We start from the raw sequence: 57,415 nt of genomic DNA on the forward strand, positions 1-57,415 counted from the left end.
TTCACCCTATTCTCTTTTTGGACCTCGGCTCAATCCATTACTCCGGTTCGGGATGCAAAAAAGATTCGGCAGCAACAAAGGTATTGGGAAGTCTATGATAGTTGGGGGGAATTAGATTGGGTTGATAAGAATTTGAATTTATTACCATGGGGGTACCGTCCTTATTTCAAAGAAGGAGATAAAAGGCTTCATCCTTATTTTTGGGCACAAGAAATAGCGGTGAAAGAACAATTAGATGCAGAGCGAACCAATTACACCTGGGCAGACGAGCATCTAAAATTAGTTGAGATCGATTTTGCAAACCGAGCCATCCATCCGGAATATGAACTGTATTTCAAACCTCGATATGAAGAGTTACTAGGAGAATATAAGGTTGCATTTATTGATTTGGTGGACAATGAGGCTGATGAAGCTAATTTAGTAATAATAGCGAATGAATGGGATCGAATATGGGAACAGCAAGAATTTGTTAAAGATGCCATGTTGGATCGGGCAGATTATTCCAGTGAAATGTTTACAATTCAGGAAGAACTACAACAGCACTTAATTTTAATGCGGAAAATGAGTCGCATATGTGCTTTAGTAAAAAGAGGCTATCACAAAAATCCCAAAAAGCCTATTGAGGATAGGAGGGCTGAAATAGCAAGGAAGATTATCCAGGAAGCAAAGCAAAAGTAAGGTACAGAAAAAAGACTCTCTATGTTTTTAGAGAGTCTTTTCTTATTAAAAAGTTATAGTTTTACTCCATGGGATTTCCCCGGGAGTTATTATGATTTCATCACTAACCACTACTTCGGATTTTATTTCACTACCGCAGGAATAACCTAATCGTAGATTTGTATTTGTTGGGTTCTCAAGCGATGAGTGTACAATAATATTGAAGCTTAAACTTCCAGGTGAATATGTGGGGGTAAATAATGTAATTCCTTTGAAATCTTGATCAGGTATGGTAAAGGGAGCCATTCTATTATCGTATTTCATTGCCTGGCCATTCTCAATTGATAAATAACTGAATTCTCCTGATAATACTTCTATTTCCATATTCTCGGCGAAATTTTGTGTTGGATTATTTTCAACTGTTAAAGCGAACACAACTTGATATTCATTTGAACCATCGTCAGGTTTCGGGTCTTCACCATTGTCCCCGCAGGAAAACATAATTACAGACATCGCAAATAAAAAAGTTAATTTTTTCATAATTATAGAGTTAAATTTTTAGTCAACTTGTAGAACTCGATTAGTTTTTCTGGATACTTCCACCAGCTTGCGAACAGTATCCGGAATATTGGAATCCTGAATACCTATCATGGAGAATTCAGGATGTGATTTGTCGGAGGTGATCAGAGTAAAATTCATTATACCCAATATCCTCGCGATTAGAGATTGCTTTTTGATATAGTCCTTCACACGATACATTTCCAGGTAATCTGTTTCATAACTCAAAACTCCCCTGGAGTAAATGATCTGAGTTCGTGTGATTTCGTATTTCACGGTTGCCAGGTAGATGATCTGCCAGGCAATCATGATGATCAATACTCCGGAGGCGATTAAGATCAGGTCTTCAATCAGATAAGCGGCGGCTAAAGAAATGAAAAGGAATACCAACAACGGAAATACCCTTATGATCATGTACCGTTTAGTAGGTCGAATAGTGAGATTTCTTTTTGGTTGATTCATTTTCATTGAGGTTTAGATCATCATTGAAAGAGCCGGATTTGGGCTTAATTACTTTGATGACATTTTTGAGACCGGAAGCTTTTCGGAAACTATTGAAAGATAACAAATTAGTAGGATTAAAAATAATCTCCTTATCGTTATATAGTAAAATTAATTCTTCCTCTACTAGATTTATATCTAAAGATTTGTTTGCTACCCAACATGCAAATTTAATGTCATTTAATTTCCCTTCTAGATGGTTTCCGAACAAACTAATGAAGGATGCATTAGGATAATAATTTTTCAGGGAATGGAAATGAAGTTCGTGTAATTCATCAGGAACAGATACAAATACAGATTGCTTAAAATCAAACTTAAATTTATATTGATCAAAGAAACTTAGTATCTCTATCACTGAATTCCCGATATATACTTTTTGCGCAAAGAAGCTACAATGATACGGATCTGCTATCCATAGCCCCCTGAATGCGTCAGATCCCTCAGCAATTTCATGATAATTGATGTTTTTGAGAATCATTCCTATGGTCGCCTCTGACTCAGGGGACCGGATAGGGAAGGCGATATTCCAATAGCTTCCTTGTACATCCTTAAGAATGAAGGGAAGAAACATTTCCAGCGTAGCTGTAGGAATACTTTTTACTCTGGAGAGAAAACCAAGATCCTGAATTTTAGCAGGTTCAAGATTTAAGCTCCCAAAATGGAATTTGGGAGCTTCGTTACTTTTTTGAGTCATAACAAATTATTTATAGCTGTTATCGGCTGAGGTAAGAGGCGTTGGAGCGACTTATTTCATTTTGATCGGCACCACTGGTCTGCTGGACCAATATTCCCTTAGGCGCAATCAGATCCAGTTTAATGGATTGGTGTTCTCCTTTCAAATTTTGGAACTCCACCCGTTGGCCTTTCTTCAACAACTCTTTTTCCTTTTCCTCAAGAACATAGCCCTGAATCCGCTCAGGTAATTTTAAAGAGCTTACATCAACGTATTTCACTTCATTGGTCTGTTTGTCAGCCTGCAAAAGGAAATGCTTAACAAACCCATTTTTATTAGCCTGATGTGAAATGATTTCACCCTTCTTCAGCTGCTTAAATTGCTGTTCAGATAGACTGTAATTGTTTTCAACACCCAATTTTACCGGATGGACTTTTATATCCATTTCACCACAAGGTTTTTCATATAGAGAAACCTTTCCATGTCCCGAGAAAGTGGTGCCTTCTTTTTCAATTGTCAGCCTCATCACCGGAGACGACTTTCCTTTTAAAAATGCTTCCCGCTCCATCTGGTTCAGGGAATCAATATCGGCTTTGGAAATGCCAATGGACTTCATTTGATCATAGGGAATCCGCTCCCTGGACATCAATCCCTTTTGCAGGTCCTCGTTAAAATCCTTTGTGTGAGGGGTATAAGTGGTCAAGCTATTTCCGATACCTGAGGACTTTCGAAAACTATTGAATAGGGTGGGGTCATTCTTATTAATCCGATAAGTTTGTTTGTTCAGATTGACCTGAATTTCAGGATCTTCTTTTTTTTGGCGGACAGCTATTTCCTTTCCTTCCAGCCAGGCTGCTGTTTTTATGTTAAACACTTCCCCGGCAAGATCATGATCGTAAGCTGTTGAGAATTTAGCTTGTTGGAAAGTACTCTTTAGCGCTTCAATCTGACTTTTTGAAGGAGTCCCGCAGGTGGCAACAAATACAGCTTCCTTTAAGTCCAGCTTGTTTTTATGAAGGTGATAGAAACTGATTGCATCGATAGGCGCCTCACTAATATAGACCTGTTTGGCTTCTTTACCAACCTTCTCCGGATCTGCAATCCAAAGCCCGTTTTTTCTGTCCGATCCATCCGCCTGGCGTTTAAAGTTTTTATTTCTGAATTCCAGTCCAATGATGGTTTCTTCTGCTGGAGCCCGAATTGGAAAAGCAACATTCCAGAATTTCCCCCTGCTTTCTTTCATTATTGAATCCTGAAACACTTTAAGCGTTTCGGGAGGTATCTTCCTTTCATTGCTCAGATACCGCATTTCCTTTATTTGAATAGGCCCCACTTTATAATCCTCCAAATTGAATTTTTTGTCCGGAGGTGCATTAATGGGGATTTGCTGTGCGACCTTCCCGCCAGCTAAGGAGTTCAGTACATCTACTACCTCTCCAAAACCCTGCCTTCCGCTATGTATGTTAAAAGCACCGACGCGATGTTTTACAAAATCCACCACGCTGCCTTTGTCCAGATCATCCCCACGGGTGAAATAACGCTGTCTGGCGGAATCATTTGGGTTGTAAACTATGATATTGCCAAGGGTTGGATGCGTTAGCTCAGGAGTCTTTTTTCCTTTCTCAGGATTGAGTTTGTATCCTAAGATGGTAGCGGCCTGAATGATGGAAACCTCATGTTTAATTTTTTCTAAATCTGTCATAACTTATTGATGTTCCAAGCAGTGAATAATTTAACCATTGCCAGTATCTGGTCACTCTGATGCATATTCCAATAAGGTTCCAGCTTACCAGGAGACATCCCCATGAGAACCGCCTCAAATTGTGTGAGCACTTCTTTTACAGATAGCTGCCGTCGCTTTTTTTTCTGTACCATTTGGCCAATGATCTTGGAATATTGCTTCAGTGCTTTAGCGATCTTCTTTGCTTTTGAATACTCGGAAATAGTATGCTCTCCGATGTAAGAAGTGGGTCGCAGCCGCAAAGAAGCAGCGACCCTTTCAATTTTAGCATTCATAAATTAGCGGCTAATTGAATTTGACTGTGATTGCTTCAGATTGTTGTCCTTGGCCAAAAGCACAGGCTCTACCTTAATTCCTTTAGGAGCGATCAGATCCAGTTTGATGGATTGTCGTTCCCCTGTTTCATTTTGAAATTCAACCCGCTGGCCTTGTTTGAGCATGTTCTTTTCCTCGTTCTTCAGAGCATAGCCCTGAATTTTATCCGGAATCTTTACGGTCCTCAACTCAGTAGCCCGGACTTCATTCGTTTGCTTATCAGCCTGTAGCAAGTAGGTCCTGCTTTTGCCTTTGTCCAGCGTATCGTGTATAACCGTTTCTCCGGACTGTAAGCGCTCATACTGCTTAGGGCTAAGGCTATAGTCATTCTTGATCTCCGCACGCACAGGATGCACTTTTATGCCAATTTCACCTCCGGATTTTTCATATAGAGAAATCTTTCCCTTTCCCACAAATGCTATTTCATTTTTGCGGATAGAAAGATCTAATAGGGGAGAGGTTTTACCTTGAAAAAGAGCTTCTCGCTCTTCCTTTTTCATACCATCGATGGCACCACGGGTAAGGCCAATCTGAGCCAGTTGTTCGTAAGGGAAATTATTATTTTTCATACTAGGATGTTTTTGCCATGCTATTCATGACGATGAATAAGTCTGTTTTATTTTTAATACTTAGTTTTTGATAAATTTTGCTAATGTGGTATTTAACCGTGACGACCTCTATGCAAAGTTTGTCACCAATTAGTTCATAGGAGAGGCCAGCAAGAATCATTTCAATTATCGCGGTTTCACGGTCATTTAAAATTCTTTCGGAAGAGGCTTTGAAAAAATCACTTCGAAGAATATCATGGTACTTTGCCCATAATTCTCTAACATTCTCACATTCTGCTTTTTCTAAAATTTTCGATCTTCTTCGATAGAAAGTTCTAAGAGAGATGTTGAGCATTGCGCTGATATTTTCATTGCTATACCCTTTGTAAATCAGTATCAAGCATTTTCTTTCCGGTATAGTCAAACTATCTAAAGGAAATGTAGGGGCTGCCTGGAGTCTAGGACACACCATAGTCATAGTTTTTTGGTTATTGAATGGAATGGTACAGGAAGTCAAAAGCATTTTTACTTTTTTGAACTTGCTCTTGGGTGGTTGAAAAAGAACTGACTCTTTGAAAACACACCAAATCCGGGATTCTGGGTAAGAGTTCGCCAAATTGAAGAAGTATCTTTCTTATTGGCCCTTCATTCTGCTCTTTAACTGTACTTTTTATTCTGTTTGGTAAAAAGAATATTTTTCCATCTGGGGCTAAAAACTGACACAATTGCGCAAAAACTAAAGTTGATTTGAATGATATTGGATCAAATAAAAAGGGGCATACTATTATATCCGCTTGTTTTAAAAGGGTTTTCAATTGCTGATTGTCAAGTCGACCAGGAAGGTCAATCAAAATGAGCTTTTGTTTGTACCGGTTGCTATTTAATCTTGGTAACTTTGATTCTTTCTCACAAGTAATTAATGGATTTGACCATCCTTGTTCTATTGATTTATTGTATATATCATTGACTGATTGCTGGTTGTCAAGATCAATAATATGTATCTCCTGGCCTTTTGAAGAAAAATAGTTTGCCAGGAGAATGGTAAGTGTGGATTTGCCTACTCCACCTTTTTGGTTTGCCATCAGAATAATCATGATCGATTAAGTTTAAGGGTTAATACTGTATTTGATTTTTATTTTTTCGTTTTCGACGGTCAGTCTCACCGGAAGCATTCAGGGCAGATGCAATCTCTGCCATTACATTTAGGCTTAATCCTTGTCCCTGCTCCAAAGCCTGATCCAGAATACTGCTCTGCTTTCGAGAATAGAGATCGTATACTTTTGCATCGGAAGCGATTTCAAATAAGAGGTCATTCTTTTCATCAGCCAGGTCCTTGCGGTCCACCACAATCCCAAATTGTCGATCAATGAAATAATGCTCTCCTTTATGTTGAATGATTTCAAAATCCAAAGCTTTCTGAAGCTCCCCAAGTGAGGTGGTTTGCATTCCACTCCGGATAAGGTTGATGAAATTGGTTTGCTCAACATCCATATCCTGAATAGAAATATGCTTCAAAGGCACTTGATATAATTCCGAGAGCATGACAGCTCCTTCCAAACTATAGGCATTGTAACTGGATGCCTCGGCCAGTTTGGTATTCGCCTTCAGCATTTCCAAATCCCAAGGTCTCATTTGTGCCACAGCCTCATGGGTTCCGGAAAGTAAAACGGTACCATCATGCTTTGACCAAAAGCCTTTTTCATTCAGTGCCTTTTGGAAGTATGCGAATTGTTTATCCTCGGACTTGTATTCGAATTGCTTAATGATCTCTTTAGCCAACGCTGCCTTTCGCTCCATACTTTCCATTTTGCGATAGGCTTCTAAAGGCATGACCTCACCACCTTTATATATCGATTTGCTGGCATGATCTATAATAGTGTAGCCATAGGCTTTCTTTTTTCCTTCCCCAACATGAAAGGAAAGCTCAACCCCAAATTTCTCCTGCAGATATTTCTGAAAAGCCTCATGCTCCATGGCCGGTTTATACTTATGAAAGATTGCCCGAAGTTGCTTGATCCGCTTCTGATCTTTTTGATAAGCTTTCATCCGTTCTTCCAGCATCGCCTTATCCTCGGTTCCCTGCACCTTTCCGTACTTTATGAACTCCATTTTCTCCCCTTTCAATCTCATGATGTATCCGGCTGCCTCCCCTAATGCTTTGTATTGCGCCACGGTGGAGAAGGAATATTTAGAGATATCCTCATGGATCGCTTTAAACTCCTGCTCCGGACTTATATTCTGAATCTTCTGCATCGCTTGCTGAGATTTCAAACGCTCAAAACTGTCATTCACCTTTTTACCCTCCATATCTACCCGGGTACTGACGATATGCACGTGATTGTTTGCGGTATCATAGTGCCCAAAAACCAAATAGGGCAGGCTTCCATAGCCCATTTCCTTCATATAATCCTCCGCCATTTTTGCTAATTGCTCATGAGATAACGAATCGCCTTTTACGCTGAGTACCGCATGAAATTGCTTATTCTTGATTCGGTCATTTTGAAATGCAACCTTCTGAAGGTATTTAACATAATCTTCTCTACGTGCTTCTTGACCTAGCATCTCCAACATACCAAAATTCTTAACTTTCAATAATTCTCCCTTTTCGCCTTCACGTTTCCGGTCATTATATTGGACCGCATTAAATTTCCCTCCCGCGCTACTCAATATTTTAGCCTGGGCAATCATGATATATTGGAAATTAACTTTCGGTAAGCATTCGTTAGTTCCCGAATTGATTGCGTATAAGTCTCAATTACTCCAATTAACAACTCCACCTGTTCATCTTTCACCCGCCCATGTCGATGACCTAATAAGATCACCTTTTTGCACTCCTCCATTGCAAATTGAGAAGAAGTCATAATACTGCCTATTTCCTGAATCATTTTCAGAATGGCTTTATTATCTTCCCCTTCGAATGAATATCCCTTTCGAATCGACTGAAGAATTAAAAACTTCAAATAGGCAGAGGTAGACTTTACCTGAGCATCATTCTGAGCTTTTTTTATAGCCTCATAATCTTGATCATTCATCCAGATATAAAGGCATTTTCCTTTTTTCTGATTAGTTGTCATTTCTTCTTTCAGTTAAGTTGCGTCAAATATTCCGACTTCGTCGGCAGGCTAGTTTTTAGGTAGGGAAATTTATTTCTCTGCGTAAAAACACATCCTGCAACAACAAAAATCCAATTTTTGGTATTGGCCCTCCGTGGCCTCATTAGAAGCATTGTCGCAAAGCGACGCCTAAAAAAGCGGGTGGGGGAGAGGACTCCAACCTTGAGGTCATGGGAGCTTGCCTCCCTGGTGACCTCAATTAACTCTTGCCGCAAAGCGGCTCCTAAACCTTAGTGATTTCGGAAGTCCAGGACAAACTGGCCAACGAAAGGAACAGGCCGGACTTCCCAAAAACCGTAGAGAAAATGGATTACATTTCTCTCCCTTTAGTCTCTAGAAATTTTTTCCGTCCTTTTTTTGAAAGCCAAATTCCAATTTCCTTCCATTTGGATTCAGTAGGCAACAAGCGTAATTCAGGAACAAATTCGGGAAATCTGATACTAATGATCAATAACGATAATCCCAACATGCTAAGGATGTTCTCCAAATAAATATACCCTATCCATCTCAGGAGAAAAAGAATAAGAATCGGCCCTCCTACCATTCCAATAGGAAAATAGATTTTCGGTAATTTTGAAAAAATCATCTTTCGGAAAATTCCAACCAACCAATTAACCGGACCGGAAAACACCACCAAAATCAACCCTATCCAAATAAATAAGCCAACGGGCAAATACAAATAAGGCGATACCATGCTATCCCAATACTCGGTTAAATGATCCGAAATCCATGAAAAGATTTCTAATTCAAGCCAAAGCTCATAAGTTATCTTTCCCCCCCAACAAGCCACAGCAACTGGAATAACATGAAAAAAAATGCCAAAAACTATTCGGTTGTATCCCTCGGATTCAACCCACTTATATATTAGCCCGAAAACCTGAACCAACAAAAACATAATAATCGGAATAGAAATACTAATCCAAATTACAAGAACCATTTCGAAGGCATCAAAAAGCTGTTCCATAGCATTAAATTTGAAGTGATAAAAATTCTACTGAAACACCAGACTAACGGTCTGTATTTCCTTTTTCTTCCCTTTAGTCCATGCGTTCTGATTGGTGCTCCCTTCCTTAACTTAGCAGATCTACCTTTTTAATCTCCTTAAAGCAGACAATAGCAATATACGCTCCTCAACAGCGTTACTTTTCATTCTTTCAGGAAGTAGCGAACAGACCAATTTACCAGAATCATACTCCAGTAAACCCCAACTGTTGGGTAATTCATCTTTCTTCACTAATCCTTTTGGAACACAATAATACCGGAACTCTCCCATGCCCTTTATTGGCTCCTGTCGAAATGGCTTTTTCCTATCCCTCAAAAAATCAGCCCTACTCGTTTTTACCTCAACCACAACAGAAGTCCAATAATTGAAGCCAATCACGTCAGGAATCTCACCAGTATTATTCATAGTAACCAATTCAGTAAATACTTCGGTACAACTGATCTGATTTGATGGCTTCCGTCTCTTTAACCAAGAGGCAGCCAGACCTACCAAACCTTTATGATTTATACATTGCGTAAAAAGCATAAGGGAAAACACTTAAAAACGATATTTCAAAAAACGGTATAGATACTTAATGATGAATTAAGGCGTCGGATGGAAATTTTTAACACACTGATGTAAATCATTTACCAATCCCAAAAGCAATTGTGTCTCTTCCGGTAAAGTATCTTCAATAGAAACAATTCTAGCCATCACAATTTTTTGAATATTAACTTTCAATTTTTCAAAGCTGATCGATTCAGTAGACTCATTCAAATTCTTCCGGAACTCCTCTTTTATATCCAGTTTTCTTAAATGCTCAGACTGTTGCAAGGTTTTCTCAGCATTCACTTTTGCCTGGGCATTTAACTTAGCTATTGAAAGATTCTGACTATCAATATCTTTAAGCTTGCCTATTTTCTGAATATCGGCTTTCGAAACTTTCGTTTCACCTGACAGTATTTCATTCTTTAACTTCGGATTCTTTTGCCCTATACGATCAAGTCCGTTTGAAAAAGCTTCATCACGTTTAATTGTAGCTGAAGTCACAGAAAAGTCCTTCGCTAATTTATCCGCTGTAGACGAATGGTTCAATTTGATCCCTTCGTCTTTTCCAGAATAATTAGAATTACCCTTTTGCCCCCCTTGTTTTTTCTTTTCACGGTTGTACAGCTTCCCTCTCAAATAGGATAATTCATTCGAATTCAAATTCCTACGACCCAATTGATTACGAATCATCCAATCCTTTACATCTTCATCTGAGGTAAAAGATTTATATTCCACAGGGATTGATTCTAATGGTAATTTCAAGTCTTGTATGATTTGAAATCTGTTATGACCATCGATTAATATATTTCTTTCCTTCCAGACTACTAGAGCGTCTCTTATACCTTCGGTTTCAATATTTTCCCTTAATTGATCCAATTGCTCCCGATGTAATGGGTTAATCCATGTCTTAAAATCATCAGAAATAATAAGATTTTTCAATTTCGCAACCGTTTCGGGATAATTCAAAAGCTTGCTTTTAACCATTTTAAAATAGAATTATATTTGTATAATAGCGGTTTACAAAACCGTCTACCGCTTTACAGTGGTAATAGTAACTTTAGGTTAAAAAGTTACACTAAACAGTGACTCATTTGAGTCATCAACCTATAAAAAAAATTGTTGTGGGGCAAATAAATGATAGAATAAAATTTATAGTCGAGCAGAAATCTCAGAATATTACAGAGTTTTCTTTAAAAACAAACATAGCTCCGACATCTATTAAGAATATTATTGGAAAAAGGCAATCTATTCCCACCGTTACACTAATCATTAAAATATGTAAAAAATTTCCTGATATATCAATAGAGTGGTTAATTATGGGTAAAGGAGAGCCCTTTAAACAATGATTTTTTTTACGACAAAAATTTGAACTTACATACTAACTGTTTTAATATTTTTAATTGTTTTAAGTTTTAATGTTTTCTCCTTCTTCAAATTATTGATAATAAGCTATATACGTTGAATTAGCAAAGTAAATTGCCGTTTAACTAAAGTAAATTGCCGTATTACTAAAGGAATATGCCGCACTGTTAAAGTAAATTGCCGATCAACTAAAGAATTATGCCGAAAACTAAAGAAAAATGCCATTATCTAAAGTAAATTGCCGTTATGGAATTGGTGACTCCAATTTAATTCAATAAAAATGCCGTGGATCTAAAGAAAAATGCCGTGATAATGAGGAAAAATGGTGCTTTAATTGTACTTTTAAGTAATGAATTAAATCTGTTTGACACTTTTACGTCATTTTACTTTGGAAAAGAATCAGCAATACCGGTTAATTGTCAAATCGAATAAGCTAGTTAATTCGAGACAGCACTTTACAGCTACACAGCAAAGGATTGTATTATCTGCACTGGCAAGAATCAAAGAGAATGAAGAAAATCTGACCTTTCAAATTCCCATGCACGAGGTAATTGGAGAGAAAGAGATAGGAGGAAGTCAAATCGACCTTGTAAAGACCGCTTTGAATGGCTTGATGCAGTCCTATGTAGAGATGGAAAAAGTGTTGGAGGATGGGAAGAAAAAATGGGTTAAAATATCATTTATTAGCAGGGCAGAGGGAATTGAAGGAGAAGGACAGTTTGAGTTGAAATTTGATTCAGAGATGAAGGAGTTTCTATTAAACCTAAAGAGTAATTTCACTAAATACTTTCTTCATAATGTTTCTAATTTTAGAAAAAGTTACTCCATTCGAATATATGAATTGTGTAAACAATATCATCCTAAAATTTTAGAAAGAAAATTTACTATTGCTGAGTTTAAATTTTTATTGGGCATTGAATCAAAGTATCCATATGTCTCAGCCTTAAAGAAGAATATATTGGATCCTTCTCTTGAGGAAATCAATAATCATTCGGATTTATTCATCTCCTATGAACTACTTCCTGAAAACCGGAGAAGTAAGAAGGAAATTGTTTTTAAAATAGCTTCAAATATTGCTTTAGAGGACAATTCAAACGATTTGGACAGTCCTAAGCAATTAGAGAGTGTTGATAATAAGGGGATTGACAAGGATGCTATTTTGTCAAAGGAGGAGTACATTGATAATTATATGGCGGATAAACCCGGTATCAGAGATCAAGGTGCATATAAGAGTAAATTAGCGAAAGATGAAAAATTTGATCTACAGTATAGGGAGCATATTAGATCTCAGGAGCAGAAAATTATTGATGAACAAGTAAAGGCAGAGCTTAAAGAAAAAGAGCGTTTATCCAAGGAAAGGGAAGTACGGGAAGCTGCAAAGTTAGATAATATCAGGGCTGAACATTTTAATTGGAGTAAATCCATTTTTTTGAAATATTTTGATCGTTATAGTTATCAGGATTATAAAGATGAAGTGTTACATTTTTTGAGAGCTAATTATACATCAGTGTTAGATTCAATCATGGGTGAACTTTTAGAAGGAAAATTATCTCAGGATACCAAAATGAGGATTGGAAAATTTCTGTTTTTTAAACTCGGAGAACCAGAGGAGATTGAAATGGTCAATGACATAGCAAAGTGGAAAAAATTGCAGGAGGTCAATAGCCAAAAATTGGAGGAGGAGCAGAAATTTAAAGAACAGGAAAAGAGGAGATTAGAGGAAGAGATTAGAAGAATGACTGAGCAACTTAAATCCATGTAGAAGGTATAAAATATTATGGTTGAAGCTAATTCGCTCACATTAACTTTTAAAGCATGCAAAATATCATCTATTTAACCCCAGTACTTTTAGGAGGTTTATCTTATTATCTTTTGGAAAGCCATTTAAAGAGGCCATACTTATGGCTAAAGGGTAGAGAAGATGGTTTAGCCCTCCTTTCGTCTGCACTATTGATAGGAGGAGGACTATTTTGTGCGGCTCAGTTAATTTGGCAAAATTCCTGATCTTCAGTCTTTAAAACTAAAGGCCCCGAAGGGCCCGTCAAATTGAATATAAGGAGTTTAAATATACGCCATTTTTTTGGTGAATTAAACGACTAATTTATTTTTTTTGATTGAGAAGGCTATTTTCTTCTTCTGAATTCCCAAGGAGCAATTGCCTCCTGTATCCATAATCCTCTTTTTTCTTTTCTAGCCTGCTTCTGAAGGTCTGCTAACAATTGATCGTTAGGGGCATAGCGGACATAGTGCCAGGCAAGACCTTCCCCGACTAGCCAGGCATTAACATAAACACCTTCAAAATGTACCTTTCCGATCAATCTTTCATATCTATCCCGACCTATTACAGTGATCGTAACCTCCTTCCCAGCAATTAAATTTGCTAACGTCTTCTTTGACTTTTGTCCGAATGCCTGTTTCTTTTCCGGAGCATCTATACCGTAAAATCGAATTCTATGCTGATTCTTGCCCAAATCTAGTATAGTAATAGTGTCACCATCCAGTATTTTGACGACCTTTCCAGATAGTTCGTATTCTTGGAAGTGAGAATAGAGGAAAAATAGGATGGGGATATATTTTAGTAAGCTCATTTTGAGATTTTTGGTTCCGGTAATGGAATCACTGATCGGGAGAACATGTTTTTTGTCTTTTAGATTTGGTATGTATTATTTGTATTGTTCTAAACTATGAGAGCCTTGATCATGTCGTGACTGGTTTTCACATTTTGAACTTACGAAATTAAACTTAGCATAGGTGATAAGATTCAGACTAAGAGGGGATATGATTTAAATCAGTCCAAATAGCAATAATAAATTACATTCAGTTTAATAACGGTAGGAGAATTTCATAAGACAAATTTAAAAAACAATATCAAGCATAAAACGCAACCTGAAAGTCCTTTCGAAGTTGAAATATACCTATTAATACTATATTTTTTGATCAACCAAAAAAACATAGATAAAATCCGAGCCATTATTTATGATAATAGAAACGATCTCTTATATTTAATGAAAATCCAATCTAAATTTAACACTCGAGCAAGGACACATTTAACCAATTTATTTTAGGAAAGCTGATAGGCTCTATTATTTGGAAGAATACGCTGTAAATAACTGAAAATAAAAGGGTTACCTTGTGAAAAAATAATATAATAGTGAAAAGCTTTGCATTTTCTATATTAATAGCGGTTTTAACCTTATTGGTTTTACTTTTTATCACTAACCCAAGTGTACTTGATGATATTTGGTTATGGCTAATTGGTTTTGCGGGGTTCATTATTGCTTTTTTTGAAAACATCTTCAGAAATATTACAAAGCCATTTTCAAAAAAGGATAAGGAGACACAATTAACCGAGCCACCTGAAGTGAGTAAGTCAGATTTAGAAAACAAGGTAGAGAACCTCATTCAGGTAATTGAAAAAAAAGAAAAATTAGAAGCCTCAAATTCTTCTTTTAATGGTACCACTATCAATGTCTTAAGATATTTTGACGATGGTGAAACCACTTTAGGTCTAATGTTCATCAAAAACGAATTTTTCGCCTATACTTTAGAGGATACCCATCAAGAGGTAAAGATTCCATCCGAAACCAGAATTCCCGCTGGCAATTACTCCGTTGAATTTCGCAAAGAAGACACTGAACTAACCCAAAAATACAGAACGAGATATAACTGGTTTAATTATCATTTAGAAATAAAGAATATCCCTGACTTCCAACGTGTTTACATCCATATTGGTAATAATAGACATGATACTGGTGGATGTATACTTATTGCTGACGGGGTAAATGCTTCTAGTATGGAAAAAACCATACAGTACTCAACTCGTGCTTTCGAACGCTTTTATAAGCGGATTGAGGCTTTAATAGAAGGAGGAGAGAAGATAAGAATCTGCATTTCAAATGAGGACTGGGTGAAATTTTTAAAGAATGATATAACGCGCTATGAAACCATTTAAATTTATTTCGGGGGATACAATAGAAGGCGGCAAAAATCTGTACGACAAGAGAAGTGATTACAGTAACTTCTTTTTCCGAAGTATCAGAAGAGCTACCAACATTTTATTTTTTACTGGTCTTTTGGGCGCTATACTTATTTACCTTCACCACCAGGAAGTATACAAAGTTATTGCAATAATTTTCTTATTGGTTTGGCTTGTAGTTTTCTTAAAATATTTCCTCTGGGCTATTTATCACTACAATATCAATTATGGTCTCACTGCTCAGGACTGGCGAGAAATAAAAGAAGCAAGGCTTCGAAAGAACCAAGGGTTTCCTGTTAAAGAGGAAGATACTCAAGGACCAAGCCATAATCCCTACCGAAGTCAAACCTTTGGACTTCCTCCGGGCACAGTGCGAGGGATGATTGCTTTTACCCTACTGTTCGGGGCAATTACTATTTTAATAGCCAGTATGGGTATGACAAAAACTCATTTGGAAAATAGTCTTATTCGAGATCAATTTGAGTTTTTCAAAACAGCCTTCTTGATGATGATAGCATTCTACTTTGGGGATAAATCCTTACGCTATTTACAAAAAAGGTGGACTACCCCAAATCAATCAAACTCTAGTACTGAAACTGAAGAGCAAAATAGGGGAGAACAAACCATAAACACAGCAAATCAATTGGCTATTGAAGACATCGATTATCAACAAGACGAACTTCAATTTGCACAGGAAGAAGACGGAATTAAGGTAGAGGAGAAACAAAAAGTCGGTTTAGTTAAAGCAGCGCTAAATCAAAATTTCTCATTAAAGCATGTAGAAAGAATAAATGATATCCCTACGGGGTTGAGGACTCAATACCCCCAGGTGGACAATATCATGAACGAAAAAATAATCAGTGAAGAACATTTGAAAAAAGCCATAGCCGACCTTAAAAAAGATCATGGTGTTATTTTAATGTTACCTGTGTTAAAGGCAATAATTGAGGTTGAATCTGGAGGAAGAGGTCATCTTAACGATGGCCGTACCAAAATTCTGTTTGAAGGACATAAATTCTGGAAGTGGCTCAAAAGATCGGGTAAAGAACCTGAATTATATTTAACTCAAGAAACAAAAAACATTCTTTACAATAAGTGGACTAAGCAATACTATAAAGGAGGCGCTGGTGAGTACAGTCGATTGGCTAAAGCTAAAGAGATTGATAAAAAAGCAGCCATTTATTCCACATCCTGGGGGTTATTTCAAATTCTCGGAGAAAACTTGGAACAGAATATAAAATCTAGACTGAGTACAGCAGAAAATCAATCCGAGGACTTCTACACGGATTTAGATGATTTTGTTGCAAAGCAGGATAAATCCGAATACTATCACCTGCTGGACTTTTTGGCATTTATACTAAATAAAAAGGTCTCTGGGAAAAGATTAATCGACTATGTTTCAGGGTATAATCCACAGGAAATTAATTGGAGAAAGTTTGCGTATGGTTATAATGGGGCTGGTTATGAAGCGAATAACTATCACATCAAATTAGAGGGGGCATTTCAAAAGTACTCTAGCTCTTTTCAAAAAGAAAGAAACGCTGTCACTGTCAATATTCCCATTATTGATTGTGGACACGGAGGGTTTGAAGGCGATAAGTACACCACTGGAGAAGCTAAAAGATATAAATTTACTGGCTCAAACCAAGAAGGTCTGGAAATTTTTGAAGGTGAAATCAACAGAAAAATTGCACTAAAGCTAATCAGTAAATTAAAAGAGGCTAACCTGAGGTATTATGACCTAAACTCCAATGATCCAAAAGATTTACCATTAAAAGAAAGGGTAAAAATAGCAGACGAACTGTACGATAATAACAAATCCTATTATTTTCTTTCAATTCATTCAAACTCAGCATCCAAGAGCATCAAAGGGCAGGGAACCACGGCAAATGGATTTGAAATTTTCACGAGTCGTGGAACTACCACAAGTGATGCTTATGCTCAAATTGCGGCAGAAAAATATAGAGAGCACTTTCCTAGAAAAAAATTCCGAGGAGTTAAGGAATCAGATTTCTATGTTCTAAAATATACCGATTGCCCGGCAATCCTGGTTGAAAATTTATTTTTCGACAATTTTGAGGAAGCTAAGTTTCTGATTAGCGATGAAGGACAAGAAAAAATAGCGTCTTGCCTATTTGATATTATCAAGAAATTAGCCTAATCCCAATATGTTAGGTAAAAAATATAGCGTAAATATGGTGGATTTACCAAAAATATCCACTTCCCCAATAATTAAAATTTTAGGGCTAATCCTACTCATTCCCCTACTAATAGGTTGTAATAAAGATGAACGCCCATTAGTAGTAGGGAAAATTCAGGCAGCATCTAAACTAGCTACCACTGAGTTTACAGTTGACAAAATTGTACACGGCACAAAAGAGAAAAAATTATTTTGGTCAATTAAATTAAACGAAGCTAGGTTTCTGGCTTATTCCCAAGCCAAAATAAAAACAGGAGTTGATCTCAATAAAGTTAACCCAAATGACATAGAAATAATAGGAAAATCTATATCGATTATACTCCCTCCAGTCGAAGTAGTTAATTTTTCCTACCCTCCCCAGAGTTTCAAACTTGACAATGAAATAACAGATTCTAAAAAATTTATGAATAAAATATCTCTTGAAGAGCAAGAAATCCTATTTCGACGTGCGGAAATAGATATTAGAAATAATTTAGAATTCATGGGGATAGTCGAAACAACTCAAGAGCATACAAGGAAAATGCTAACCAGTCTCTTAAGGGCAATGAATTACCAGGAAATTTATATATCCTTCAAGAGTGATGAACTTATAATAGACAAAATTGACCTAACCGAATAAGAAGATGATATTTTCCCTAATTCTAAAATATTGGAAAGAGATATTAAACGCACTTATTATTATTGCGGTTGTTGTTGCGGTATTTCTTCTCAACCCGGGAAATATTTTTGGAGGGGGGATAAAACTCAAGCAGACAGCAAATAACGTTTCTGAAATAAAAGAAATAGGCGAATTAGTCACAGCAGAATATTATGGAGAAGTTATTTCCACTATAGATCAATCAAAGCTAAATTTTATTAACTCTGATGATCTTAATGTAGATCCAAATGAAGTCTTCAGAGAATTAAAGGAGGACTTGTATGGTATCTACCTTAATGAAAAAAACTCCGAACCTACTAAAAAAGGGCTTTTTCAGTGGTCTAAACGAAATAAAACCAAGAAAATACTTGAAAAAAGTATAGAAAATCAAATAATACCTGACATAGCATCTAATGACACTTTAGGATTAATACTTGAATATTATTGGTTTTATATCAATGATAAAGCTTTTAGTGAAAAAATAAAATTAGAAAAACAAAAGCAAATCAAGGTACTTTGGAACTTATTGAAAGAAATAATTGAAGCATCTGAAACCAAAAATAAAGATGAGTTTATTTCATTTTTGAGTGATGACTTACCGGCCCATCGGGATTTTCTTTTCTCTGATTACCATTACTTCAAACGAAAAATGAGCCTGCCCAAAAATCAAAGAAAACAAATACTATCGATGGTTGGTCGAGGATGGGTAAAAGCAGGGTTGGATTTTGGTGAGCTAAATAAGAGTAATTTTGTTCTCAGTGAAGAAACTGGGGTTGTACATATTTTTGGAGTTGAACCCAAAATACTTAATGCAGACATCAACCCTTGGTTTATTCCAGAAAAAAAAATTCCGGGCTTCGAAATTATTGAATCGAATAGACATGTTAATTTTAGAGATGCTATTGCGGTAAAAACTCATTGCATAGATAAGCTCAAAAGAAAATCGATTGAGGCGGGAATACTGGAACAAGCCGGTGAACAAGCTGAGGAAACGCTGAAAAATTTCATAAGCTTACTCACTGAGACAAAAATTAACAAAGTCTATTTACATACCAATGCACTTTCGCTTAGAATAAGGGAATATGCGGCAGATGAATTTATTAACTTCGAAGAAATAAAATCAATCAATACATTAATCGAAAAACAAATAGATTCCGTTTTTACCCTAAATGAAGCTAAGACCAACAGAATTAGAAATACTGAAATCAAGAACGCTCTGGAGAGTCAATTACAGGGAGCTGTTCAAAACTTAAAAACATTTCCCTTTGAAAAAAGTGAATTAGGCTTGTCTCTTTTCTCAGAGGCATACTACAGGATACTATCTGACTCACTATTGGACCATAAAGAATTAGCTGAAATCCATAAACTGCAAGTTTACACCAAAGATTCCTTGAAGCTTAAGGAAAATTTAGAAGCGCAGGACATATACCTACATGACCTTTGGTTTACTGACAACATTGATAACATATTAAACTTCAATGAGTTTGTTACTTCAATTTGGCTGAAGACTCATTCAACGTTTAAAATAGACACTGTTGTTTTAAACAATGATACTACATCTGTGATAAGTTCAATTGGTAGAAAAGAGCTTGTTTTCAAATCCAAATCCAAATCCAGTGATAAACCCATAACGGTACCTATTATTAGTGATTTACCAACCGACATTTTGCAAGAACTATTCTCTACAGAAAATAACAATTTGTGGAATGACCTACTCAGTAGCAATGATTTAAAGAAAAAAATTGGATACGATGTCATTCATAGTCAAATAGATGGTTCCCCTGAGGTTAAAAAGGATACTTTTCCTGAAAAAATAGTTTTCAGAATGAATGATTCCTTCCTGGAAGAAATAAATATCACTGAATCTGAAATAAATCCAATTGTAAAAAAAGATTTTTTATTCAAAAGCCTATCGGGTATGGACTCAACAAAATTAACCTATCACTATAATTTACCATTTGATTCTTTAAAACAAATGATCTATTCAGGGAATGGGGTATTTTGGAATAGGGTATTAAAAGATAAAGATTTAAAGAAGATCCTTGAGTACAAAGCGATTCAAGGACCAAAAACAGATACTCTTTTACTTTCAAAAAGTGAATTACCAGAAAATTTAGTTTTTATCGGACAGGATTCGATTATTAGTGAAATAGATAGTATTCAAGTGGAACTAGAAATCACGGATTCTAAAAATTGTAGCGTTAATTGCTACACAATATTATATAAGAATAAAGAAAAAGCCCATGGTACCGGTGTAAATGCCATAACTAATGAAATTTTTAATCGGTACTGGATCAAAGCTAATGAAGGTTTTTTTACAAAAGCGAATCGCTACTTTACGGAAAAAACAGAAGATTCTGAATTTCAAAACCTGGTTATGGATTGGAGTAATAAAATACTTCAAAAGTAGAAAGACACTACGTCCACTGGTCCAGTGTTTCACCGGAAAGAGCAGTAGCAATATCGCAAACTACGAAAGTCCGATTAATAGGGGGCTAGACCACTAATTCCTTAGGGTATATTGTCCTCTAAACTTATTTTTAATACTACAAAATCAGGAATTATTAATGCTCCGCCAATATTAGGAGGTAAATAAATAAAGACAGGCTCAAGTAAATAATTTATATCATTACTTATCGGCAATAGTATAGCAGATGGAGTGAAAATCCCTCTATCTTCTTTAATTTCTAGTGGACTTATTGGTAATCTTTCATGATTTCTGAATACATCTAATTGAATTGTTTTTTTAATTCTTCCTTTTCTAGTAGCATTATAAAAAATGAAAGTCAAAGTATCAGAGGTTCCAGGTAAAACAATTGTAGAAGGTTTATATTCATCAAAAGTTAAATCAAGTTTTGACATTATTTCTCCTTTATATCGATCGCTTTTCTCAGCATGAACATAACGAATGGCTGAATTGGTTTTATTTAGAAGAGCAATATTACCAACGGAATCAATTCTCTGATTTATAGATTCTTGTAACGACTTTAATTCAGTGTATACTGAGTAATAGTCAGTTACCCTTTTATTGATAGTGTCGCTCAATTGGTTATATGCTGTAATATTTTTTTCTGTTTTATTCTTTAATTCAATCACTTCATTTAATTGTGTTTTAAATAGGTCAACATATAAAGTATAATACATATTGACTCGGTCAATATTTTCCTTTTGATCCTTTAATTGGTACTTCAATTGATTGGATTCTGCCACATACTTGTTATATATGTCATCATAGTAATTTGCAATACTATCTCTTTCCTTTTTTATTGACTTTAATTCGGCTTCCAAATCTTTCTTTATAGTATTAATTTTAGAGATCTCACCCCATAAGTTATAGTTTAAATACCCGAAAGCTAATATAAGTGGGTAAATAAACCATTTAATAATTTGCCACTTTTTTTTAATCACCTCAAATATTTGGTTACTAATCAAGTGAGATGAATATTCGGAATTTATTAGTTTCTCAAGTTCTTCTCTTATTTTATTATCATGTTCCATAATCTCAATAACTGAGGGATTTTGCTTGTTTTAAAATTTCCCTTATAAAAACATAAATAAGGGTGCTCTTGTTCATAGCCGACTGGTTTACCCCCTATATCTTGGAGCATTTATATAAATACTCTAGGATATAGGGGGGTAAACCACCCTTGATGGATATGCCGGACTAAACTGACACTCCCACCGGGCTTTAAATTTTGAAAATTCTACTGGAGCAAGCTGACACCCCTAATTCCCTTTGAGAAATTGTACTTAACTAATGGGAAAACAGGTTATCTTATATTTTTTGAACCAACAACCAAAAGATATAAGGCATGGCAGGTAAACCAATTGCTATGAAGAAAATACGTCAGATATTGCAAATGCTAAAACGGGGGAATTCTCAAAAAGAGATCCACCGCAATACGAAAGTGAGCATAAACACTATAAAAGCCTATAAACGGAAGATATCCTCCTCACGAATGGGCATAGACCAGATGCTCAAGATGGACGATTTAAAGCTTTCTAAAGTATTTTCATCGGGTGTCCGGCCTAAAAAGATGATCAACGCTACAGGGAATTAAAAAGCCAGCTCTCCTATCTGGCGAAAGAATTGGAAAAAACCGGAGTTACCAAAGGACTTTTGTGGGAGGAATATATTGAAGCGAATCCTGAGGGCTATAAACGTTCTCAATTTTGCTTTCATCTTCAGCGGTATCTTCGGAAAAATAGCCCTTCTATGCATTTAGAGCATCTTCCGGGCGATAAATTATACATTGATTTTGCCGGTGATACGCTATCGTATATTGATCAGGAAACGGGTGAAATTATCAAGTGTCAGGTGTTTGTGGCGTGCCTGCCTTATTCGGACTATTGTTTTGCCATGGCCGTTTCCTCTCAAAGCACAGATGATTTTTTATTAGCCCTAAAGTGCTGTTTAGAGCATCTAGGAGGGGTTCCTTTGGCTTTGGTTCCGGATAATTTAAAAGCGGCCGTAATTCAGGCGAGTCGTTATGAGCCCACTATTAATGTGGTTTTGGAGGATTTTGCCAACCATTACGGCACCACCGTGGTGCCGGCACGTCCACGAAAGCCTAAAGACAAAGCATTGGTGGAAAACCAGGTTAAACTGATCTATCAGCGCGCCTATGCCAGGATGCGTAATCAGCAGTACTTCAGCATAGAAGAAGTGAATAATGCATTGATTCATTACACGACATTGCATAACCAAACCCGCATGCCGAAACACAATTATTGCCGAACGGAGCAATTTTGGGCTAAAGAGAAGCCTGTGCTCTCCCCGCTTCCGGACCTGCCTTATGAAATCAAATACTACCGTAAATATGCTGTTGCTCAAAATGGTCACATCCTTCTGGGCATCGATTACCGACATTACAGCGTTCCGTATGAGTATATTGGTCAGAAGGTTCAGGCCGTCTTTACCGATTCTCTGGTAGAGATTTTTTCCAAGGAAAAATTGATTGCGACCCATCGAAGAACTAAAAAATCCGGTTACACCACCAGCAAAGAGCACCTCTGTTCTCAGCATCAATATTATAATAGCCGTGGGGAGGAATATTACCTCAAACGAGCTGAAAAATGTCCGGAACTACAGCGGATGATGAACATACTTCTATCAAAAAAATACTATCCGGAACAATTATATCGCCGCTTTGACGGACTACTGAATTTAATGCGATCACACCCACTGGAGCACTTTACCGCAGCCGTAAAAGTAGCCATCGAGGCAGAATAATATACCTATCAATTTGTCCGAAATGTTTTGAACAATAAAACCTGGATCCCCACGACTCCTTTGCATAAAGCATCGCTACCGGTGAATGACAATACCAGGGGCAAGGTTATTTCTCACAAAAATAAACTTATGTATTCTACTATTGAAAAACAGCTCTCATTGCTTGCATTCAAAGGAATGGCCAAACAATGGGAATCACTCGTCGAAACAAAACAGCTTCATCAACTCTCACTGAATGATGGATTGAACTTATTGCTTCAGGCTGAGGCAGACCACCGTCAGAATAACCGGGAACTACGCCTATTAAAAGCCGCTCAATTTCGCTATAAAGCAAGTGTCCCCGAGCTGAAATTCAGTGCCGAACGAGGCTTGAACAAGGAACAAATTCTGGCGTTGAGCACAGGGGCTTATCTTGAAAAAGGACAATCTATCCTGATCACCGGTGCCACCGGATGTGGAAAGAGCTTCTTGGCCTCAGCATTTGGTCATCAGGCCTGTACCCAGGGAAAAGTCACCTACTATTTCAACTTCAAAAAACTCATGTTCAAACTCAAAACATGCCGCCTCGAAGGCACAATCGCCAGGCAGTTTACCAAGCTGGCGAAAGCAGATCTTTTGATCATAGATGACTTTGGCCTTCAGGTTCTTGACCATCAACAGCAACAGGATCTAATGGAAATTATTGCAGACCGTCATGCTCGTAAATCCACCATCCTTGTGAGTCAATTACCCGTAAGTTGTTGGTACGAAATCATCGCAGAACAGACCATTGCCGATGCAATTTTGGACCATTTGGTACACACTTCTCACAGAATCGAATTAAAAGGGGAAAGTAGGAGAAAATTAAGTTAACTTGTAAACCAAATTCTGCCATGAACCTGCGCTAAAGCAGGGGGTGTCAATATGGCCGGTAGGGGGTGTCAATATCACCGGAATATCCATTCCATTTTTTAAAATTTGTTAACGAACCTTGCTGAAAGTCGTATCCGCCCTATTTTTTCTTGGCCATTGTGTGTGCCCAGCATGGGCATCATTATTCTATTCTAATATTGAATATTATTCTAGAGGGTGCAAGTCCCTTATTCTCGGGAGAAACGTCTCGAAGCATTAGCAAGTCGCAAGATGGTTTACCGTGAGGTATGCACTGAAATTGCCATAAGCGGGAGCTTATAAGGCACCGCGCATAGCGCCGAGACCGCAAAACTCGGTACTGACATTCCTGAGAACGTTAGTTTGAAAGGACCGCACGTTGTGCTGGAACCACAAATGAGGCTTACGGCGCCGGATAAGCAAGCACATCTTTGTTAAGTCCAAAACACGAGAGTGAGTGCAATGTAAGTAGATGTGGCAGGAATCGAGGGAATTGCGAAGCAATCATGAATACCTATAAAAACTAATACAAATGAATAAAGAATATGCTCTTACCTGAGGAGATCTCTATTGTCACTAGATGACTGATGGAGAAGTCAGCAGAAGCCATAGTACCCGAAAGGGGGAAGGGCTGAATGTTAATCGTCTCTAATGAACAAGGGAGGTTAGTTGCATAATGGGGGGGTGGTGGGCTGTAGTCCTATACTTGGAACGACCATTACCGTGAAGCGATTGCAAATCCGTGGATATGAATCTATGCTTAATCTATACAGAAGATGTAATGAAAAGTAACAAACCGCGGTATATGCTCCCGAGCTTGAAACAAGCGAAGGGCGAAGCCCCCGTATGTACGGTGGTGTGAGCTTATGGCTCACACCCGTCTACTCGATTATGCTCAGGCATTATTGATTTTGGTTCATATTTTTTTGTTTCGTCAATCCACGCTCGCGTGTTCACCATTTGCTGAATAATTGAGGTAAATTGTCTTTTAGACTCAACTACACCTTTTTTTACTGACCATCCTCTATTCTTAAAACCATCATAGCTAATTTGTTCTGGCAAACTATTTAATGCTTTCAATATTTTAATTCCCTGAATAAGGTTTGGGTGCCTTTTCCCAGTAATCGACTTATTTGTAAAATCTAATTCTGAAACCCTATTAAGGTTGAAGGACTGTTTGTTATAGCGTTGTCTATTAAAATCCAGTGCCACAGCCAAGTAGTATGTGGATATTAAGCAATCAAGGCTTACATGTCTTATTCCTTTATACGCCTCTCTTTTCCAATTTCCATAAAGATTTGGTGTTTGATTAGGTATTATTAATTTTCCTTTATCTCTTAAAGAAGATAATTTGTTTATTACTTCATTGCGTTTGTCATAAAATACTTGCCCTAAAATTTCAGGATTCATTTCGCATAGACCTTCGAGTTCAGACATAACATCAATTGTTTCATTTGCGAACTCTAAAATTGGGGTTCGATATTCTTTCCAAGTCATAGTACTTTGAATACGTCTGGCTTTTCTTTGAAGTACGTAACCAAGTATGAAAACTCCTATTGTCAAAACAATTGAAGTTAATTCTTTGTATTTTTCTAAAAAGCATAGAAAAGCATCCATTGTTTAGCTTGTTTTTTGCTTGAGCATAACGTTTAGTATAAGAATAGTAGCCGACTGCGTGGCACTTAACTGTCAAGATACAAGACAGTTGAAGCTGGCTACAACTCTTGAAGTTACTACTATCTCGGCTATTATTTTTATACATTGTGTGTGCCCAGCATGGGCATCATTATTCTATTCGAATATAGAATATTATTCTAGAGGGTGCAAGTCCCTTATGCGCGGGAGTAACGTCTCGAAGCATTAGCAAGTCGCAAGGTGACTTACCGTGAGGTATGCACTGAAATTGCCATAAGCGGGAGCTTATAAGGCACCGCGCATAGCGCCGAGACTGCAAAACTCGGTACTGACGAACAGGAACCACATATGAGGCTAACGGCGCCGGATGAGCAAGCACATCTTTGTGAAGTCCAAAACACGAGAGTGAGTGCAATGTAAGTAGATGTGGCAGGAATCGAGGGAAAGAATATGCTCTTACCTGGAGATCTTCATAATCAGGTGTTGATTTGTGGAGAAGTCAGCAGAGGTCATAGTAGCCGATGGGACCTGAGCCGACACCTTTATGGATAAAGTCGGAGTTCTCACGGGTCGGTGAAGGACCGAACGTATGGTGAAGTGAAAATTCGATAGGGAGGCTCAGCTAGCCCTATCTTAAAAGTAGCCGAAAGGAATAATTGGTGCAAAGAGCAATTATTCTATGCCCTACGAACCGCCGTATACGAGACCCGTACGTACGGTGGTGTGAGAGGCGCAGTGTAAGCTTATGGCTCACACCCGTCTACTCGATTAGAGGCTGTTTTGGTTCAACTTCTTATGTATCATTGATATTGTTGTCATAATATCTAATGCTTCATCTTCGGTTATTTTCCATTTAACTTTAGGAGCATGTGCTGTTGAATTTCTAAACATTCCAAAAACCCCTTTTATGAGATTTGAAAATCCCTTTTGCTCACTCTGTTCAGTCTCTGTTTGTAGAGAATTGATTTTAATTAATGGATTTGACACTGATAAAGCTTTATCAATAAGTGCCCCTCCATCAAGAGTTAGGTTTGTCCTTTTTCTAATTTCTTCAGCAATACTCTTGACCGCCTCAAAGACAGAATGAAAATAGTTTTCTGTTATCAATTCAGAGTTACAATATTCATATATTTTGGGGTGAATGTTTCTATTGCCAAGCTTAGATTTAAATCTATTCACACGCTGTTCAGCTTCTGATATAGTTTTGGTAGCTGTTACAGGATTAAACACTCCACTCTCGTTTAATTGTAATCCGATAAATGAGAGCCTCTTGTTTAATTCAGCTCGTATTGTTTCAAATTTATCATTTTGCCCTACGAAGCGCGAAGGTTTCAATGAAATATTTATGAATTTTAATATACAATTTGATTTCTGATTTAGCGTCTGATATTCAGCAAAACTATTGTAAAGCCTTTTCCATTTTGTATTTGTGGGGTCAATATCTGTAAGTCCTGCCTCGGGTATAAATTTCGATAATTCAGTACCTGTTAAGCCTTGTCCTGTATCTGCCAAAATCTTTGCTAACCCTTCCAAAGTTCCGCTGTCTATTGAATTGAAAATCTTTTTTGCCATCTTAATCTTAAGTTTGTTAGCTATCCGCTTTAATAGCCTCTAACGATTGTGTAAACTCAATTCCTATTGCGTATATCTCCCTTATTCGCACAACCATATTTGTATAAGTTAATTGTTTGGTAATATAATCATATTCACCGTTGATCTAAGGGACTTTTAACATTTTTAACATTTTTATTGGTCACATGGGTGTATATTTCAGTGGTCTTGGAGGAGTTATGGCCTAATAGCTCTTGTATAAAACGAAGATCAGTGCCATGTTCCAGCAGGTGAGTGGCAAAACTGTGCCTGAGGGTATGCGGAGTGGCTAGAGGGTTTATTTTAGCACTTTTTTTAGCCTTTCTGAAAATAGATTGTATGGAGGTGGCCGAATAAGGTTGTCCGTCCACCCCTTCAATGTAAACACTTCGCTATCCCCGTCAACCCCTCTAGATCCCAGCCAAGCTCCATCGCCTAATAATTATTCGGAAAAATTTTGTGGTAAAAGGGAAGAAATTTTTTTCTCTGGAGTGGATCGGATATTTTCAAGGGTATGCTTCAGCCACTGGTAGGGGTTCACCTCATTCAGCTTACAGGTAGGAAAAAAGGAATAGAATGTTGCCGCCCAGTAGCCACCGCTTTCGGAACCAACAAACATATAATTCTTACGCCCAATGGCAAGCGGGCGGATTAAGTTCTCGATAAGATTATTATCAATAAGGAAGCTGCCACCCTCCGTGTAAATCAGGAGGCGATCATACATTTTCAGAAAATACCGGAAAGCTTTTCCGATCTTGGATTTGGGTAATGTATCCACGACATTTTTTTCGGCCCAACTTTTCATCTCTTCCAAAATTGGGATGGCTCTGACTTGCCGAACACCCTTAATTTGGGAAAAATTAAGGTTTTTAGACCTAACCTCTTCTTCAATTTCATACAGCAATTGAAATTTACTCAAAGCATATTCCGCCATTTCCTTGTCATTGCCAAGGGCATCAAAAAACTTGCGTCTGGCATGGGCCATTCATGCTAAAAGGGTGATCCCGCGATCTTTTAAATGATTATATCCGGCATAACCGTCAGCCTGAGCAAAATCCCCTTCATAATCGAGGAAAAAGTCATCCGCATATTCAGCAGCACGTTCTTTTTGATATTGCAGACAGGCTACTTTTTCCAAAGGGGCATGGTAATACCACATATAATTGTCAACGGTGCCGCCTTTGCGAGCTAATTTTATGGTCGTTTCGTCGGCCTGAATATAGCTTGCTTGCTGAACCTGATCGACTAACTTCTCATACAGGCATTGTAATAATTCATGTACCTTTTTGAACCAGTTATTAATGGTGGAACTATTGAAGATAATACCATCCCGCCTGAACATTTGCACCATTCGATAGATCGGTAAATGATCAACAAATTTGCTCACAATCAGATACGCCAAAAGGGAGGCTGAGGTATTACTCTTGGGAATCGGCAGGAAATCCGGATAGTCGGCAGTAACATACCGAAAGCGATCATCATCTTCAGGAACCATAAAAACCGGTCGCTTAATGACCAATACGCTCACAGAGGGAGGTGTCACTTCCAGTACTTCTGTAGTTTCGTACCGAATAAATTTAGCGCCTTCAGGTATGTTTTCTAACTCAACAATGACCTCTTTTCTATTGGAATTTCCTTCTGATGAAGTTATGTTTTCATCAATCACAGATTCTCCTGCGAAATCAATCGCAAGTTGCTGGTTATCTACCTCGGTCCCCGGCGCATAGCGTTCTGTTTTTCGATTGGCATACCACTTTTTATAGAAGTCCAAATCGGACGTCATTTTATCCCAATGCAACTTAGGAACGCATATGTAAGAGGCTTCCTGCATATAATAATATATACAATTTTAGCCTAAAAACTGCGTTTATGAACACTGGAGAAGGAAAATCTTTTGTATTTTTTACATTGCATCAACCCAATTCCCTGAAGCATCATCATGATGGTGGCGTGGTCTATCTTCACCTTCTTTTCTTCATTTACCCTTGGAGGCAACTCGATTCTTCCGGATTCCAGCCGTTTATAATAAATAGCAAAACCATCTCCCTCAAAGCGTAGTAACTTGATTCTGTCCCTTGACTTATTGATGAAAATATAAATGTTACCATCTAGAGGGTTTTCTTTCAGATGATTCCTCACAAGTCCGCTCAGACCGTCAAAACCTTTGCGCATATCCGTTGGCTCGTGAAAAAGATAGAGCCTATCATTGGGGCCAATTGCTAACATACTTTTACTAAGCGCTCAAGGTACGACAAAGGAATGTTTGCGGGGAAAAACATTTTAGTGCCATTGGGGAAGTGAAGCTCTATTTCCCCTGGGACCTCCTGTTCTTCTGCCTCTTCAATTTCTAATTCAATGAAAGGGTCCTCATTTTCCTCATACTCCTGCTTCTTTCGTTTCCATTTGTAAAAGCAAGCCAGACTAATCCCTTCCGCCTTGCAGAAATCGGCCGTTTTCAGATTACTCGATTCTTTCTTATCTACCAACGCAAACATTTTTCGTTCCTGAAAGCTCATTTTTTAAAATATTGATGATTTAACGGAAGGTCATCATTGAAATGCAAAAAGGAAAGATGGAGATGGCGGGATGTTTACTCTGTTCTTTTAACTAGGTTGTCGCAATTTTTCGGTATCCTTTTAACCATTTCATTAATAACCCCCTTTTGAGAATCACTCTCTTAGAAGGCGTTAATGTGGTTCGAGGTCAAGTTTGAGAAATGCGATTTGGTAATTTGCGATGAAGTAGGTGATATCTCCTTTGATAAGGCCGGAGCTGAGCTGTTGTTCAATCATTTATCCCTCTGGGCTGGAAGGAAACCAACAATAATCACCGCCAATATGGATATTGAGAGATGGAATGAAATATTCCCTGCTCTTGCCCTTGCCCCTACCCCTAATTGATCGGTTAGCTCACAAAGCTCATTTGATTAATATGGATGGGGAGTCTTATCGATTAAGGTATGCAATTAGTCTTACACAACAGGATTAATTTATTGAAAACATAGTCTATTTATTTTACTTTTAGCGGTACCCACATGGTTTGAGATTACAGAAATGATGGGGATTTTTTCATATTAGTCAGGTTCTTTTCAAGGAATAACAGAGTAACTGGTTAACATATAGGTAACTATATCCTCGCTAAGAATTGTATTATTTCGATAATTTTTGACCCAAAAAAAGAAAAGCCCTCTCCAAAAATGGTTGAGGGCTTTTGCTATCAAAATGGAATTATTTGAATAATCTTTTCCGTGATTTAATCATCAATCGGATTACCACCCAAATTCACCCCTTTTAAATTGGGATTCTCTCGAATAAATTTGGACATAAATGCCGGGAACGCTTTGATTTTGTTGCCCCGAAGATTGAGGTGCTTCAACTTTTTACAATTGACAATATCTCTTGGGATTTCCTCAATGAGGCCATCAGACAAGACGCAAAATTCAAGGTTTTCCATATTACCAATTCCTTTAATGGATTTGATTCGGTGATTTGTAATCCATAAATCATCACAAGTACTATAGAAGATACCTTCTGGGGCTATTTCCCAATGGACGTTTTTTGCGGAGATCGTTCCTACGTTCATTCCTTTTGGAAAATGCTTAAAATTAAGACAGCTGTCCAAATAGATAGTAGCAAATGAACGATGCTTGGCAAATTCGTCCGGAAGGCCTTTTAACTTTACGCAGTTAATGGCATCTATATCAGCACCATGATCCTTATATTTTACATATAGGTTAGCAGGTAGCTCTTCTAAATTTTTGCAGTTATTGATTCTTAAAAAATTTAGTTCTGGCAATCCTTTGAAATCTTTAGGAAAGTGCGATGCTGTACTATTTTTTAAATACAGACGCGTGAGCGATTGTAGCTTGTCAAGGTTTTCAAAACTTTCTAAAGTAGTATTTAAAAATTCAAGATTTTTGAACCGACCAATATCATCAGGAAGGCGCTTCAGAGGTGGTAGTGCTAAGTTCTCTAACTGAAGACATTGATACAATACCGATGGAAACTCTTTCATTGGAGGGCAACCTCCTAGGTATAATGTTACTAGATGAGGAAGGTCAACGATATTCTTTGGAATCGAAGTAACTTCTGATCGATCTATTGCCAATACACGTAACTCCTTGAACGTAGAGATATAATGAGGAATCTCTTTGATAGGATTATCTCGTAAGATGAGGTACTTTAAACTGTCTATCTCTGATACCCACTCAGGAATTTCTTCAATCGCATTACCACTTAAATCAAGATCTACGAGCTGCTTGAATGCTAATATTTCTTTTGGAAATCTCTTTAAACGTTTATCATCTCTAATTCGCAAATCATAGACATAACCCTCTTCATTCTTTTTACAAATGAAGTATAAATCATGCCTTTCTTTTAGAATAGAGATCGCTTCTTTCTCTGATAAATCGTCAATACCTTTATTTGTATTGCAGGAAAACGATAGCATTATCAGTAGTGCACTAATTAGACTCCTTCTCGACATATACTTGATTCTCATATACTTTATTTTCAAAAAATAACGGTGTTAAGATATCCTGCTCAAAGTTTGATGTCATCTCTTTCGGTTTTTCAGCCATCACTCCATACATAAATTTGGAAATACTGCCCTCGACATCTTCCCATTCTAATTTTTTATTAGGAATCTTCTTCGCATGCAATACTTCCACAATTCTTCTGATATCCCCCAAATAAAGGCGTGCCTGTTCCTCATTCAACTCCCTTAACTTACACTCACTCCATTTAGCTTTGGTATAGTCCCCTACTTTCTCCGCATAAGCCACCACCGCATCTCTGATTTCCTTACCAAAATTCAGGATCATCTCCTGATAATGGGTTTGGTAGAGTTCTTTTTCCAAAGGACCTAAAGCGGTTTGGGGAGAAGGATTAAAGGCTACTTGCAGGAAGTTCAGGTCTGTATTTCCTTTGATTTTAAAGTTTTCCCATTGACTGGCGGCTCTTTCTCTTAATAGACCGGAATATTTAATCACTGCCGGATCATTGCCATGATTTCTCAGAATATCACTGGTGGTTGGTCGTTTGGTTGGCGTGGTCTTCTCTTCGGGATTATTAATTTGAGCATTTCTTTGTCGGTCTTTTTCGTCCTCCAAAGCTGCTTTTTCAGCATCTGAGATATAACCTTTAATGATGTCCTGTTCTTCCTTAGTCATTTCCGCCATTACTTCTTTATGGATACCATTGTAGACGGTGGAAATATAAGAGATCGTATTCGTTCCTAATACTTCAAAAACTTCCTCTTCTTTCATGAGAGAGGCATTTCCATAATCATTCCCGATTTTGATTTCTTGCCCTTTGGAAACTCTGAAGTACTGCAGGAACCATTCTTTAATATCATTGACGGGCTGTACAATATGCTGCCACTCCAGCCTTACATAAACGGAGGCTGACATATTCACCGCGGTTTTTGCTGGGACTTTATCTTTAAAGGCATCCCTGATTTTATCGGGGATACTGTTGAGTTTATCCTCTATTGTTCCGGTACCGGAAAAAATCCAGTCAATTTTTTGCCCTCTTTCCGCCAGGCTTCGGACAAAGTCATTGTTGGAAGGAATCGCCATGGTCATGGAAATATTAATATATTCCCCTTCATTATCCCGGTTACCATTGAAAATGATTTCCTGAGCGGTTAAATCCAGCGTAACGAGTCCATCAAACAAATCTACCGTCACGAAATATTCTCTTTCCCGTTCCGTTTCGTTGGCCTCTGTAGCTTCTTGTTCGTTGGCCAAAAGGTTTTTCCATCCCTTACGTTTGTCGGCCTGAGACTCCGGTGTTTCTATGCCCTGGTATTTTGTTTTCTGAACAGCTCCTCCGGCCATTCCGGCTTCAATGGAGGCTACATTATTCACCCCGCCTCCCCGGAAAGGGAATAGTCGGTTAATTGTTTATGGGTATACCCTTTTTGTAATTCCTTCCAAAATTCATCACTCTGTTTCCCTGCCCAAAAGTTTTCTCCCAATTTTAGCACATCTAGGAATTCAGCGGAATTAGCATCCACTAACAGGTGAACGATGGATTTTGCGAAATAAGCCAGAAAGTGATTGGGTGAATGATATCCTCCATTCAAACTATTAAAATGTTTGGGATTCATACTTTTCCCACCAGCCACATTTACCCCTGCGCTGGCCACGCTTTGATTTCCCACACCGGCATGGAAGCCTAGCTGTGTCTTCATGGTTACCCCAAAGGCCCGGTCGTCTCCGGACTGCATACTTAATACTCCGCCCATGGATATGCCGATATAAAACATGGCGTAAACATTACCGGTAAGCTTCATGGAAACGGCCAATTTCATTTGATAAGTTCTGGTATTATCATCACGAATTTGGTCCATGGTCACCTCCCGGATATAGCCTACAATATCCAAAAAAGTTTCTGCCTGGAAAGGGGCTACCTGATAAGTTCCCTTTTCTGCCTTTACTAATTCATAAGCGTCCTCTCGTGGATTATACAATTGGTACAATTCCCCAATTAAAGGAACATAACTTTCCGGAAGGTGAATGTGATCTCCCGGTTGCAATTGCATTTGTCTGCCAAAGGAATCTTCAAAGGTGCCGTTGGCAGGGTTCACCATGGTCCACAAATTGGCTTTGAGTAGCATATCCGTAGTGGTACGGCAGCGATTGGCGATTCCGGAAAGCGTGTCTCCCGGGTGGCGACGTAACTGAATTGTACCTGATCCGCCTCATTGGCTCTAAAACCCAATATTTCCCCTAAAGCATGAGGATTTGGAGCGTTAGTACCGGCCAGTAATGGAGGGCGTTTCTGCTTCTCATAGATTTGATCCAGACGCTGAGAAGGTGTTCCGATATATTCATGAGCGACCCATTTTTGAAGAAAATGACTGGGCAGCAATGGGGCGATATCCTGATAATCGAATAGTTTTTCAATATCCGTTTCAAAGAAGGAATTATTGATGGTATGATACAGGTTCAGAAAGTGCTCCGCAGCTAATGGGTTACGCTCCAGTTTTTCCAGCTGGCTGGTAATATTTTTCTTTAAACTTTTTATTCTAATCAATCCGCTAAAGGCATTACCACCTCCTCCCAATCCGGCAGTCATAGGGTTGTAGGAATAATCCCTAAATTGATAGTAACTATTAATCTCTGCGTTGATGGTTCTAACAATGCCTTCATAATCAAAGTCCGGAAGGTCGGATTGATTATTAGAAGTTTTATAACCCAATAAGTCTCTTTCTCCGGGCATATGCTTGATCAGGAAAGCGGATAACTCTTGTTGATATTGCTCAAAAAACACCCTTTTAAGCTTTTCCATGCTTGGAGGATGATCAAACACCTGGTTCAGCTGATCATTTACCCGATCACTGTCATTACCTTTAAAGAAGTAAACGATAGTGTCCAGGTGTTGAAGCGGCTGCACTTTTAGTACTTCCACAAAAGTTCTAAAATCCCCCCAGCCTTCTTGCTCTTTTTCTTCTGCTAACTGTTGAATTCTTTTTTGGAAAGCATAGCTTTTCGGATTTTCTATATTGGCAGATTCAAACAAAACCTTAGCCATTTCACTATAATCCAAATCCCTCGGCACATCTCGCATGTAGGCATTGAGCACCAGTTCAGCTTCTTTTTGCTTTTTATAAACTTCCTCAGCTCCTCTTTCCTGCTGCGCCAATTTCACTACATCCTCAATAGCCACATAATCATCTGGTATAAAAACACCATCAAAAAGCGCTACTTCCCCGGTAAATAGGTTGGGCTTTTGAAAATACAAATTTCCATAGATACCAATCATTGGCTGGGCATCCAATAACTGGTTTTGGAGTACAGTTAAAAGCAGATCGGCATATCCTGAACTATCACGACTTCCAAAACCACGTTTTTGGATATTAACCTTGGTCTCTTCTCCAGCCATCGCAGTCGTTAAAAAGACAAAGCCTTTTTTTACATTGTCATCTGCAATTTCAGAAACAAGTTGAATTTGAGCAGGCTGGGGAGCCAGGTATACGCGTTGAATATCCGGCAAATATTGCTCTTGCGCTACAGCGATTTTATCCGGAACTGCTTCTAGTTGCGGAACAGCTGTGGCGAATGAAAAATCATTGGATTGTTCCTCGTAACTGGTCTCCTTTTTTTCTTCAAGTGAATAACTCATACATGTTATATTGTAGCTGAAAAAGTATTGAGGTCATATAAAAAATGCTGCACCCATTGCTCCGGCATATGCATAGGGGCTAATAACCAGTGCATTCCCCTGGCGGAAGCCCCTATTTTGATTATTCCTTTTGAGACAAGAAAGCTCCTTTGAATGATTTGTATAATTTCCACCTCCGGTAGAAGACTATAAGCTTTCATTAATTCTACAAAACTTAAAGCCGTAGGCAATTTATAATGTTGGAAGGGAGGAAGACCAGGGAGGAAGTAAAGATCAGTGCTTATTTCACTATAAAATCCGGCATGAAGATGAGGCGCCAGGCCTAATAGTAACAAAAATCTTTCCTCTAAGGAAGGTTTGTTCTCTTTTAGCCAAAGTACATATGCACTATCTTCTTCTAAAAATGGTCGCTCCAGCTTTTTAAAAGCGTTTGGATCAATCAGGTCGTGATTTTTCGAATAAAGGATCAGGTTTCTTAATTCATTTATATCTCTATTGATGTCTTTTATTTTCATGCCTTTATTTCGTGAAACTATATCATTTTTGAGGCTTCAAATATAATGTTTTCGAGTTGACCTACTATGGTTTGGACGTGATATATCGAAAATTATTGCATGTTACTGTTGTCAATTAAATGGTTTGGTACAAAATCTCAGATAAAAAGAAATGTCTTAATACCCCAATTTTAGTAAAGTGCCAATTTCCGAGATTGCTAGCATATGATAATAAATGAAATTTAAGATGTTATTTCATTAAGCGATGATAAAAAATTACCATCAAGACTGTCATGCAGATGAGTGAGTTTGATGGTATTTTTCATAGGTTGAATTTTTAATCTAGCTTTTTTGTTGTCTCTTTGGTGGTTTTAAAGAAGGTGTATTCCCTGGTGTTTCTTTATTGTCCCTTTGTCTTTTGTCCGGTTTTCCCGTAGACTTAGCTATCCGTTTTGGCCCTGGTTTAAGTCCCATAAATTTATCGTTTTGTTATTTTATAAAATCGGAATTAATAATAAAAACAACAACTCGAAAAACGCAACATTGAGTAATTAATAAAATCCTTCTGTAAAACCTGAAGATGTTTTTGATATTTTAGTAATTCTCGTTATAAAAACACAGTCTAATGGTGGGTTTATTACTAAATTTTGGAATGTCAATCCGAAAAAGTGTAACCACCATGCATGGCGAACAAAAAAAAGCAAAGTGACATAAATGTCACTTTGCTCTGTCGATATTTTAAAGATGTTGATTGATCTTTTCGATTTGCTCAAGATAAAACTCCCGCAAAGATCTCATCGTATTCTGATCAGCCTTTTTGATCAGCTGATCTACCTCTTTGGTGGATTTCTGCATGTATTTCTTCCAATGATCAATAGGAGAGGAATTTACTTTTTTCGGTCTTGGCTGAGTACTTAGCCTCATTTTTATATCTGCTACCGTTTGTCCCCCTATTGCCCATTGGATTATTTTATCAAGTTGAGCTCCATCATACTGGCCAATGAATTCAATTTCCGGGGTTTTTATTGGTGCTTCACCAAACAAAATCAAGTCTTTCAGTTCAGCATTCAATTTTTCGATCCCCTCAGCAAAATTTCCATTCCGCTTGATGGTCCTGGCATTAACATTGAATTTTTCAGCCAAATATTCTGCCGTATTTTTTTGCTGAGAAGCATCACCACCACGGCCACTCTTCAAGCGATTGTATTTCCGTCCACGGATGAAATAAACTTCCTGCTTGCTCAGGTTACGACGCCCCATCTGAAGTTCATCCATCCAGTCTTTGACCTCCTCAATATTATCGAAATGCATTTCCTGCACATCAAAATAAAGGTAATCTTTAGGATCTCGTCCCTCGGTACAAATCTGAAAACGGTGATGTCCGTCAATCAAAACGTACTCTTGATGTTCATTCACCCAAACGGTTAATCGGTCCCGACACCCCTGATTTTTTTCAATATCCTGCTTCAGGATTTGATATTCTTCAGGACGCAGTGGTCGAATATATTTTTTCAATTCATCTAGGATAGTGATCTTCTCCACCAGCTGAATCACTGATTGATTGATCAAATCATTTCCTAGATTGAATTCTACTTTTTCAGCTTTGGAGGTCTGTCTTTTGGCGGTAAAACTTTTCTTAGCCATTGATCAATTCATTCGTAAGTGCAACATAATCCTGGGCTCCATTGGAATTTTTGTCATAAGTAATCACATCCATTCCTTCATAACAAGCTTCGGCAACAGCCACATTCTGTCTGATTTTTTGTTCGAAGATCTTGATCATAGGATACTCTTCCTCCAATGTACTCATAAGTCCTTCATGCAGTTTGGTGTTTTTAACCAAGGTGAAGAAAAATCCTTCCACCTTCAGGTGTGGGTTTACCGAAGATACTTTCTTTATCAATCTAACGATATTGGAAAGCCCGTCGATAGAATGAGGTTCAGGTTGTACTGGAATCAAAACAGAATGACTCGCCATCAGACAATTCACCGTCAGAATATTCAATGACGGAGGACAGTCGATCAAAATAAAATCAAAATGAGGCCTCAAGTGGTTAAAAACTTTAGAAAGGCGCTGATTCCCTTCAACATCATCACTTTGAAGTTCTGGCAAAATACTTTCCAAATTTAAGTTTGACGGTGCCAAATACAGTAAGTCATCTATCTTGTAAAGCAGTTCACCGATTTTATAGTCATGCCCATCGCGCATTGCATCAGCGATTTGTCCCTCAAGTTCATACAGTCCAAAATGTCGACTCGCTGATCCCTGGGGATCCATATCTACCAAAAGCACTTTATAACCTAAGTTCCGCAGTGCACTGCTGATATTTACTGTTGAAGCTGTTTTAGCGACCCCTCCTTTGTTATTCGCAATGGCCATAATTTTTGCTCCTCCCTCGTCTTGATAACCGTAACGCTTCAAAACGGTGATTAATTTTTGCAAATTTCCATCACTGAGTTTTTGATAACCACCAATTGCTTTTTGTAGGGACCCTTTTGGGATACCGGCTTGCAGTTCAATTCCGGAAATCGAAAGGGCTTCGTTGTTTTTTAAAAACTTAAAAATAGATCCTGATAGTTCATTCATATCGCTGATGCTTTGTGCTTAAAGCAAATGTAGAATATTTTTATTCTAAATTGAAAATATTACCTTTTTTTTATTCTAAAAAGGTGTGCTTGTAATAGAATTAAACTTTGTTGTTGTTATATTCTACAAATAATGATTTATGCAAATCATGCTGTCCGATTATTGGGGGGGATTCATGGCCCAGTTTTTTTTCGAAATCAGACCGACTTCTTAGTTATTATTGACGAAAAGTGAACAGGAATAACCAAAGAGCAACAACAGATGGACAAAATCAAAATGAGTTCAAAACTCCAAGTGAAAGAACCCCTCAATACTCTCCCCAAGAAAGAAATTGAATTATTGGATGACTATTGAATAAACTCATGGTATTTGAAAAAATTTGATCACCCTTAATAGAACTAACGCTTAAAAATGAAATTCAATAAAGCGAACAGTAATAATCACAAAAACCAACTTGAACATCGCTCAGGATAGTTTTGGTGAGATATGCGGTAATGCGGAACATAGGACACAGTGAGAAATATTCCCTGATACCTCTTAATAGCAGCCCTGATTGACCGGTTGACTCACAAAACTCATTTGGTCAATATGGATGGGGAGTCTTATCGATTAAGAGAGACAATGAATCTTACACAACAGGCATAATTTATTGAAAACAACCATGGGCTTTTAGCCTATTTATTTTACTGTTAATGGTACCCTTTTCGGTTGGAATGGTGATACCCATTTGGTTGGAGATTACACCTCTTATTTTGGTCGATATGAAGCTAAGTTAAACTTCCAGTTTCTTTCTTTAAAGCCGATATCAAAGTTAAAAAAATATTCTAAATACTGTTGCACAAAAGACCTCATCACATACCAATCATTTTTAACCTCTCCGTTCTGTTTAGCATCATATAAAGCTTTATGAACTTGTGATTTTAAATATTCCTGTTGCTCTACATTAAGTCTTTTTTTAACCCTTTCCCATGAATCTCCATCAAATACCATCTTACCTTTTTTATTTCCAGCATCTTTTGATATCGAATCTTGAGAAATAATAAATTCAATAGAATCCAACTTACGCCCTACTCTAATTTCTTTATAATCGATGGTTAAATCTGTCTTTTCATTAATTTCCTTTTTTGACTGTTCCAAAACTTTTCGTTTAAAATCATTCGTCCTCAACAATGTAGTTTCTAAATACAATAGCTCACGTAACTCTTTAATTGAAATAATAAAATGCTTTTTATCACTCCACCTAGAAACCAACTGAAAAATTTTTTTTGTATGTTTTCCTTTTAAAGCCACAATAGAACTCAACTCAAACAGGGTAAAATTGCCTTTTAAATTATGTAGGAAAGATGAAACCGCCTCATTAAACTGAAAGGTGATTCGACCAGAATCGTAATCAATTTCACTAAATATTGGCTTATGGTTCCACTTTCCGTTTTCTCCTCGAACCTCCCAGAAAGTGGATGCTAATGCAGGCAAATTTTCAGACCTATTTCCTCTAATAGCTGTTTCAATTCGGGTATGATTAACAGACTTCCCTCCAAGGTTTTTTAATTCTTGAACAGAAGTTCTATACTTACCCGTCCAAGGATCATTTTCACCTACCTTCGATAACATCACATAAAAGATGTCTATTTGAAGAGGAATAAAATCAACACGACCATTTGTAAGGTCATTAGATTGAGCTACTTTGATTTGGTTTTGTTCGGTCATATCACAAGTAAAATAATTGTTGCGACTTTTCAAAATTTAGGTCGCATACAAATAGTCGCAGAACCATACAAACAGTCGCATTTCCACATACGTTTGGTCGTATAATACTCCGTTTCTACATACAAATAGTCGCACTTAAGCATACATTTGGTCGCAATCGCGAGGCCTATTTATTTGTATTTCAGTAAGTTACAACCCCCTCAATATTACAATAATAGATACAATAAATACAATCAAGAAAGAGAAAAGCAAGAATATTGTACTTTTTCTGGTAAAAAAATAAATATACCTCGCGATTGCGACTAAATGTATGCTTAAGGATACAAAAAATAACCATTGACATACATTTAGTCGCATTTGAATAATCTCAAGCTCTTCGCTATCACTATTTCTAGAAAGTAACTAGCTTTAAATTAGTCAATTAATAATTCTCCATCTGGAGATATTTGAAGTTTGATGTCAACTTCAATACCAGCAGATTTTAATGAAATTACTTTCGTGCTTTTGTCAATTTCAATTTCTTTTTCTTTAAATGAAATACTTAAATCTAAATCAAGGATATCAGCAAGCTTTCTAAGGTTACTTATTGAAGGTTCGCTATGCCCTGTTTTCCAATTACTGATTGTTGTGGCTGATACCCCTAATAATTCAGCCAAGTGTGCATTGGACAATTGCTTACTCTGAATAGCTTTCTTGATAATTGTATTTAATTCCATTACCGAAAGTATCAAAATCAATTTGATTAATAAAAAACCGCTAAATAATTTTGGATATATCAAATTTAAATTGATATTACATCAAATTCAATTTGACAAATAAATAAAAAGGAGGTTAATGTCAGTTTACCCTTTCTTTCCCTTTAGAAAATGAGTAGATGCAATCCATCTATTTAACTCTTACTAGGGCCATGTTTTTTATTACTTTTGTTATATTTACGTTGTGTATAAAAAATTATTCATTAAATTGTCGAAAATAACACTGATCAAAAGACGAAAAATCAGTCGAGAATAAATAAAAAAAGCCGCTAGCTTGGAACTAAACGGCTCAAAATTTAATAATAACTTATTTAAAAATGGAGAAAAAAACCCATTTAACCAATCTAGACGGTACTTTTTTAAAAAGCGAGCCGCAAATTTCCGAAGAATTAAAGGAATGGATTCAGCCACTTTCGGAAGAGCAATTTCAGCAGCTCAAGGAAAACATTGAGCGAGAAGGGGTAAGAGATCCTTTAACGATGTGGAAAGAAAAAGGCCTATTGGTCGATGGACATCACCGATTTAAGATTATTCAGGAATTAGGTTTATCCTGGGAAACTGTTCCGGTAATATATCAGTCTTTTGATTCTATTGAGGATGTCAAAGATTGGATGATCCTCAATCAATTGGGACGCAGAAATTTAAATTCGAATGAGCTTTCCTATTTGCGTGGTAAGCTATACAATCGTGAGAAAGGAAAACGAGGGGGACAAGAAGGAAATTCCAATTATTCTGGAAGAGACGAATGTGCCAATTTGACACATTCGTCTACAGCTGAAAAAATTGCTAATGATTTTTCTGTAGGAGAAAGAACGATTCATAGAGATAGTGATTATGCTAAAGGTGTCGATATTATTGGTAATGAGGACCCAAACTTGAAAGCTGATATACTTTCCGGAAAAAAGAAAGTATCGAAAGCTATAGTCCAAAAACTTGGAAAAAAAGGGAAAGTAGATGGACGTACCAGTCTGAATGAATTAATTGAAATTTCAAGGGGTGAAGCTGAGGAAACCATGAAAGCCAGGAAGGAGGAAGAGAAAAAAGACGCCAAAGAGGAATTCATCAAGAACATGACTGAGATTCATGATTACAAAGAATTCTATGTCATAAGGGAGCAAATCCTAACTTTATTTAAAGATCACCTGGATGACATTGAAAGCGCTGTGCCCGATGAAACAAAATATTTATTAGGGATAACGAATCGGCTTCACGTTTTGGTCGAGCATCATTGGGACAATGTGGTGTCTAAAGAAAAATAGAGTATCCTGTACGTTTTATGGAATTTAGGTATTTTCCCTTATGCTTTTTACGCAATGTATAAATCATAAAGGTTTGGTAGGTCTTGCTGCCTCTTGGTTAAAGAGGCGCAAGCCTTCAAATCAGATCAGTTGTACCGAAGTATTTACTGAATTGGTTACCATTAATAATACTGGTGAGATTCCTGACGTGATTGGCTTCAATTATTGGACTTCCGTTGTGGTTGAGGTAAAAACGAGTAGGGCTGACTTTTTGAGGGATAGGAAAAAGCCCTTTCGACAGGAGCCAATAAAGGGCATGGGAGAGTTCCGGTATTATTGTGTTCCAAAAGGATTAGTGAAGAAAGATGAATTACCCAACAGTTGGGGTTTACTGGAGTATGATTCTGGTAAATTGGTCTGTTCGCTACTTCCTGAAAGAATGAAAAGTAACGCTGTTGAGGAGCGGATATTCTTATTGTCTGCTTTAAGGAGATTAAAAAAGTAGTTCTGCCAATTTGAGGCAGGAGACACAAATCAGAACGCATGGACTGAAGGGAGGAAAAAGGGAGTATACCGGTTAGTGCTAGTATTCCAATTATTTTCATTCATTTAAAAATTAGTTTCATGGAACAGTTTATTGAAGCTTTCAATATTATCTGCCTTGTTTGGGCAGGGATTGCCCTTCCAGTTTTTATTTTTCTTTGTGTTCAAATGGCAGGCGTCTTCTATAAAAAGTTTGAGGTTCTATTACTGAAAAAAAGCTGTAATTCGATCCTGTATTTCTGCCTCTTTTGGTGGATTCCTTTGTTGGTAGCTTTCGGGGTAATGATTAATCTGTATCCAGCATTTGCCAAGAATGATTTTCTATGGCTAACGGATCATTTGGCCGACTATGCAGATAGCATGGTTTCTCCTTATTTGTATCTTCCTATTGGCTTTTTTGTCTGGGTGGGATTGGTGATATTTCTCATTACTGGGCCGTTAAATTGGTTTTTTTCCATTATACAAGACCGCTTTAAAATTGATCGAGATTTACTCCAAATTATTTTTATGCTGGCTTTTTTAAGCGTAATCTATTTGGTTGTGCTATTGATTCCCCAAAGCCCTATTACTGTAATAATTCTTTCTATAGCCCTTTTTAATTCTCTCATATTAAGCCTGAGATTTCCGCAATTGGTTCCAGCTATGAGAATGAGTCCGACGGATGCGGGTTGGGAGAATGCAGGCAATAAATTCCGCGATATACTGGAGGAGATAAAAAAAGCAGTAAGGACTAAAGGGGGAGAAATGTAACCCATTTTCTCTACGGTTTTTGGGAAGTCCGGACTGTTCCTTTCTTGGGGCAGATCCTCCCGGACTTCCGAAATCACTAAGGTTTAGGAGCCGCTTTGCGGCCAGAGTTAATTGAGGTCACCAGGGAGGCAAGCTCCCATGACCTCAAGGTTGGAGTCCTCTCCCCCACCCGCTTTTTTAGGCGTCGCTTTGCGACAATGCTTCTAATGAGGCCACGGAGGGCCAATACCAAAAATTGGATTTTTGTTGTTGCAGGATGTGCTTTTGAGTCCCTCAAAAGCTATCCCTGCCGACGAGTCGGAATATTTGGCGCAACTTAACTGAAAATAGAAATGAGCAAGCAAGAATTAAATACCCGGCTTTTTGAAAGAGAGAAGTCCGGAATTTTCAGGACTGAGCAAAGTTTGGAAATGGCGAAAGATGATGTTCATCGGAAAGAATACATCCAATACCTTCAACGTATTTCTGCCCGGAAAGACTACATAAAGAATTGGCCATTTTATACGGTCATTAGTCTGAAGGGAAAAGAGCGTCGAGAATTAGGGAAAGTAGTAGCAGCGTATTTGACCACACTTAACCGAAAATAAAGATGAAAAGAAAAGCAGCAAAAAAGCCGCCAATGGTTGCCTTGAAATTCAGAGTTTCTCAGGCAGAGCACGAGCAAATCAAACTGATGCAAAGCCAGCATAATCCGGAGAATCTTTCGGCCATGCTTCGACAATTTGTGATGGATGCTGTGAAGGAAGAAAGAGTTTATCAAAGAGATTCGAAGCAGGATGTTATGCAGTCCATTCATTTGCTAGGAACGGTAATGAGTAACTGTCATTTTTCTTTAGAGGAATGTAAAGGAGGTATTTTATTGGGCTATCAGCATGGCCGGATAAAGGAAGAACAGGTTGAGTTACTATTAAAGGTGATAGAGACTTACACTTCTACGCTTTGTGAACTCACATTGGCCTATCGGAATTTAGTTTCGTCACTGATATGAGTGCCCAGGCGAAAATACTCAGTAGTGCCGGAGGGAAATTTAATGCGGTACAATATAACGACCGGAAACGTGACGGCGAAAAGGCGGAATTGCTTAAAGTAAAGAATTTTGGGCAGTTGGAAATGATGGGTGATAATGCTCGCAGAGAAGACTATGTTAAATACCTTCAGGCAGTTTCTTTCCGAAATGAAAACGTAAAGAATAAGCAATTTCATGCCGTTCTCAGTGTGAAGGGCGATGCATTGTCCCATGAGCAATTAGCGGAAATGGCGGAGGACTATATGAAAGAAATGGGCTATGGTAATGTTCCATACTTGGTATTTGGTCATTATGATACTGCAAACAATCACGTTCATATCGTCAGTACTCGCGTGGATATGGATGGTCAAAAGATTGATGATAGCTTCGAGCGTTTGAAATCTCAGCAGGCGATGCAGAAGATTCAGAATATTAGTCCTGAGCTGGAGTTTAAAGCGGTTCATCAGGATATCTCAAAATATTCTTTCTCTACCATGGCGCAATATAAAGCCCTGGGGGAAGCATCCGGATATATCATGAGGCTGAAAGGGGAGAAGATGGAGTTCATTAAGTACGGCAAGGTGCAGGGGACCGAAGATAAGGCAGTGCTGGAAGAGCGGATGAAAGCTTATAAAAAGGATCAGAAACGTATCAAGCAGCTTCGGGCGATCTTTCATAAATATAAGCCGGCCATGGAGCACGAGGCTTTTCAAAAGTTTCTGCAGGAGAAATTTGGTGTTGAGCTTTCCTTTCATGTTGGGGAAGGAAAAAAGAAAGCGTATGGCTACACGATTATAGATCATGCCAGTAAATCAATATATAAAGGTGGTGAAGTCATGCCTTTAGAATCCTATCGCAAAATGGAAAGTATGGAGCGAAAGAAAGAGTTGGCCAAAGAGATCATTAAGCAGTTTGAATATAAATCCGAGGATAAGCACTTCACTTCCTTTCAAAAGGCGCTGAATGAAAAAGGGTTTTGGGCGAAACATGATGGAACTGTCTTAATCTCCGGAACCAATGAGGCTTTAGCACAAATGCGACCCTGGGATTTGGAAATGTTGAAAGCCAATACCAGACTGGCCGAAGCCACCAGTTACAATGCCTATAGTTTCGAAGGGGCGGTAATGCTCTCGGAATTATACCAGGTTCAATTGAAGCATATTTCTATTCGGGATATGGATGTTGAACAAAAGAATTTTATCAACCTAATCCGAAGTGGAATGCAAACCACCTCATTAGGGGAGCTTCAGAAATCACTTGGATTTGAAGTCATTCAACATAAAGGAGAGCATTATTTCATCGACCGCCAGTTCGGGATTGTGGTGGACCGCAAAGACTTGGCCGATGAAAAAAACGATCTAAAATTCGAAATAGCCTCTGAAGCAAAAGTATACAATCTCTACTCGCAAAGGCAGCAGACAGAGGTGTTAGATCAGGCGATGGAAAATGGACAGGGGCTGAGTCTGAATTTATTAGCGCAATTGGCATCAGCATTCAGTGCTTCGCCTGAGCGTGACCGGAAGCGAAAAAATAAAAATCAAATACAGTATTAACCCATAAACTTAGTCGATCATGATCATACTAATGGCAAATCAAAAAGGTGGTGTAGGAAAAACCACACTTTCTATCCTATTGGCTAATTTTTTAGCTGAGAAAGGAAAATCCACATGTGTTATTGATTTGGATGTTCAGAAATCAGTAGTAGACAATTATAATAATGCACTGGGCAAAGGTTGGAGCAATGCATTAATCCAGGTGTATGACGGGAAAAGTGCTCCGGACCTTAAGCAGCTCAAACAGGAGGGGAAGGTGGTGATTATTGATTTACCCGGTCGACTGGATAATAAAATAATGCAAAGTCTGATCAAGAAGGCGGATGCAGTTATATGTCCTTTCATATTTGACCCGATCACTTTTAAATCAACACTGGTCTTTGCGCAATTGTGTACTGTCCTTATACCAGGGGATTATCGTAGTAAGTTGTTCTTTCTTCCCAATAAAGTAAAGTCCAGCGTCAAACTGGAAAATGAAAAGGAGATCCACAAGATTTTAAAAAGGTTTGGGAAAATCACCCCACGGATTCCTGATCTGGTTTGCTTTCAAAGAATCCCTTCTTTTTCAATCAATCAGGAGCAGGCGAAGCGCTCTCAAAATGCTTTTGATTACTTGATGTACAATTTATAAATCCCTACTACTATGAGTTTCATGCAAAATCTCCCCATCGCCCAATTTACTGATTGGGAAAAGAAGTATTTAATGCTTTATGCAAAAGGTCATAAGGTTAAGACTCTATGTATTATGTTAAATACATCGTCTAGTGACCTTCATCGTAAGCGTAATTCAATACTTGAGAAGACTAATTACCCCACAGTCATAGAACTCATAGCCTCTATTAAACGAGGTGAAAACATTAGAGATAAAAACATACATCAAATATTAAGCGAAAGGGAATGTGAAGTATTCGAATTACTTCGGGCGGGTAAATCCCACAAAGAAATAGCAGAAACACTATTTATATCGAAAAAAACCGCTGATGCACATATTAGCAACATTTATGTAAAGCTCAATATCCGCAATAAAATCGATTTGTTTAACCGCTATTAATTCAATAGCATAAATAATTATCTATATATGAAAGACAATAAATTTCCTTACGAGCAACTAGCTCAAATTGGCGTCAATAGAGATACTATTGACGGCATGAAGAAAGAAGAACGGGAAGCGCTTTTCCAAGGTAAACCTTCATCGATAATGAATCTAACTATCAGTAAAAATGATATTGATTTTATTGGCAAGGGTAAGATTTCTTTATATGAAAAGCCAGGAGGGGAAATAGGCGTGAAGGTCCACCCTGTGCGTGCAGAGATTAAGAACGAATACAACCTTAGCCCCAAACAGTTTGAGCGCCTAAAAGAAGGAGAAACAGTACTTCATGACACCGTGCGTGATGGTAAAAGTAGTACTTACCTCCTGCAAGCGGACAAGCAAACCAATGAGGTTCGCTTTACAGAAGTGCTGAGCGTAAAAATTCCGGATAAAATTCAGGGTTATGTCTTGCAAAGCGCAGAAAAGAATATGCTCAAGCAAGGCCAGAAGGTTGAGTTCCAGAATGAAAAAGGAGAGCGACAATCTATTAAACTGGATTTGATCGCACCTAAAGGTATTAAAGTAGATCCTGTGGTGTTGTCGAAGGACAACAGCTTAAAGCAGGATCAATCATTTGCTGTTAGTCGATAGTTTATGAATGCTAAAATTGAAAAGGCCGCAGCTTCTTTGCGGTTGCGGCCTGTTTCTTACATCGGAGAGAATACTATTTCCGAGTATTCAAAAGCAAAGAAAATTGCCAAAACACTGAAGCAATACTCCAATACCATTGATCAGATGGTCTATCTCAAAAAACACCGATTTCTATCGATGAAGGAAGTCCTTACGCAATTTGAAGCCATTCTCTTAGGGATGTCACCCGGAAAGCTGGAGCCTTATTGGAATATGCATCAAAGTGATAACGAGTTGGCAATGGTCAAATTATTCACTGAAAGAAATATCAATAAGCTATGATGGACTTAGAAAAAATTAAACATGAGGTTTCCGTCATCCAGGCCGCTACCATCTTAGGGTACAAATTCAATCCTGAGAAGGGAAAAAAGACTCCTGAGCTAACTCATCCAACACTTGGGAATATTGTAGTCTACAACCCAAACGATGCTTATAAGCAACGCTATTTTACCAGGGGGGATGATCTGGACAAAGGCAGTGTTATTGATTTCGTGAAAAATCGAGTCGGTGCTTTTAACACATATAGCAGTCGGCAAGGTTTTGGACAGGTTGTAGATATCTTAAACTCCTTAGCTGGCGGGAATATAGAACAGCAAATCCCCATCAATGCGCCTCCGGATAAGGAATTTAGCTTGAAGGATTATAACATTGGTCCTATCCAAATGAAAGAGATGGGCTATCTGAGCAATGAAAGGAAGATACCTCCCGAAACGCTTAAAGTGTTTCAGGATTCAATAATGAAAGAGAGCAGGGGGAAATTCTGGAATGTTGCTTTTCCGATTCGGGCCCCGGCTGAAGAGACCATCATTGGACTGGAGTTCAGAAATAAAAACTTCAAACGCCAGGCGGATGGATCGGACAGAAAAAACGGGCTTTGGATTGCAGATCCGGAGAAGGTTGGTAAAGAAGCCAAACAGGTCTTTATAAGTGAGGCTCCTATTGATGCCATTAGCTTCTATCACCTTCATAAAAACAAGATTGACTTTAAGGAGGCTATATTCGCTGCAACCTGCGGAACTCCTTCAAAAAGTCAGATCGAGGCGCTAAAGAATACTTACCAACAAGCTAAATTTTCAACGGCCTACGATAATGACATTGCCGGGGAAGCATTTAACATCAAAACAGCAGCTTGGCTGGAAGGAAAGGAAGTAGCTGTCCGGCAAAAAAAAGAAGATCCTGAAATTCACATCAAACTGAACGAGCAAACTTTTCGGATTAATAAAGATAATCCTTCCCTATTCAATAGTTTTCGAAAAGCGGCAAGTGTAGGAAACTCCTTAACCGCTTATAAGCCTCATACAAAAGACTTTAATGAGGATTTACAAAAAGGCTTGATGCCCAGGGAGCTGATTCCATACGATCAAATGAAGTCTATAGGTATTTCCAAAGCCGATATAGAAGCCATGAGTAAAATGGAGCGTGAGGCTTTTTTAAAAGGGGAATCCTCTCCGATTATGAAGCTTAAAGTCGAAAAAGAAGGCACCACCTACTCAGGGCAAGCAAAGGTTTCTCTATATGAAAAAACAAATGGCGAAATGGCCATAAAGGTGCATCCAGTAAGGTTGGGAATTGAAAACAATTATAGCTTAAGTGACCAACAATTCTCAAAGTTAAAGGATGGTGAAATTGTAGCTCATCAGGTCAATAAAAACGGAACCTTAAAGGACTATCTTTTACAGGCTGATACAAAGACCAACGAGGTCAAATATGTTGATGTCAGCTCAATTAACTTACCTGATCGGATTCAGGGCTATGTCTTGCGGAATGAAGAAAAGAACAAACTAAAAACGGGGGAAAGTATTGAAATCCAGAATGAACGGGGGGAGCGGCAATCTATTAAGCTGGATTTGATCGCACCTAAAGGATTGAATGTACAATCGACCCGTGGCATTATTCAAAATGAAACCAGTCACTCCCAGACTGCTTATCTCAGTAGATAAGGCTAAAATATTATTGATATGACGCAAAAAAGTAATGAAGCTCCCAAATTCAATTTTGGGAGCCTTAACCTTGAACCTGCTACAATTCAGGACCTTGGATTTCTCTCTAGAGTTAAGGGAATTCCCGAAGATACGCTGGATGTATTTCTTCCTTTCATCCTTAAGGATTTAAGGGTAACCTATTGGAACATTGCTTTTCCAATTCGGGCACCCGAGAAAGAGGAATACACTGGAGTAATTCTCAACAACATCAATTATCATGAAATTGCCGAGGGGTCTGATGTATTCAGGAGCTTATGGATTGCAGACCCTTTTAATTGCAGATTTTTTGCACAAAAAATCTATATATCAAATTCTGTGATTGAAGTGTTGAGTTTCTTTGATCAATATAAATTTAAGTTTGATTTTAAGCAATCTGTATTTGTCTCGATCCCCGAAAAATTTCATGAGTTGCATTTTCAATCCCTAAAAAATTATTACCCAAATGCCGCATTTGTAAGTTTATTCGGGAAATGCTTAGAAGGCAAATTGAACGACCTTCGTTTGGCATGTTGGGTTGCAAACAAATCACTCGACATGAATACGGTAGAAGAGGAGTTAATTTTAAATTATAACGATAAGGAGATTATTTTTAATCCTGCTAATTTATTATCTTTCAATAGTTTCCGTAAAGCTTCCGGTCTCAAAAATGTCATCAAAGTGATTAAGCCTAAATCCGACTCATTCAATGATGATTTAAACCTACATGAAAATGAACCAACAAAAAAGAAATCTCACTATTCGACCTACTAAGCGCTATATGATCGTAAGGGTATTTCCGTTGTTGGTGTTCCTTTTCATTTCTTTAGCCGCAGCTTATCTAATTGAAGACCTGATCTTAATCGCCTCCGGAGTATTGATTTTGATGATTGCCTGGCAGGTCATTTACCTTGCTACAGTGAAATATGAAATCACACGTACTCAGATCATTTACTCCAGGGGAATTTTGAGTTATGAAACAGATTACCTGGAGATGTATCGCGTGAAGGACTATATCAAAAAGCAATCTCTAATCGCGAGGATATTGGGGATAATGAATTTCACCCTGATCACCTCCGACAAATCACACCCTGAATTTTCCATGATAGGTATTCAGGATTCAAATATTCCGGATACCGTCCGAAAGCTGGTGGAATTATCCAGAAAAACTAATCGAGTGTTACAAGTAGACTAAAAATTTAACTCTATAATTATGAAAAAATTAGCATTATTTTTCGCAATATCAGCCCTATTATTTTCTTGTGGGGGTAATGGTCAGGATCCTACACCTGAAGGAAATAATGATGAATATATAACTGCATTCTCTTTGATGGTTGACGGAGACCCTTCCAAGGAGTTTAATGAGAATATGGAAATAGAAGTAATATCAGGGGCATATAATTACGTATCCACTGAAAACACTATATCAACACCATATATTAACAGAGCAGCACCATTTACAATTCCTTTTCAAGATTTTAAGGAAATAATTCTTTCCTCTTCTAAACTTAAAGAATGGAAGTTTAAAATTAGAATACCAAAATCAACCGAGGTTCAAACAGAACAAAATCTTAGACTTAGTTATTTTTGCGGGAGTGAAATAACCTCAGATATAATAATTAATGAAGAAATAATTATTTCTCCAGATGAACTACCCTGGTCCAAGACAATAACTTTCTAAGAAAAAAAGCCTGTCTCGATTTGAGACAGGCTTTTTTATAGTGCGCCGTGCTTAGCGATTAACTAATCGGTGTAAGTCCGTAGTGGGGGTTAATAGTGCTAACCTCCTAGCAGAAGAAGAGGGTGTTTACCGTGAGGTATAATCTGAAGGAAGCCGTATGCAAATCTCTGGTCTGAGAGAGACTAACGTCATGAAGGCGATATTGTTTGGATAAGTTTTCTATACAAAACAAAGTCCGAAACTACTCGGAAAGCAATGTTGTAAATGGTGCAGGGAGAATTTCCTTTCACCAGCCATCTATACTATTGCCCATATTTTAGCTCATAAATCAATTGTTTAGCAATTTCAGCTCGATTATCTACAATCGGCTTATTCGGATTTTTATGATAGCCTTTTTTTACTAGTGCATATTTACGAGAAAGCTTCCTCATTATTACCAAATGTTCCTGGAGTTCCTCCTGTATCGTAAACATCTCACTGGAGTAATCTGCCCGGTCTAGCATGGCATCTTTAACAAATTCTTGCTGCTCCCAAATCCTATCCCACTCATTAGCTATAATTAAAAGGTTTGATTCCTCCATTTCATTTTCAACCAAATCTAAAAATGCAACCTTGTATTCTCCCAATAACTCTTCATATCGAGGTTTAAAATATAACTCATATTCCGGATGGATAGCCCTGTTTGCAAAATCAATCTCAATCAATTTCAAATGCTCATCTGCCCATATATAATTAGTCCTTTCCGCATCTTTTTGTTCCTTTACTGCTGCTTCCTGTGCCCAAAAATATGGATGTAGTCTTTTATCACCCTCATTGAAATATGGACGATAACCTTTAAAAATAAACCACTGTTTTTCGAACCAATTAATATCACCCCATCGATCATAAACCTCCCAATATCTTTGTTGTTGCCGTATCTTTTTCGCATCACGTACCGGAGTAATAGTTTGAGCCGAAGTGCTAAAGAATAAAATCGCAAAAATCATTGTCATAATAAATCTCATAAGATCAAATTTTAATTGTTGTACCAATCTTGAATTACTTCTTGTGCTATCCTCTTTCTATGATCCTCTATGGGTTTAGGGTTATCTCTACCTGCCTTTAACTTAAAGGCTAAGTCTGCTCTGATCGCTGAGCGATATAAACTATAGCTTACCCCCCTGAGGACCCGAAGTTCTCCAATGATATGAGACATTACCTCATTTCTTTGCTCAGCATCCATCAAATTCAAATCTCCTTGTAAAGCAATTACCCCTGCGATATAGGTGGATAAGGAGTTTATTCGCTTCCCCATCTTAAAATTAACTTCAGTCACAAACTGAATTAACTGACTATTTTTTGATGCTACTTTTATTGCTTTCGATTGATATTCATAAATATCATCGGCAATAGAAAAAGCATATTTTACTTCAGCTATATCTTCAATTACAGAAATAGTCAGTTTTCTGGACTTTTGAATAGCCTGAAGCTTTTGAACATACGACTGATAATCCTTTGAATTTGTCTTTTCTATTAAGGCTGTTGCCCCTGTAGAAGCTGTAAATTCTTCCAATTTCTTTGTCAAATCCCGATGTAGCTCCAATAAAGCGTCTCGCTGCCCTCGATCATACTGAGGCACCTGCGCGATTCCCTTCAGAGAAATCAAAAGAAAAATGATAGTGAGTGCTACTTTCATAATGCTACTGTTTATACTCGTTAATAATTTCCAAAGCAATCACCGCCCTTCTATCTTCAAAGGGCTTATTGGGGCTTTTATTGAACTTATGAGCGTTTTTTGCCCGCCTCATTAATCGTTCTGCTGCAAACAACTCCCCACGTATTTCCTGAAGCTCAGTTAAAACGTGAATAATCACCTTTGCCCGCTCTGCATTATTGAGCATATTCTTTTCTCCTCCCTTCAGTGCGAAGTCATTCAAATACTTGGTCAATTCCACTATCTGCCGGATCACTGCTTTTTCAATATCATAGGCCACTACAAATAATTCCGCTTGCCCTTGCCCGTGATTCATTATTTGAGACTGTACTTGATAGATATCATCAATAATCTGAGTAATACGCACTACATCTTTGGAGTTTCTGATTACAGCTTTTACCGTTGTCTTTGCCTTATCGAAATTGGACTCAATTGATTTGACAATCTCATATTCGGCCAGTTTGGCCGTATTGTTTGTGACCATATTTGACATGGTCTTTTTCTTTGTTTTCAAAAGATTAGTCTGACCAACATAAGCCGCAGTCTTTTGACTTAAAATAGCCACATCAGTTACTGGTGCTTGTGCCCATGACCATGAATGAATCGGTATTAAGAAGATTATTAGTAGTTTAATTATCTTTTCCATTCTGATATCACCTCCTTTGCTATTTGTGGTCTATAATCTTTTATACTTGGTCCTGCTCCGATATAATCCCATAGGGTACCGTATCGAGCGGTTTTCATTCTTCTGGCCACACCATAAGAGACTCCTCTGATCACCCGTAATTCCTGAATGACATACCTAATAAAACTAGCCCTTTCCTTTGCATCCAGTAGATTTTCCTTCCCTTCTTTCAATACAAAGGAATTTACATAGTCCAATAAATCTATGATCCTGCCCGCAGACTTCTGCTCCAGATCAGCAGCGATGAGCATCATTTGAGCATTTCCTTTCGCTATTTTATAAACCTCTGCCTGATACTTATAGATATCAGCCAAAATCTTACTCACTTCAGCTATAGACTTAGAATCCTTCATCACTGATTTCACCGTCCTATGAGTCTCATAGACCACGGTAGTCATCGCTGTAACCGCGGCTAATCGCTCTGATGATTTGCCAGTGTAATCCTTCGTTTCTCCTAAATGGTTATTGGTAAATCCCTGATAGGAAGAAAGTAAAGCATCTGACTTGGTTGAATTTATCATGTATTCTACATCCATGACAAATTCATATACTTGGGCAAAACCATGGATAGGCAGCAGAAATAGAACGAGTAGAAAGTTTTTCATTGTTTTAATTCGTTAATGATTTCCTGAGCGATTTGCTTGCGATTATCTGTCAATTGAAGAGGTTTGGGGTTCTTAAACTTCCTGGCGAAACTTGCACTTTTAACCTTACGGCGTATCCCATACATCATACCTCTGATGTACTTCAATTCCTTGACTACATTCTTTATCAAATTATCCCTTTGCTTATTGTCCAGCATATTTTTAGAGCCTCCTGCGAGTGCTAAAGCGATCTGAGAATTTAACATCGTTATCCGCTCAATCACTTTCTTTTCCAGTACGAGCATCAGTAAAAACAGCTCTGCATCTCCACGAGCATAATCATAGGCTTGTTTTTGGTACTCCGATATTTGAACTGCTATTTCAAAAGCATAAGCCACATCATACAGGTTTTTCACCACTTCCTGAGTTTTGGTTTTGGCATTATAGAGCCTTACCAGAATAGTTTTCATCGTATCAACCTGAGTCTGCATGGCAGTGCCCAAGGCAGCCAATCCTTTTTGAGAATCATTGGAATCATCCATCAAGTTGTTTTGATCATCATCATGAAGCTTTAAAACTGCAGTAACCGCTGCATCGGTTACTGGTTTATCCTGCCCCATCACCACAACAGGAAGCATGATCATCACATAAAAAATTATTACCCTTTTCATGATGCCACAGTATTTTTAAATTTTACTGACTGGACCATTTCAAATACCTCCGCCTGAATCTTCAGCATGTTTTCTTTCAGAATCGCATCCTTATTGCCATTGAAGTTGTAAAAAATGGGCGTAGGCTGATATTGTGATTTTTCTCTGTTGATTGCATCTACATCCATTTCTATTCGACAATTGAAGGAAGAGTGATTCACCGAAAGCTGCTCCTGATCCTTTTTCTCATAAGCCAGCTTAGCCACTATTTCTCCGGTTTTCAGGTCCGCAATCTTGGAGGCCGGAATAGTATTTTCCATGAACTCATTTTGTGAATAAGTAGCCTTATGGCGGTCGATACTCACTCCATTCCTGACTTGCATCGTCTTGCCAAAAAGCTTCTCCAGCCACTCCAAAGTCTGTTTGTTTTTGATGACGGCTGAAATAATATTGGCCGGAACACTCTGAATACTAGCAGCGGTCTGTTTCCCGAACATCTTCTCCAACTGAGAAAGATCCTGAAAGGCCAATAGGACCGCTACCATATTTTCCCGGGCGGTGGCAATCAAAGTGTCTAATTGGTAAATGAAAAAAGTAGCCAGCTCATCCACTACCAAGGAAACTGGAAGATTTCCTTTTTCATTCAATGCCCTGGTCAATCGGTTCATGATCACTGAATAGCAGGCCGAGTTCACATTCATCAAGTCCGGATGATTAGCCAAGACCAATATGGATGGATCATTCGGGTCTGAAATCTTTAGATTAATATCATCCCCCGAAAAAACCCACAAGGTTTCTTTACTCGCCAGTCTGGAGAGGTTAATCTTAAGCGTACCCACCTGACCGTCTAACTGCTGATAAGTCTTATTCCTATGCGCGTCCATAAATGGGCTAATCAGACTATGAATTTCATATTCAGTGCTCAGGGCATTGAAAATTTGCTCATAACTCAAAGTAAAAAAGAGTAAGACGTGTGCCATAGTGGAGTACTTTCCTCCCTCATACCTGCTAAAAAAGTAGATCACAGCCCCTAACAGGTTAATCGCTGATTGATTAAAAAACTGCGATGCTCCCTCTTGCTGAGACTCTGATTTTTGCAAGGCGCTCACTATCGCATCAGCCGCCTCCTGAGCAGCTGGCAATGAATAGATATACTTTGGTGATAAAGGGTTTACCCTTCGGCTCTTCTCCACATCCTTGAAGTTGATCACATGGAACTTATGATTTTTTAGTATCCCTCGTTTTTTATTAAGCAGATAATGATAATAAGTCACCTCTGCTAAACCGGGAAATTTAAAATCATACACCAACATGGAAAATCCTTTGGCTAACAACGTTTTGATGTAATTCAGGATGATGGAAAAAGTCTTTCCGGAACCGGGGTTTCCGATCAAAAAGACGGTTCGGAAAACATCAGTAATATTCATCCAACCCATTCTTCTTTTCCCCTTGTGGAAATAAGACATCCGGTAACTCACAGATCTATTATTGTCCAAAAGATTTTCATTTTGCGGGAAAGTTTCATTCTCTTCATTGAACTGATCCGTGGCCAGCTTATTCTTAATTCGCTTGGAAAGGTTATCCAGTGAGGTATGCAACAACAAGGCACCAATGATACTTTGAACCAAATACACTAGCCAATCATAACGTATTGGATACATAAAAAGCACTAAAGCGCCAAAAAAGACGACCAGTCCCAAAAAGAAGGGAATTCGGATTTGGGTATTGGGATTGATCGTCAGATTCTTTCTCGCTTTGGTTCCTATACTCACTATTCCGATCACGAAGAAAGTCAGGAACTTCGAATAAATCGCATTCTCATAAATCCCGAACCTGCTAATACGCATCAGTAGGTTTCCCGACCATTCCGGAATATATTCCACAGGCAAGAAAAAGACCAGCCATTCCAAAAGAATGGTCACATAGATTACTCCCTGTAACATGGAGTAGAGCTTTTGAAGTTCTTTACTTTCTTCCATTTGAGTAATAATTATGATGATTACATTCCTCTTCCCAGGATTTGGGAAATATCAGTCTTGGCTGTACTCGAAGAAACCTGAGCATTTTGAATAATCGACCGTTCCAGATCCTTGTAGGCACTTTCTACCTTGGTGCTTTGTTGGTTCTTTTGAAATCTTTCAATGCTTGAATCAATGTATAATATCCCTGCTTCAAACCTACTAACAACCTCTTTTTCTAGAAGGTAGGGGGTGCGCTGATCGCTTTGATACTCCTTTTGGTATTGCTGGATTTTTTCCTTTGCCTCGACAGGATTTTGAAAGTCAAATTTGCTCACATACCTTTTGAAAGAATCATCGACTACTGAAAAATTCACCTTACCAAAGGCAGTGTCTACATTTGAAAAATTCACTTCATAACCATCCTTAAGTTCCTGGTCCAATTTCTCAACAATAGCTCGCTTTTCACCCGTGGAATACCCGCTCAAAATAGTTTTCATTTCTAAATCTTTGTGCAGCCTTTGAATCGCATGCAGATCTAATCTTTCTTGCAAGCGAATCATTTCCCTATTTATTGCTTC

At 38.0% G+C, this 57,415-nt stretch carries 62 protein-coding genes and 1 pseudogene (2 of these 63 cut by a window edge); 26 read left to right on the forward strand and 37 right to left on the reverse strand.

Annotated elements, in window-relative coordinates:
- Window positions 1-678 carry the 3' portion of a hypothetical protein gene (locus AAA970_RS25240; protein ID WP_338239697.1) on the forward strand. 24 nt of this gene lie to the left of the window's left edge, so only the last 678 of its 702 coding nucleotides appear in the window; the start codon falls outside the window, past its left edge; it ends in the stop codon at window positions 676-678.
- A 45-nt stretch (window positions 679-723) separates the two neighbouring features.
- On the opposite strand, the gene AAA970_RS25245 is transcribed toward AAA970_RS25240, so the two are convergent.
- The 12 genes from AAA970_RS25245 to AAA970_RS25300 form a co-directional block, all read right to left on the reverse strand.
- Window positions 724-1,197: a hypothetical protein gene (locus tag AAA970_RS25245; RefSeq protein ID WP_338239698.1), complete on the reverse strand. Its 474-nt coding sequence runs from the start codon at window positions 1,195-1,197 to the stop codon at window positions 724-726.
- 18 nt (window positions 1,198-1,215) lie between these two features.
- On the reverse strand, window positions 1,216-1,629 hold the full coding sequence (locus tag AAA970_RS25250) for a PH domain-containing protein (RefSeq protein WP_338239699.1): 414 nt from the start codon (window positions 1,627-1,629) through the stop codon (window positions 1,216-1,218).
- Window positions 1,630-1,636: 7 nt separating this feature from the next.
- The gene (locus AAA970_RS25255) at window positions 1,637-2,410 is read right to left on the reverse strand and encodes a hypothetical protein (RefSeq protein ID WP_338239700.1); all 774 of its coding nucleotides are present in this window, start codon (window positions 2,408-2,410) and stop codon (window positions 1,637-1,639) included.
- A 19-nt stretch (window positions 2,411-2,429) separates the two neighbouring features.
- Complete coding sequence (locus AAA970_RS25260; RefSeq protein WP_338239701.1) at window positions 2,430-4,091, reverse strand: toprim domain-containing protein; 1,662 nt, start codon at window positions 4,089-4,091, stop codon at window positions 2,430-2,432.
- Complete coding sequence (locus AAA970_RS25265; protein ID WP_338239702.1) at window positions 4,088-4,405, reverse strand: hypothetical protein; 318 nt, start codon at window positions 4,403-4,405, stop codon at window positions 4,088-4,090. The genes AAA970_RS25260 and AAA970_RS25265 overlap by 4 nt, the downstream gene beginning before the upstream one ends.
- Before the next feature lie 3 nt (window positions 4,406-4,408).
- Window positions 4,409-5,014, reverse strand: a complete 606-nt coding sequence (locus AAA970_RS25270) for a DUF4099 domain-containing protein (RefSeq protein WP_338239703.1) — start codon at window positions 5,012-5,014, stop codon at window positions 4,409-4,411.
- Between the two features lies 1 nt (window position 5,015).
- Window positions 5,016-5,471, reverse strand: coding sequence for a helix-turn-helix transcriptional regulator (locus AAA970_RS25275; RefSeq protein WP_338239705.1), 456 nt, complete (start codon window positions 5,469-5,471; stop codon window positions 5,016-5,018).
- 10 nt (window positions 5,472-5,481) lie between these two features.
- Entirely contained in the window at window positions 5,482-6,087 is a 606-nt protein-coding gene (locus AAA970_RS25280) for a ParA family protein (RefSeq protein WP_338239707.1), read from the reverse strand.
- A 19-nt stretch (window positions 6,088-6,106) separates the two neighbouring features.
- A complete protein-coding gene (locus AAA970_RS25285; protein WP_338239708.1) occupies window positions 6,107-7,681 on the reverse strand; it encodes a relaxase/mobilization nuclease domain-containing protein in 1,575 nt (524 codons plus the stop codon).
- On the reverse strand, window positions 7,678-8,067 hold the full coding sequence (locus AAA970_RS25290) for a hypothetical protein (protein ID WP_338239710.1): 390 nt from the start codon (window positions 8,065-8,067) through the stop codon (window positions 7,678-7,680). Before AAA970_RS25290 ends, AAA970_RS25285 begins: the two co-directional genes overlap by 4 nt.
- Window positions 8,068-9,190: 1,123 nt before the next feature.
- Window positions 9,191-9,514, reverse strand: a complete 324-nt coding sequence (locus AAA970_RS25295) for a hypothetical protein (RefSeq protein WP_338239711.1) — start codon at window positions 9,512-9,514, stop codon at window positions 9,191-9,193.
- A gap of 177 nt (window positions 9,515-9,691) precedes the next feature.
- Entirely contained in the window at window positions 9,692-10,621 is a 930-nt protein-coding gene (locus AAA970_RS25300; protein WP_338239712.1) for a ParB N-terminal domain-containing protein, read from the reverse strand.
- 766 nt (window positions 10,622-11,387) lie between these two features.
- Here AAA970_RS25300 and AAA970_RS25305 point away from each other — a divergent pair.
- Window positions 11,388-12,761, forward strand: coding sequence for a replication initiation protein (locus AAA970_RS25305; RefSeq protein WP_338239713.1), 1,374 nt, complete (start codon window positions 11,388-11,390; stop codon window positions 12,759-12,761).
- Window positions 12,762-13,122: 361 nt separating this feature from the next.
- Here AAA970_RS25305 and AAA970_RS25310 read toward each other — a convergent pair whose 3' ends face one another.
- Window positions 13,123-13,587 (reverse strand): thermonuclease family protein, encoded by a 465-nt coding sequence (locus tag AAA970_RS25310; protein ID WP_338239714.1) that lies wholly within the window; start codon window positions 13,585-13,587, stop codon window positions 13,123-13,125.
- A 563-nt stretch (window positions 13,588-14,150) separates the two neighbouring features.
- Here AAA970_RS25310 and AAA970_RS25315 point away from each other — a divergent pair.
- Genes AAA970_RS25315 through AAA970_RS25330 form a run of 4 tightly spaced genes read left to right on the forward strand, consistent with a single transcriptional unit; the run spans window position 14,151 to window position 20,222 of the window.
- Window positions 14,151-14,951, forward strand: coding sequence for a DUF5675 family protein (locus AAA970_RS25315; protein ID WP_338239715.1), 801 nt, complete (start codon window positions 14,151-14,153; stop codon window positions 14,949-14,951).
- On the forward strand, window positions 14,938-17,136 hold the full coding sequence (locus AAA970_RS25320; protein ID WP_338239716.1) for an N-acetylmuramidase domain-containing protein: 2,199 nt from the start codon (window positions 14,938-14,940) through the stop codon (window positions 17,134-17,136). The genes AAA970_RS25315 and AAA970_RS25320 overlap by 14 nt, the downstream gene beginning before the upstream one ends.
- A gap of 7 nt (window positions 17,137-17,143) precedes the next feature.
- Complete coding sequence (locus AAA970_RS25325; protein ID WP_338239717.1) at window positions 17,144-17,794, forward strand: DUF4230 domain-containing protein; 651 nt, start codon at window positions 17,144-17,146, stop codon at window positions 17,792-17,794.
- A gap of 4 nt (window positions 17,795-17,798) precedes the next feature.
- Window positions 17,799-20,222, forward strand: a complete 2,424-nt coding sequence (locus tag AAA970_RS25330) for a DUF4230 domain-containing protein (protein ID WP_338239718.1) — start codon at window positions 17,799-17,801, stop codon at window positions 20,220-20,222.
- A gap of 101 nt (window positions 20,223-20,323) precedes the next feature.
- Here the strand turns inward: AAA970_RS25330 and AAA970_RS25335 are convergent, their stop codons facing one another.
- Complete coding sequence (locus AAA970_RS25335) at window positions 20,324-21,310, reverse strand: hypothetical protein (protein WP_338239719.1); 987 nt, start codon at window positions 21,308-21,310, stop codon at window positions 20,324-20,326.
- A gap of 314 nt (window positions 21,311-21,624) precedes the next feature.
- On the opposite strand from AAA970_RS25335, the gene AAA970_RS25340 reads away from it, so the two are divergent.
- From AAA970_RS25340 to istB, 3 genes are all read left to right on the forward strand, one after another.
- Window positions 21,625-21,873: a LuxR C-terminal-related transcriptional regulator gene (locus tag AAA970_RS25340; protein WP_338239720.1), complete on the forward strand. Its 249-nt coding sequence runs from the start codon at window positions 21,625-21,627 to the stop codon at window positions 21,871-21,873.
- 59 nt (window positions 21,874-21,932) lie between these two features.
- Complete coding sequence (istA, locus tag AAA970_RS25345; RefSeq protein ID WP_338239838.1) at window positions 21,933-23,045, forward strand: IS21 family transposase; 1,113 nt, start codon at window positions 21,933-21,935, stop codon at window positions 23,043-23,045.
- Between the two features lie 129 nt (window positions 23,046-23,174).
- Window positions 23,175-23,897, forward strand: coding sequence for an IS21-like element helper ATPase IstB (gene istB, locus AAA970_RS25350; RefSeq protein WP_479531373.1), 723 nt, complete (start codon window positions 23,175-23,177; stop codon window positions 23,895-23,897).
- Between the two features lie 882 nt (window positions 23,898-24,779).
- On the opposite strand, the gene AAA970_RS25355 is transcribed toward istB, so the two are convergent.
- On the reverse strand, window positions 24,780-25,532 hold the full coding sequence (locus AAA970_RS25355; RefSeq protein ID WP_338239722.1) for a hypothetical protein: 753 nt from the start codon (window positions 25,530-25,532) through the stop codon (window positions 24,780-24,782).
- A 444-nt stretch (window positions 25,533-25,976) separates the two neighbouring features.
- Between AAA970_RS25355 and AAA970_RS25360 the strand changes: the two genes are divergently transcribed.
- Window positions 25,977-26,102 carry a hypothetical protein gene (locus AAA970_RS25360; protein WP_338239723.1) on the forward strand — a complete coding sequence of 42 codons (126 nt, stop codon included), beginning with the start codon at window positions 25,977-25,979 and terminating at the stop codon, window positions 26,100-26,102.
- Between the two features lie 216 nt (window positions 26,103-26,318).
- Here AAA970_RS25360 and AAA970_RS25365 read toward each other — a convergent pair whose 3' ends face one another.
- From AAA970_RS25365 to tnpA, 6 genes and pseudogenes are all read right to left on the reverse strand, one after another.
- A complete protein-coding gene (locus AAA970_RS25365) occupies window positions 26,319-27,122 on the reverse strand; it encodes a TIGR02391 family protein (RefSeq protein ID WP_338239725.1) in 804 nt (267 codons plus the stop codon).
- 134 nt (window positions 27,123-27,256) lie between these two features.
- Window positions 27,257-27,511 carry a tyrosine-type recombinase/integrase gene (locus tag AAA970_RS25370; RefSeq protein WP_338239726.1) on the reverse strand — a complete coding sequence of 85 codons (255 nt, stop codon included), beginning with the start codon at window positions 27,509-27,511 and terminating at the stop codon, window positions 27,257-27,259.
- Between the two features lie 71 nt (window positions 27,512-27,582).
- Window positions 27,583-27,759, reverse strand: a complete 177-nt coding sequence (locus tag AAA970_RS25375; RefSeq protein ID WP_338239839.1) for a transposase domain-containing protein — start codon at window positions 27,757-27,759, stop codon at window positions 27,583-27,585.
- Window positions 27,745-28,971: pseudogene (gene tnpC / locus AAA970_RS25380) on the reverse strand (IS66 family transposase); the annotation flags it as partial. The gene AAA970_RS25375 and the pseudogene tnpC, both read right to left, overlap by 15 nt.
- Before the next feature lie 23 nt (window positions 28,972-28,994).
- Complete coding sequence (gene tnpB, locus AAA970_RS25385; RefSeq protein ID WP_338239727.1) at window positions 28,995-29,366, reverse strand: IS66 family insertion sequence element accessory protein TnpB; 372 nt, start codon at window positions 29,364-29,366, stop codon at window positions 28,995-28,997.
- Window positions 29,360-29,656, reverse strand: coding sequence for an IS66 family insertion sequence element accessory protein TnpA (tnpA, locus tag AAA970_RS25390; RefSeq protein ID WP_338239729.1), 297 nt, complete (start codon window positions 29,654-29,656; stop codon window positions 29,360-29,362). The genes tnpB and tnpA overlap by 7 nt, the downstream gene beginning before the upstream one ends.
- Before the next feature lie 174 nt (window positions 29,657-29,830).
- Between tnpA and AAA970_RS27875 the strand changes: the two genes are divergently transcribed.
- A complete protein-coding gene (locus tag AAA970_RS27875; protein WP_420916754.1) occupies window positions 29,831-30,040 on the forward strand; it encodes an ATP-binding protein in 210 nt (69 codons plus the stop codon).
- A 352-nt stretch (window positions 30,041-30,392) separates the two neighbouring features.
- Here the strand turns inward: AAA970_RS27875 and AAA970_RS25395 are convergent, their stop codons facing one another.
- The 7 genes from AAA970_RS25395 to AAA970_RS25425 form a co-directional block, all read right to left on the reverse strand.
- Window positions 30,393-31,640, reverse strand: a complete 1,248-nt coding sequence (locus AAA970_RS25395) for a leucine-rich repeat domain-containing protein (RefSeq protein WP_338239731.1) — start codon at window positions 31,638-31,640, stop codon at window positions 30,393-30,395.
- A complete protein-coding gene (locus AAA970_RS25400; protein ID WP_338239733.1) occupies window positions 31,603-33,009 on the reverse strand; it encodes a hypothetical protein in 1,407 nt (468 codons plus the stop codon). The genes AAA970_RS25395 and AAA970_RS25400 overlap by 38 nt, the downstream gene beginning before the upstream one ends.
- A complete protein-coding gene (locus AAA970_RS25405; RefSeq protein ID WP_338239734.1) occupies window positions 33,006-33,761 on the reverse strand; it encodes a hypothetical protein in 756 nt (251 codons plus the stop codon). The genes AAA970_RS25400 and AAA970_RS25405 overlap by 4 nt, the downstream gene beginning before the upstream one ends.
- Window positions 33,728-35,269, reverse strand: a complete 1,542-nt coding sequence (locus tag AAA970_RS25410; RefSeq protein WP_338239735.1) for a hypothetical protein — start codon at window positions 35,267-35,269, stop codon at window positions 33,728-33,730. The genes AAA970_RS25405 and AAA970_RS25410 overlap by 34 nt, the downstream gene beginning before the upstream one ends.
- 5 nt (window positions 35,270-35,274) lie before the next feature.
- On the reverse strand, window positions 35,275-35,784 hold the full coding sequence (locus tag AAA970_RS25415) for a hypothetical protein (RefSeq protein ID WP_338239601.1): 510 nt from the start codon (window positions 35,782-35,784) through the stop codon (window positions 35,275-35,277).
- A gap of 717 nt (window positions 35,785-36,501) precedes the next feature.
- On the reverse strand, window positions 36,502-37,407 hold the full coding sequence (locus AAA970_RS25420; RefSeq protein ID WP_338239736.1) for a ParB N-terminal domain-containing protein: 906 nt from the start codon (window positions 37,405-37,407) through the stop codon (window positions 36,502-36,504).
- On the reverse strand, window positions 37,400-38,350 hold the full coding sequence (locus AAA970_RS25425; protein ID WP_060690540.1) for an AAA family ATPase: 951 nt from the start codon (window positions 38,348-38,350) through the stop codon (window positions 37,400-37,402). The genes AAA970_RS25420 and AAA970_RS25425 overlap by 8 nt, the downstream gene beginning before the upstream one ends.
- A 549-nt stretch (window positions 38,351-38,899) precedes the next feature.
- Here AAA970_RS25425 and AAA970_RS27880 point away from each other — a divergent pair.
- Window positions 38,900-38,995, forward strand: a complete 96-nt coding sequence (locus tag AAA970_RS27880; protein ID WP_420916755.1) for an ATP-binding protein — start codon at window positions 38,900-38,902, stop codon at window positions 38,993-38,995.
- Window positions 38,996-39,097: 102 nt separating this feature from the next.
- On the opposite strand, the gene AAA970_RS25430 is transcribed toward AAA970_RS27880, so the two are convergent.
- Both AAA970_RS25430 and AAA970_RS25435 read right to left on the reverse strand, forming a co-directional pair.
- Window positions 39,098-40,057, reverse strand: coding sequence for a replication initiation protein (locus AAA970_RS25430; RefSeq protein ID WP_338239737.1), 960 nt, complete (start codon window positions 40,055-40,057; stop codon window positions 39,098-39,100).
- Window positions 40,058-40,470: 413 nt separating this feature from the next.
- Window positions 40,471-40,773, reverse strand: coding sequence for a helix-turn-helix domain-containing protein (locus AAA970_RS25435; RefSeq protein WP_338239738.1), 303 nt, complete (start codon window positions 40,771-40,773; stop codon window positions 40,471-40,473).
- A 356-nt stretch (window positions 40,774-41,129) separates the two neighbouring features.
- On the opposite strand from AAA970_RS25435, the gene AAA970_RS25440 reads away from it, so the two are divergent.
- From AAA970_RS25440 to AAA970_RS25505, 14 genes are all read left to right on the forward strand, one after another.
- Window positions 41,130-42,071, forward strand: coding sequence for a ParB N-terminal domain-containing protein (locus tag AAA970_RS25440; RefSeq protein ID WP_338239739.1), 942 nt, complete (start codon window positions 41,130-41,132; stop codon window positions 42,069-42,071).
- A 40-nt stretch (window positions 42,072-42,111) separates the two neighbouring features.
- Window positions 42,112-42,555 carry a hypothetical protein gene (locus AAA970_RS25445; RefSeq protein WP_338239740.1) on the forward strand — a complete coding sequence of 148 codons (444 nt, stop codon included), beginning with the start codon at window positions 42,112-42,114 and terminating at the stop codon, window positions 42,553-42,555.
- A 119-nt stretch (window positions 42,556-42,674) separates the two neighbouring features.
- Window positions 42,675-43,343 carry a hypothetical protein gene (locus AAA970_RS25450; RefSeq protein WP_338239741.1) on the forward strand — a complete coding sequence of 223 codons (669 nt, stop codon included), beginning with the start codon at window positions 42,675-42,677 and terminating at the stop codon, window positions 43,341-43,343.
- Between the two features lie 332 nt (window positions 43,344-43,675).
- Window positions 43,676-43,930: a hypothetical protein gene (locus AAA970_RS25455; protein ID WP_338239743.1), complete on the forward strand. Its 255-nt coding sequence runs from the start codon at window positions 43,676-43,678 to the stop codon at window positions 43,928-43,930.
- Window positions 43,931-43,932: 2 nt separating this feature from the next.
- Window positions 43,933-44,331 carry a hypothetical protein gene (locus AAA970_RS25460; protein ID WP_338239745.1) on the forward strand — a complete coding sequence of 133 codons (399 nt, stop codon included), beginning with the start codon at window positions 43,933-43,935 and terminating at the stop codon, window positions 44,329-44,331.
- Window positions 44,328-45,902, forward strand: coding sequence for a relaxase/mobilization nuclease domain-containing protein (locus AAA970_RS25465; RefSeq protein ID WP_338239746.1), 1,575 nt, complete (start codon window positions 44,328-44,330; stop codon window positions 45,900-45,902). Before AAA970_RS25460 ends, AAA970_RS25465 begins: the two co-directional genes overlap by 4 nt.
- A 19-nt stretch (window positions 45,903-45,921) precedes the next feature.
- Window positions 45,922-46,533, forward strand: coding sequence for an AAA family ATPase (locus AAA970_RS25470; protein ID WP_084792921.1), 612 nt, complete (start codon window positions 45,922-45,924; stop codon window positions 46,531-46,533).
- Between the two features lie 12 nt (window positions 46,534-46,545).
- Entirely contained in the window at window positions 46,546-46,953 is a 408-nt protein-coding gene (locus tag AAA970_RS25475) for a LuxR C-terminal-related transcriptional regulator (RefSeq protein ID WP_060688677.1), read from the forward strand.
- A 27-nt stretch (window positions 46,954-46,980) separates the two neighbouring features.
- On the forward strand, window positions 46,981-47,586 hold the full coding sequence (locus tag AAA970_RS25480) for a DUF4099 domain-containing protein (RefSeq protein ID WP_338239747.1): 606 nt from the start codon (window positions 46,981-46,983) through the stop codon (window positions 47,584-47,586).
- Window positions 47,587-47,589: 3 nt separating this feature from the next.
- Window positions 47,590-47,907 (forward strand): hypothetical protein, encoded by a 318-nt coding sequence (locus AAA970_RS25485; RefSeq protein ID WP_338239748.1) that lies wholly within the window; start codon window positions 47,590-47,592, stop codon window positions 47,905-47,907.
- Window positions 47,904-49,565: a DUF4099 domain-containing protein gene (locus AAA970_RS25490; protein WP_338239749.1), complete on the forward strand. Its 1,662-nt coding sequence runs from the start codon at window positions 47,904-47,906 to the stop codon at window positions 49,563-49,565. Before AAA970_RS25485 ends, AAA970_RS25490 begins: the two co-directional genes overlap by 4 nt.
- Window positions 49,566-49,583: 18 nt before the next feature.
- A complete protein-coding gene (locus tag AAA970_RS25495; protein ID WP_338239751.1) occupies window positions 49,584-50,357 on the forward strand; it encodes a hypothetical protein in 774 nt (257 codons plus the stop codon).
- Window positions 50,317-50,778: a PH domain-containing protein gene (locus AAA970_RS25500; protein WP_338239752.1), complete on the forward strand. Its 462-nt coding sequence runs from the start codon at window positions 50,317-50,319 to the stop codon at window positions 50,776-50,778. Before AAA970_RS25495 ends, AAA970_RS25500 begins: the two co-directional genes overlap by 41 nt.
- Window positions 50,779-50,796: 18 nt before the next feature.
- Complete coding sequence (locus AAA970_RS25505; protein WP_338239753.1) at window positions 50,797-51,264, forward strand: hypothetical protein; 468 nt, start codon at window positions 50,797-50,799, stop codon at window positions 51,262-51,264.
- A 302-nt stretch (window positions 51,265-51,566) separates the two neighbouring features.
- Here the strand turns inward: AAA970_RS25505 and AAA970_RS25510 are convergent, their stop codons facing one another.
- The 7 genes in view from AAA970_RS25510 to AAA970_RS25540 are tightly spaced (at most 20 nt apart) and all read right to left on the reverse strand, a layout consistent with a single transcriptional unit that may run on beyond the window.
- A complete protein-coding gene (locus tag AAA970_RS25510; protein WP_338239754.1) occupies window positions 51,567-52,268 on the reverse strand; it encodes a hypothetical protein in 702 nt (233 codons plus the stop codon).
- A gap of 11 nt (window positions 52,269-52,279) precedes the next feature.
- Window positions 52,280-52,939, reverse strand: coding sequence for a hypothetical protein (locus tag AAA970_RS25515; protein ID WP_338239756.1), 660 nt, complete (start codon window positions 52,937-52,939; stop codon window positions 52,280-52,282).
- 4 nt (window positions 52,940-52,943) lie between these two features.
- Complete coding sequence (locus AAA970_RS25520) at window positions 52,944-53,603, reverse strand: hypothetical protein (RefSeq protein ID WP_338239757.1); 660 nt, start codon at window positions 53,601-53,603, stop codon at window positions 52,944-52,946.
- Entirely contained in the window at window positions 53,591-54,247 is a 657-nt protein-coding gene (locus tag AAA970_RS25525; protein ID WP_338239758.1) for a hypothetical protein, read from the reverse strand. The genes AAA970_RS25520 and AAA970_RS25525 overlap by 13 nt, the downstream gene beginning before the upstream one ends.
- Window positions 54,244-54,897 (reverse strand): hypothetical protein, encoded by a 654-nt coding sequence (locus AAA970_RS25530; RefSeq protein ID WP_338239759.1) that lies wholly within the window; start codon window positions 54,895-54,897, stop codon window positions 54,244-54,246. The genes AAA970_RS25525 and AAA970_RS25530 overlap by 4 nt, the downstream gene beginning before the upstream one ends.
- Window positions 54,894-56,855, reverse strand: a complete 1,962-nt coding sequence (locus AAA970_RS25535) for a type IV secretory system conjugative DNA transfer family protein (protein ID WP_338239761.1) — start codon at window positions 56,853-56,855, stop codon at window positions 54,894-54,896. Before AAA970_RS25535 ends, AAA970_RS25530 begins: the two co-directional genes overlap by 4 nt.
- Before the next feature lie 20 nt (window positions 56,856-56,875).
- A protein-coding gene (locus AAA970_RS25540; RefSeq protein ID WP_338239762.1) for a DUF3945 domain-containing protein crosses the window boundary here: on the reverse strand, window positions 56,876-57,415 show its 3' end. 1,146 nt of this gene lie beyond the right edge of the window; 540 of the gene's 1,686 nt are visible here — the last part of the coding sequence; its start codon lies beyond the right edge, outside the window — the gene reads right to left on this strand; the stop codon is at window positions 56,876-56,878.

It is taken from the genome of Persicobacter diffluens (assembly GCF_036244895.1).
In the GTDB taxonomy this organism is placed as follows: Bacteria; Bacteroidota; Bacteroidia; order Cytophagales; family Cyclobacteriaceae; genus Persicobacter; species Persicobacter diffluens.

Excerpts from the sequence above, each read along its gene's own strand:
- AAA970_RS25245 (WP_338239698.1), bottom strand. The coding sequence starts at position 1,197 with ATGAAAAAATTAACTTTTTTATTTGCGATGTCTGTAATTATGTTTTCC.
- AAA970_RS25250 (WP_338239699.1), bottom strand. The coding sequence starts at position 1,629 with ATGATCATAAGGGTATTTCCGTTGTTGGTATTCCTTTTCATTTCTTTA.
- AAA970_RS25255 (WP_338239700.1), bottom strand. The coding sequence starts at position 2,410 with ATGACTCAAAAAAGTAACGAAGCTCCCAAATTCCATTTTGGGAGCTTA.
- AAA970_RS25260 (WP_338239701.1), bottom strand. The coding sequence starts at position 4,091 with ATGACAGATTTAGAAAAAATTAAACATGAGGTTTCCATCATTCAGGCC.
- AAA970_RS25265 (WP_338239702.1), bottom strand. The coding sequence starts at position 4,405 with ATGAATGCTAAAATTGAAAGGGTCGCTGCTTCTTTGCGGCTGCGACCC.
- AAA970_RS25270 (WP_338239703.1), bottom strand. The coding sequence starts at position 5,014 with ATGAAAAATAATAATTTCCCTTACGAACAACTGGCTCAGATTGGCCTT.
- AAA970_RS25275 (WP_338239705.1), bottom strand. The coding sequence starts at position 5,471 with ATGACTATGGTGTGTCCTAGACTCCAGGCAGCCCCTACATTTCCTTTA.
- AAA970_RS25280 (WP_338239707.1), bottom strand. The coding sequence starts at position 6,087 with ATGATTATTCTGATGGCAAACCAAAAAGGTGGAGTAGGCAAATCCACA.
- AAA970_RS25285 (WP_338239708.1), bottom strand. The coding sequence starts at position 7,681 with ATGATTGCCCAGGCTAAAATATTGAGTAGCGCGGGAGGGAAATTTAAT.
- AAA970_RS25290 (WP_338239710.1), bottom strand. The coding sequence starts at position 8,067 with ATGACAACTAATCAGAAAAAAGGAAAATGCCTTTATATCTGGATGAAT.
- AAA970_RS25295 (WP_338239711.1), bottom strand. The coding sequence starts at position 9,514 with ATGAATAATACTGGTGAGATTCCTGACGTGATTGGCTTCAATTATTGG.
- AAA970_RS25300 (WP_338239712.1), bottom strand. The coding sequence starts at position 10,621 with ATGGTTAAAAGCAAGCTTTTGAATTATCCCGAAACGGTTGCGAAATTG.
- AAA970_RS25310 (WP_338239714.1), bottom strand. The coding sequence starts at position 13,587 with ATGAGCTTACTAAAATATATCCCCATCCTATTTTTCCTCTATTCTCAC.
- AAA970_RS25320 (WP_338239716.1), top strand. The coding sequence starts at position 14,938 with ATGAAACCATTTAAATTTATTTCGGGGGATACAATAGAAGGCGGCAAA.
- AAA970_RS25325 (WP_338239717.1), top strand. The coding sequence starts at position 17,144 with ATGTTAGGTAAAAAATATAGCGTAAATATGGTGGATTTACCAAAAATA.
- AAA970_RS25330 (WP_338239718.1), top strand. The coding sequence starts at position 17,799 with ATGATATTTTCCCTAATTCTAAAATATTGGAAAGAGATATTAAACGCA.
- AAA970_RS25335 (WP_338239719.1), bottom strand. The coding sequence starts at position 21,310 with ATGGAACATGATAATAAAATAAGAGAAGAACTTGAGAAACTAATAAAT.
- AAA970_RS25340 (WP_338239720.1), top strand. The coding sequence starts at position 21,625 with ATGGCAGGTAAACCAATTGCTATGAAGAAAATACGTCAGATATTGCAA.
- istB (WP_479531373.1), top strand. The coding sequence starts at position 23,175 with ATGTATTCTACTATTGAAAAACAGCTCTCATTGCTTGCATTCAAAGGA.
- AAA970_RS25355 (WP_338239722.1), bottom strand. The coding sequence starts at position 25,532 with ATGGATGCTTTTCTATGCTTTTTAGAAAAATACAAAGAATTAACTTCA.
- AAA970_RS25365 (WP_338239725.1), bottom strand. The coding sequence starts at position 27,122 with ATGGCAAAAAAGATTTTCAATTCAATAGACAGCGGAACTTTGGAAGGG.
- AAA970_RS25375 (WP_338239839.1), bottom strand. The coding sequence starts at position 27,759 with ATGTTTGTTGGTTCCGAAAGCGGTGGCTACTGGGCGGCAACATTCTAT.
- tnpB (WP_338239727.1), bottom strand. The coding sequence starts at position 29,366 with ATGTTAGCAATTGGCCCCAATGATAGGCTCTATCTTTTTCACGAGCCA.
- tnpA (WP_338239729.1), bottom strand. The coding sequence starts at position 29,656 with ATGAGCTTTCAGGAACGAAAAATGTTTGCGTTGGTAGATAAGAAAGAA.
- AAA970_RS27875 (WP_420916754.1), top strand. The coding sequence starts at position 29,831 with ATGTGGTTCGAGGTCAAGTTTGAGAAATGCGATTTGGTAATTTGCGAT.
- AAA970_RS25395 (WP_338239731.1), bottom strand. The coding sequence starts at position 31,640 with ATGAGAATCAAGTATATGTCGAGAAGGAGTCTAATTAGTGCACTACTG.
- AAA970_RS25405 (WP_338239734.1), bottom strand. The coding sequence starts at position 33,761 with ATGCTACTCAAAGCCAATTTGTGGACCATGGTGAACCCTGCCAACGGC.
- AAA970_RS25410 (WP_338239735.1), bottom strand. The coding sequence starts at position 35,269 with ATGAGTTATTCACTTGAAGAAAAAAAGGAGACCAGTTACGAGGAACAA.
- AAA970_RS25415 (WP_338239601.1), bottom strand. The coding sequence starts at position 35,784 with ATGAAAATAAAAGACATCAATAGAGATATAAATGAATTAAGAAACCTG.
- AAA970_RS25420 (WP_338239736.1), bottom strand. The coding sequence starts at position 37,407 with ATGGCTAAGAAAAGTTTTACCGCCAAAAGACAGACCTCCAAAGCTGAA.
- AAA970_RS25425 (WP_060690540.1), bottom strand. The coding sequence starts at position 38,350 with ATGAATGAACTATCAGGATCTATTTTTAAGTTTTTAAAAAACAACGAA.
- AAA970_RS25430 (WP_338239737.1), bottom strand. The coding sequence starts at position 40,057 with ATGACCGAACAAAACCAAATCAAAGTAGCTCAATCTAATGACCTTACA.
- AAA970_RS25435 (WP_338239738.1), bottom strand. The coding sequence starts at position 40,773 with ATGGAATTAAATACAATTATCAAGAAAGCTATTCAGAGTAAGCAATTG.
- AAA970_RS25440 (WP_338239739.1), top strand. The coding sequence starts at position 41,130 with ATGGAGAAAAAAACCCATTTAACCAATCTAGACGGTACTTTTTTAAAA.
- AAA970_RS25445 (WP_338239740.1), top strand. The coding sequence starts at position 42,112 with ATGCTTTTTACGCAATGTATAAATCATAAAGGTTTGGTAGGTCTTGCT.
- AAA970_RS25450 (WP_338239741.1), top strand. The coding sequence starts at position 42,675 with ATGGAACAGTTTATTGAAGCTTTCAATATTATCTGCCTTGTTTGGGCA.
- AAA970_RS25455 (WP_338239743.1), top strand. The coding sequence starts at position 43,676 with ATGAGCAAGCAAGAATTAAATACCCGGCTTTTTGAAAGAGAGAAGTCC.
- AAA970_RS25460 (WP_338239745.1), top strand. The coding sequence starts at position 43,933 with ATGAAAAGAAAAGCAGCAAAAAAGCCGCCAATGGTTGCCTTGAAATTC.
- AAA970_RS25465 (WP_338239746.1), top strand. The coding sequence starts at position 44,328 with ATGAGTGCCCAGGCGAAAATACTCAGTAGTGCCGGAGGGAAATTTAAT.
- AAA970_RS25470 (WP_084792921.1), top strand. The coding sequence starts at position 45,922 with ATGATCATACTAATGGCAAATCAAAAAGGTGGTGTAGGAAAAACCACA.
- AAA970_RS25475 (WP_060688677.1), top strand. The coding sequence starts at position 46,546 with ATGAGTTTCATGCAAAATCTCCCCATCGCCCAATTTACTGATTGGGAA.
- AAA970_RS25480 (WP_338239747.1), top strand. The coding sequence starts at position 46,981 with ATGAAAGACAATAAATTTCCTTACGAGCAACTAGCTCAAATTGGCGTC.
- AAA970_RS25485 (WP_338239748.1), top strand. The coding sequence starts at position 47,590 with ATGAATGCTAAAATTGAAAAGGCCGCAGCTTCTTTGCGGTTGCGGCCT.
- AAA970_RS25490 (WP_338239749.1), top strand. The coding sequence starts at position 47,904 with ATGATGGACTTAGAAAAAATTAAACATGAGGTTTCCGTCATCCAGGCC.
- AAA970_RS25495 (WP_338239751.1), top strand. The coding sequence starts at position 49,584 with ATGACGCAAAAAAGTAATGAAGCTCCCAAATTCAATTTTGGGAGCCTT.
- AAA970_RS25500 (WP_338239752.1), top strand. The coding sequence starts at position 50,317 with ATGAACCAACAAAAAAGAAATCTCACTATTCGACCTACTAAGCGCTAT.
- AAA970_RS25505 (WP_338239753.1), top strand. The coding sequence starts at position 50,797 with ATGAAAAAATTAGCATTATTTTTCGCAATATCAGCCCTATTATTTTCT.
- AAA970_RS25510 (WP_338239754.1), bottom strand. The coding sequence starts at position 52,268 with ATGAGATTTATTATGACAATGATTTTTGCGATTTTATTCTTTAGCACT.
- AAA970_RS25515 (WP_338239756.1), bottom strand. The coding sequence starts at position 52,939 with ATGAAAGTAGCACTCACTATCATTTTTCTTTTGATTTCTCTGAAGGGA.
- AAA970_RS25520 (WP_338239757.1), bottom strand. The coding sequence starts at position 53,603 with ATGGAAAAGATAATTAAACTACTAATAATCTTCTTAATACCGATTCAT.
- AAA970_RS25525 (WP_338239758.1), bottom strand. The coding sequence starts at position 54,247 with ATGAAAAACTTTCTACTCGTTCTATTTCTGCTGCCTATCCATGGTTTT.
- AAA970_RS25530 (WP_338239759.1), bottom strand. The coding sequence starts at position 54,897 with ATGAAAAGGGTAATAATTTTTTATGTGATGATCATGCTTCCTGTTGTG.
- AAA970_RS25535 (WP_338239761.1), bottom strand. The coding sequence starts at position 56,855 with ATGGAAGAAAGTAAAGAACTTCAAAAGCTCTACTCCATGTTACAGGGA.